Raw genomic sequence first — 56,406 nt, 5'->3', positions numbered from 1 at the left:
AGGTCTCCACCGACAAGGTTGACACCGAGATCCCGTCCCCGGTCGCCGGCACCCTGGTTGAGATCCTGGCACAGGAGGACGACACCGTTGAGGTGGGCGAGGTCATCGCACGTATTGGTGACGCGAACGCGGCTGCTGAAGAGCCGGCGGACGAGCCGAAGGAAGAGCCGAAGGCTGAGGAGCCGAAGAAGGAAGAACCGAAGCAGGAAGAGCCGAAGCAGGAGGAGAAGCCTGCAGCCGCTCCGAAGAAGGCTTCTGGCAAGTCCACCACGGTTGATATGCCGGAGCTGGGCGAGTCTGTCACCGAGGGCACGATTACCACTTGGCTGAAGTCTGTTGGTGACACCGTTGAGGTGGACGAGCCGCTTTTGGAGGTCTCCACCGACAAGGTTGACACCGAGATCCCCTCCCCGGTCGCCGGCACCATCCTGGAGATCCTGGCTGAGGAGGACGACACCGTTGACGTTGGCCAGGCCATCGTGGTGATTGGTGACGCTGACGCAGCTGCCGAAGAGCCGGCGGACGAGCCGAAGGAAGAGCCAAAGGCTGAGGAGCCGAAGGAAGAGCCGAAGCAGGAGGCACCGAAGCAGGAAGAGAAGTCTGCCGAGGAGCCGAAGAAGGAAGAGCCGAAGGCCGAGGAGTCCAAGGAGTCCGTGAACACCTCCGCCAAGCTGGAGGACCGCGGTGACAAGGTTCCGTACGTCACCCCGTTGGTACGCAAGCTGGCTGAGAAGCACGGCGTTGACCTGAGCACGGTTGAGGGCACCGGTGTTGGCGGCCGTATCCGTAAGCAGGACGTCCTGGCTGCCGCTGAGGGCGGTTCCGCTGCTGATGCTTCGGCTGCTGCAAAGGATGAGCCGAAGGGTGCTCGCGCTAACTGGTCCACCAAGTCCGTGGATCCGGCGAAGCAGGAGCTCATCGGCACCACGCAGAAGGTCAACCGCATCCGCGAAATCACCGCTGCGAAGATGGTCGAATCCCTGCAGACCACCGCACAGCTCACCCACGTCCAGGAAGTGGACGTCACCCGCGTTGCGGAGCTGCGTAAGAAGGTCAAGCCGGCATTCGTTGAAAAGCATGGTGCCAACATCACCTACCTGGCGTTCTTTGTGAAGGCCACGGCAGAGGCACTGGTCTCCCACCCGAACGTGAACGCGTCCTTCAACGCGGACACCAAGGAGATCACCTACCACGAGGACGTCAACATCGGCATCGCTGTGGACACCCCGCAGGGCCTGCTGGTTCCGGTGATTAAGAAGGCACAGGACCTCAACCTGGCTGAGATTGCCAAGGCAATTGCAGACCTGGCTGAGCGCGCACGCAACAAGAAGCTGCGTCCGGACGACCTGTCTGGCGCTACCTTCACGGTGACCAACATTGGCTCCGAGGGTGCGCTGCTGGATACCCCGATCCTGACCCCGCCGCAGGCCGGCATCCTGGGCACCGCCGCGATTGAGAAGCGCCCGGTCATTGTGACCGAGGACGGCATTGACTCCATTGCGATCCGCCAGATGTGCTACCTGCCGTTCACCTACGACCACCAGCTGGTTGACGGTGCAGATGCTGGTCGCTTTGTAACCACCATCAAGGACCGCATCGAGGAAGGCAACTTCGAGGCTGACCTGGACATCTAAGTCTTAGTCCAGCCCCTAGATACCTCCTAGGAAACGCAAGCCCGGTACCGACATTCGGTGCCGGGTTTTCGCATTACTGCATACTATGCAAAACCGGCCGCACGCTGCACCTACGGGCTTACTGTGAGCTGCCTACAGAGAATGAAAAACCCCGTACGTACCTTGCGTAAATAGCTATGCTGGTGCGTAATTTGTACGCCTTGGATAAGGAGTTCTCGTTGGACTACATTTCCCGACATATTGGCCCGGACCAGGATGAGCAGCGCGAGCTGTTGGATGCGCTGGGGTATGACTCGCTTGACGCGTTGATCGCGGCGGCAGTGCCGTCCGGCATCTTGGCTGACAAGCCGCTGGATCTTCCTGCGGCGCTTTCGGAGTATGAGGCACAGGACCGGCTGCGTGAGCTAGCCGGTAAGAATACCGTGCTTCGTGCTTTCTATGGTCAGGGCTTTTCCTCCACGTTGACCCCGCCGGTGATTCGCCGTGGTGTTGTGGAGGATGCGGGCTGGTATACCGCCTATACCCCGTATCAGGCGGAGATCTCCCAGGGCCGCCTGGAGGCTCTTTTGAACTTCCAGACCATGGTCCAGGACCTGACTGGGTTGGATATTGCGAATGCTTCGCTTTTGGACGAAGCGTCTGCCGCCGCCGAAGCCGTCGGCCTGATGTCTCGCGCTGTGAAGAAGGGCCGCCGGGTGCTGCTGGATTCCCGTCTGCACCCGCAGGTAATCAAGGTGACTACCGAGCGCGCTCGCGCCATTGACCTGGAGGTCGAGGTCACTGATCTAACCCAGGGTGTGGTTGGTGAAGACCTGGTTGGCGCAGTGCTTGCGTACCCGGGCACGGAGGGCGACATTGTTGACCCGCGTCCGGTGATTGAGGCGATCCATGAGCGTGGCGGCTTGGTTGCCGTAGATGCGGACATCTTGGCACTCACGCTGCTGGAGTCTCCAGGTGAGCTGGGTGCTGACATTGCCATTGGTTCGACGCAGCGCTTCGGTGTGCCGTTGTTCTACGGTGGCCCGCACGCCGCATACATGGCAGTGCAGGCAAAGTTGCAGCGTCAGCTTCCGGGCCGCCTGGTGGGTGTGTCTAAGGACGCGGAGGGCTACCCGGCGTACCGCTTGGCCTTGCAGACGCGTGAGCAGCACATTCGCCGTGAGCGCGCGACGTCCAACATTTGTACCGCGCAGGCGCTTTTGGCGGTCACTGCTTCGATGTACGCGGTCTACCACGGCCCTGAGGGGCTCAAGGAGATTGCACGCGAGGTGCACCAGCGTGCAGCTGACTTCGCTACCGCACTTGAAAACGGCGGCGTGAAGGTGAAGCACGCGCAGTTCTTTGACACCGTCGCCGTTGAAGTAGTCAACGCGCAGAGCGTTGTGGATGCGCTTGCAGAGGCTGGCTACCTGGTTCGCCCGATTGATGCGACCACCGTCGGAGTGTCCTTCGGTGAGGACACCACGGATGCAGACGTTGCAGCCCTTCTAGGTGGCTTTGGGGTGGACTCCCCCGTCACTGATTCCCCGGCGCGCCTGCCGGAGGCGCTTGAGCGCGCAACCGAGTTCCTCACGCACGTGACGTTTAACAGCATCCACTCTGAGACCCAGATGATGCGCTACATCCGCACGCTGGGTGACAAGGACTTGGCGCTGGATCGCACGATGATCCCGCTTGGTTCCTGCACGATGAAGCTCAACCCCACCGCGGGTCTTGAGGCAATCACGTGGCCTGGTTTTGCCAACGTCCACCCGTACACGCCGGATGCGTACACCACGGGTTGGCGTGAGCTGATCGATGAGATTCGTTCCTGGCTGGTGGAGATCACCGGCTACGCCGAGGTCAGCGTGCAGCCGAACTCTGGTGCAACCGGTGAGCTGGCGGGCCTTTTGGCTATCCGCGCCTACCACGTGGCAAACGGTGACACGGAGCGTGACATCTGCCTGATTCCGGCGTCTGCGCACGGTACGAATGCGGCGTCGGCGACGTTGGCGAACCTGCGCGTGGTTGTGGTCAAGACTGCCGAAGACGGCTCTATCGACCTGACTGATCTGGAAGAGAAGCTGGATAAGTACGGCTCCCACGTTGCCGCCATCATGCTGACTTACCCGTCCACGCATGGCGTGTACGAGGAGGACGTGCGCGTGGTGTGCGACAAGGTGCACGCGGCCGGCGGTCAGGTCTACATCGACGGCGCGAACATGAACGCGCTGACCGGCATAGCCCGCCCGGGCGATTTTGGTGGCGACGTATCCCACCTGAACCTGCACAAGACCTTCACCATCCCGCACGGTGGTGGCGGCCCGGGTGTTGGCCCGATCGGCGTGGCGGAGCACCTCATTCCGTTCCTGCCGGGCGACCCGACGGATCCAGAAGACACCCGTGGCGTGCCGGTGGCATCCACGCTCTACGGCTCTGCGGGTGTGCTGCCGATTTCCTGGTCCTACATCGCCATGTCTGGTGCGGAGGGACTGCGCAGCGCCACGGCACACGCGGTGCTCAACGCCAACTACATTGCGCGTGAGCTCAATGACAGCTTCCCGGTGCTCTACACCGGCGCCAATGGCTTGGTTGGCCACGAGTGCATCCTGGACCTGCGCGAGCTGACGGACCAGTCTGGCGTGACAGCAGCCGATGTGGCCAAGCGCTTGATTGATTACGGCTTCCACGCCCCCACCTTGGCGTTCCCGGTTGCGGGCACGCTGATGGTGGAGCCGACCGAGTCTGAGGACAAGGCTGAGCTGGATCGTTTCATTGCGGCGATGCGCTCCATCCGTGCGGAGATCCAGGAGATTATCGACGGTGCCGTGGAGTACGAGCGCTCTGTCATCCACAACGCGCCGTACACGGCAATCAGCGTGATCCGTGACGTGTGGCCGTACGAGTTCTCACGAGAGCAGGCCGCCTACCCGGTGGATACGCTGGCGCGTTCGAAGTACTTCCCGCCGGTGCGCCGCATCGACGAGGCGTTCGGCGACCGTAACCTGCAGTGTGCGTGCCCGCCGCCGGAGGCGTTCGACATCGATTTGGATAAGGAGGATTAACCATGGCACAGACCCCACTTCACGCCACGCACGAGAAGCTTGGCGCTACGTTTACTGATTTCGGTGGCTGGGAGATGCCGCTGAAGTACGGCAATGAGCTAGATGAGCACAGGGCCGTACGCAATGGCGTTGGCATCTTTGACCTTTCCCACATGGGTGAGATCAACGTCCAGGGCCCGGATGCTGGTGCGTTTTTGGACTACGCCCTGATTTCCACCATGAGCACGCTCAAAGACGGCAAGGCGAAGTACTCGATGATTGTCAACGCTGACGGCGGGATCATCGATGACCTGATTACCTACAAGTTCAGCGACAACCACTTCATGGTTGTGCCAAACGCCGCAAACACCCCGGCGGTGTGGGAAGCGTTCCAGGCGCGCACGGAGGGCTTTGACGTGCAGCTGAGCAACAACACCGATCAGTTCGGCCTGGTCGCTGTGCAGGGCCCGGGTTCGCTCGAGGTGATCAAAGGTCAGCTTGAACATGACCCAACGGACCTGCCTTACTACTCCGGCGCGTGGAACACCCTGCGTGCAAACGGCGAAGAGGTTGAGGTCTTCGTTGCCCGTACCGGCTACACCGGTGAGGACGGCTTTGAGCTGTTCTGCTCCAGCGAAGACGCTCAGAAGGTGTGGGACGCAGTGATTGACCACGGCACGCCGTGTGGGCTGGCGTCGCGTGACTCGTTGCGTTTGGAAGCATCCATGCCCCTGTACGGCCATGAGCTGTCCACCGAGATCACCCCCGTTGAGGCGGGTATGGGCCGCGCGTTTGCGAAGAAGGAGGCAGACTTTGTGGGCAAGGACGCGCTCACCGGCCGCGAGCCGAGCGTGGTCATCGCTGGGCTTACTTCTGAGCAGCGCCGCGCAGCCCGCGAAGGCTCCGAGATCTTCCTGCCAGGTACGGAAGACAAGATCGGCGTGGTTACTTCTGGCCAGCCGTCGCCAACGTTGGGCCACCCAGTTGCTCTTGCGCACGTGCAACCTGAGCATGCGGAAATTGGCACCGATGTTGAAATTGATATCCGCGGGAAGCGTTACCCGTTTACCATTAGTGCAACCCCCTTCTACAAGCGAAAGGACGCTTAAGTCATGGCTCTGAACCCTGATTTCTACTACTCCGAGGACCACGAGTGGATCAACGCCACCCCGGACACCGCTGTGGGCGCGACCGTGCGCGTTGGCATCACTGACGTTGCTGCTGACCGCCTGGGCGAGGTTGTCTTCGCTGAACTGCCGGCTGTGGGCGACACTGTGACCGCTGGTGAGACCTGTGGTGAGATCGAGTCCACCAAGAGCGTGTCTGACCTCTACTCCCCCGTCACCGGCACCGTGACCGCGGTCAACGAGGACATCGATGGTGCATACGAGACCATTAACAATGACCCCTACGGCGAAGGCTGGCTGTTTGAGGTCAAGGTGGACGAGGTTGGAGAGCTGATGACTGCAGACGAGTACGCTGCAGCCAACGGCGTCTAGTTTGTTATTCGGCGGCGGAGTTTATTGCCGCCGCCGCTACCACAACATCTTCCCAAGGCATTCCGGTGGTTTTGAACACCACTCGACCGGGTGCCTGTGTGTAATCGGTGCTGGTTGTTACGGCCTCTTGAAGGCTGACCAGCGCCGATTTTTCAATGTGCCCTTCTGCAATTGCCTGCACGACATCCCCAGCTTCACGCATTGCCACATCCACGTCTTCAACAATGACCGTGGCACCTGCGAATACGTCGCCTGCTAGCTCACGGGTGTCTGGAGTATGCGCGCCCATAGCAACCACAATGGCGTCCTCACGCAAATCTGAGGCTTGAACAATTGGTTCTGTTGCACTCGTTGCCGTAATCACAAGATCCGCAGATTTTACGGCAGCCGCCGCCTCTCCGCTGCCGCTTTCAAACCAGTGCAGCGAGGCATCATCGGGACGCGAACGGCCGATGTATGTCACATCTACCTGACGTATTCCGTCTAAGACGTCCCGCAGCGTCGCCTCGTGGTGGCGTGCTTGCAGCCCGGTGCCGAAAATCACCGCTGACAAGGGCTCTGCAGACTTCACCAGAAGGTGACGTACACCTGCAATGGACACAGCTGGTGTGCGCAATGCGGTCATTGCTGCGCCATCGATGGTTGCTACGGGAGCCATCGACGCGGCGTCGAAAAGCAGGTAGGCACCTTGAATCAAGGGAATGCCCCTCGCCGCTGAGTCATCAGCAAGGGACAGCACCTTGATGCCGAAGTACTCTGGGACGGTCGATGGCATCAGCAACAGTTGCCCGCCGGAAACGTCGTAACGCGTGCGTGGAAGGTCCGTAGCCGGGTCGAATCCAGCGTTGAGCGCATCAATCAAGGCGTTTACCGCTTGGGCTGGCCGCACGCGACGGAAGAGCTCCTCCCCACTGATGTATGCAATTGAACTCATGACGTTGCTCCCTTCCTCCGAAGAATCTCAGCGACGATTTCTGCCGTGTGCATGGCTTGGACTCCGGTTCCCTGCTGGACATGGGTCCTGCAGGAAAAACCGTCTGCAATAACAATGCCACCTTCCTTGGCGGCCTCTCGGGCTTTAGGGAAGAGCTCTCGCTCCCCCAGTGCCATGGACATCGCACCATGTCCCTTCTCAAAGCCCCAGTTGCCAGCCAAACCGCAGCACCCGGTTTGGATCCGTTCTTCTTGAACTCCTAGGGCTTCCAGTAACGCTGCACTCGCGGAAGCATCTCCCAGGGCACGCTCATGGCAATGCACCTGCGTCAGTGCTGAAATCGACTGCTCTGTGACGACCTCGCTCAACTCTGGAATTGCCTGAAGCTTCGGGGCGACAAACTCTCCGAAAGAGACAGTTGCGCGTGCCAAACGAGCGATGTCAGGATCATCGAGCAAATGCGGCGCGTCCGTCCGAAGCATGGTGGTACACGACGGCTCGATGCCAATGACCGGCAGCCCCTGATCAAGGTATGGCTTCATCACTTTCGCCGTATGTTGCAGCACGCGTTTCGACATGGACAGCTGTCCTGTTGAGTGCCACGTCAAACCACAGCAGACAAACCCGCCCGGGATGAGGACGTCAAAGCCCAACAGTTCAAGAACTTCAATGGCAGCTTGAGCAGGGCGCGAATCCAGGTTTTCGTTGAAGGAATCTGGCCACAACACCACGCGTTCCCTGACGTTCATTGGCGCAACCCGCTTTTTGTTCCACTTACGCAAGGAGGTGTGGCTAAAGCGAATAAGCGGCCGCGAAGTTTCCAAACCGCCGGCCTTGGCTAGCAAAGACGCGGTAAGGGAGTTGCGCATTGTGGCGTCGATAAGCTTGGGAAGCCCTGGAATCTTGTGAGCAATCGCGCCGAACAATGGCAGCCAACCCATGGTGTAGTGGGCCATCGGACGGAGCCTGCCTCGATACCGTTCATTGAGAAACTCCGACTTATACGTTGCCATGTCAACGTTGACCGGGCACTCACTCACGCAGGCTTTACAGCTAAGGCAGAGATCAAGCGCTTCTTCGACCTCCGCAGCATTGCGTGCGCCGCCCTCAATGGACTCTCCACGAAACATCTCAGAAAGCAATCGCGCACGCCCGCGGGTTGAATGAACCTCATCACCGGTGATCTGGAACGACGGGCACATAGCGCCTGCATCAGAGCGACAGGCTGATACTCCAACGCATCTGTTTACTGCGTTGACCAACGAGCCCTTGTCCTGCGGCAACTGCGTGATCGGCAGAAACTCGTGCGTCCGCTGCTCTTTCCCCATACGCAGTCCATCCATGTAGGAATCTGGTGCGACAAGTACGCCTGGGTTGAAGTTGCCATCGGGATCAAAAATTGCTTTGAACTGCGCGAACAGCTCAAGCATTTCAGGGCTGTACATGTGTCCGAGCAGACGGGAACGAGCCCTGCCGTCTCCGTGCTCGCCGGAAAGCGATCCACCGTACCGGCTCACCAGGGCAGCCGCTTCCTCCATGAATGTGTGGAACACAGCCAAGCCCGATTCGCTACCAAAATCGAAGGAAATGCGTACGTGGATACAGCCTTCGCCGAAGTGGCCAAACGGGATGCCTCGAAGCTCATGCTTTGCCATCAGTTCGTAGAGGTCCCGCAGGTAATCTGCAAGGTTCTCTGGTGGCACTGCGGAGTCTTCCCAATTCGGCCAAGCCTCGCCGCCATCGGGCAAACGAGTAACCAAGCCGGCTGATGCCTCCCGGATCCACCACAAGTCCCGCATCTCTCCGGGATCGGATACAACGATGAAGTCACGTGTGGGCACTGCCCTACTTACTGCCTCTGCGCGATCCAGTGCCTCTTGCTCAGTATCCCCAACAACCTCGCAGTACAACCACCCACCGGCTGGTTCACCGTTACGGCGCCCAGGCAGGTTGCTGCCCGCGTCTCCTTGGCCAACCTTGGATTGGAGGGCTGCAAGCAGGTCGCCGCCCATTCCTTCGATGGTTGTCACTCCAGGAAGTCGGAGGTTAGCGGCAGCGTGTGCAGCATCAAAGACCGTGTCAAAGGCCAGCACTGCCAAAACCTTTGTTTTCGGTACTTCCACCAAATTCACGGTGAGCTGCGTGATAATACCCAAGGTTCCTTCGGAACCTGCAACAGCGCGGGCGCAGTCAAACCCATGTTCAGGAAGAAGGTAGTGCAAACCGTATCCGGAAACCTGGCGCGGGAAGCGCCCCAGCTCTGCGCGAATCAGCGCCTCATTCTTAGCGACAAACCGACGCAACTTCGCTTCAACCTGCGGGTCTGAGCAACCGCCTTGAAAGAAATCGACCTCGCGACCTCCCCAAAGCATGAGTCGGATTGACTCCAAGTTTTCTGCTGAGGTTCCCCATGCCACGGAATGCGAGCCGCAGGCGTTGTTCGCCACCATGCCACCAACGGTGCAACGCGAATGAGTGGAAGGGTCCGGTCCATACGTGAGCCCGTATTTCGCAGCTTCCTCTTTCAGGTGGTCGCACACCACGCCGGGTTGAACCACGGCAGTCTTCGCGTCTGGATCAACGCTAATGACGTTGTTGAAGTACCTCGACGTGTCAATGACTAGGCCGTCACCGATTGCGTTGCCGGCGACCGAGGTCCCTCCGCCGCGACCGATGACAGGCCAACCATACTCTTCAGCAATCTGCAGACCGTCCCTGACATCGTCGGCCGACTTCGGCTCTAGAACGGCGGCTGGGACACGACGGAAGATCGATGCGTCCGAACTGTAGGCAGCTCGGGTCATCATGTCGCGCCTGAGCCCTGTACGCGCAATCCGCGAATAGACCGAAGGCTCCAGCCGATTGAACGCGCTACCACTCATTGCTCTAGCTCCTTCGTCTCGCACTAACTAAAAACGAGAAACGTTTCGCCGTTTTCGATGCCGTGGGCGGAGCGGACAAAATAGGACGCGGCACGCGCTGCGGGAATCGGCTCGAATCCAACGAAATACTCCCCATAGCTGTCCAGTGCTTCGGCGATTACAGAGGCGCTGACTACCGTTCACCCGGAGTCCGCGTTCCAGTTCCAGCGCGGCTGCATGCGCAAAGGCTTCAAGCCCTCCGTTGACGGTCGAAGAGATTACGGATCCTCCCACAGGGTGGTGGTTGAGAATTCCCGCCGACAGCGTGATAGATCCGCCGTCATTCAGGTACTTCTTGCCATACAAGACGAGGTTAATTTGCCCGAGGAGCTTGTTGCTCAACCCCTTCTGGAATTCTTCCGCGGTTGCCTCATTAACTGAGACGAACGGCGTTGACCCAGTGGCGGAAACGATGGCGTCTACTGCGCCAACGTGATCGAAGAATGCGTCAATTGACGCTGGATCTGTGATGTCCAACGGAGGTTCGGAGCGCCGCGAGGCTTCTATGACCTCGTCGCCCTGCTGACGAAACGCATGTGCAACAGCTTGGCCTACGGTGCCTGAGGCGCCTACAACGACAACTCTCATTTTGAACCTCCGTTTTCGATCAATCTTCCTGTGTTTATTTCCAGTGCTTAGAGGAACTTCACGCCTTGCGCCAGCGGGAGCTCACCGGAGTAATTCACGGTATTTGTTGCGCGGCGCATGTATACCTTCCAGGAATCCGAGCCGGATTCACGTCCGCCGCCGGTCTCCTTTTCACCACCGAACGCGCCGCCGATTTCCGCACCGGACGTACCGATGTTGACGTTGGCAATGCCGCAGTCTGAACCAGAAGCCGAGAGGAATTTCTCTGCTTCGGTCTGGTCCTGCGTGAAGATAGCGGAGGACAGGCCCTGCGGTACGCCATTGTGAAGCTCAATTGCCTCTTCGAAGGTGGAGTACGTCATGACGTAAAGAATGGGCGCGAAGGTCTCGTCCATCACTACTTCCGTCTGTCCTGGCATGCGCACAACAGCCGGTTCGACGTAGTAGGCATCTTCGTGCCCAACATCAACCCGGTTGCCGCCGACAAGGATCTCGCCGCCTTGTTCCTTGGCTCGCTTCAATGCGTCCTGCATCCCATCAAACGATGCCTTGTTGATCAGTGGGCCGACCAGGACGCTCTCATCACGGGGATCACCGATGGTGAGCGTCTTGTACGCTTCAACAATCTTCCCCACCAAGTCATCTGAAATGTCCTCATGAACGATGAGACGACGCATGGTGGTGCAACGCTGACCTGCGGTGCCTGCTGCAGCGAAGACGATGCCGCGCAAGGCGAGGTCAATATCCGCACTCGGAGTTGCAATGCCGGCGTTGTTGCCTCCCAGCTCCAACAAGCTGCGACCGAATCGTTGCGCAACTTGAGGGCCAACCTCACGGCCCATTCGGGTGGAGCCAGTCGCGGAGACGAGCGGAACGCGGGGATCCTCAACCAGCACCGAGCCGACAGTTCGATCGCCCACAATGAGCTGCACGATGTTGCTGTCGTATCCCAGCTCATCGATGGCACGGCGCAGAAGTGCATCAGTAGCAATAGCAGAGAGCAGGCACAGCTCAGACGGCTTCCATACAACGGTGTCACCGCAGACCAACGCCAGTGCGGTATTCCACGAGTACACGGCAACCGGGAAGTTGAAGGCGGAGATTACGCCCACAACACCAATCGGGTGCCACGTCTCCATAAGGCGGTGGCCGGGACGCTCAGAGGGCATGGTCTTGCCGTAGAGCATCCGCGACTGGCCCACGGCAAACTGACAAATGTCAATCATCTCCTGGACTTCGCCCTCTGCCTCAGACATTGACTTGCCGGCCTCAAGCTGCACCAGCACCGCTAGGTCGCGCTTGTGCTCCACCAGCAGTTCACCCCAGCGACGCACCACGTCTCCACGCTTCGGTGCGGGAATCTCGCGCCATGCGGTAAACGCTGCGTGAGCCTTCCCTACCTTTTCTTCTGCAGACTCTCGGGTATCGCTGCCAATGGTCAGCACTGATTCACCAGTCAATGGCGTACGGGTGGTCAGCTCCTTGCCACCAGCCTTATGCGCATTGATATCAGCGCCACAGGCTGCCAGGGCGTCAAGGGCAATCTGCTTCAAGTCGGTGTTGGTTGCGGTGGACATAGTTCTTTCCTCTCTTTTAGGTGACGTGTGGGTTTACTGCTGTACGGCCGCTGTTGTTGCCACTGGCCGGCCAATCGCTTCCGCTAGCGCCTGAAGCGACTCTCGCTCTTGAACGCTGTAGTAGAAGTAGGGTTCTTGAATGTCCTCTCCGACGATTTCGGAAAGAGCACGGATGTCGTAGTCAGTGCCTTCCTGCTCGTTGTCTCGCGTACCGTCATCTTTCAGATTGGACTGGAAGATCCCAGCGGCAGAACGTGGGAGGAAGTCCTCGTACACAATTGGAGTTGCCTCCACGATGCCTGCCTCAATGAGTTCATCAACGGAGTACTCGCGGTCTTCCAGGTTTTGAATGCTGCCAGATTCCGAAGCACTGGTGGTCAGTTCGTAGGTGAAGTAGGCAAGGCCACGCTTGCGCAGTTCCTCTTCAGAATCTGGAAGACGCTCCTGCCAGACGCCACGTGCAACTTCGGTCCGTACTCCGCCATTTGCTTGGAGACGGGCATCGGTTTCAGCCACCATCTCGTCGTAGAGCTCTCGACCTTGCGGGGTCAGCGCGATTCCGCGCTGCTCAACTTCACCAAATCGCACTCGCAGGGAGCCAGGTCCTACTGTGCCGTCGGCAAACCTGAACACTCGTTCTTCGTCCAATGCACGGAAGGAGGTTTGGCGCAGGAGTACATCCGGACCGTCCCAAGCCGGAGGCCCTTGGATCTCATCAATCATGGTGATTCCACGCGCCTCCATGCGTTCGTAGAGGGCATCAATATCAAGGACGCGGGGAGTGAGGTGGTTGATGTGGGTGTAGCGCACGCCGCCAATGTCGGCAGCAACTGCAGAGATTTTCTCCAGCATGCGGTACCACTCATCATCGATTGGTTCATCATTCAGCTTGAACGCCGCGGTAGCTAGCTCAACAAAGCGGTCAGCATCTTCAGCCTCTAGTCCGCGCTGTTCAGCGGCCTTATCAGCTAACTCGAGCAGCTCTTCGTTGAAAATATTTCGGGAACCAATGAACTCTTCAAGTCGCTGCTGGAGCTTAGCGTTAAAGAAGCGCGGATCATTCGTGGTGAGCATCGAGGTGAATACTCGGAATGGATTCTTAGCCAACTCCTCCCTATCTACCGGGCGGAAGGCTGTTGAGACGACAGGAACCGATGATTTCGCTGCATCCCGCAGGTCATAAAAGCCCACCGGATGCATTCCAAAACCCCTGAAGAGGCGCGCCACCTGGCGCATTTCCGTAGCGGAGCCCACGCGAATAGCTCCATGTCGCTCTGCCGTTACGCGGCCCAAGGTGCCAAGGCGCTCTGCCTCGGAGCCCATCTTCTCCATAAAGTCGCGGTTTACTTCCTCCGAGACTTCCACGAGCGTGTTGTACGCGGGCACCTCTTCTCCGTACATTCCGGACAGAGCTTTGGCAAAGCGAGCCCGCAGTTCAAAAGTTTCAACGAAAGACATGTTTTCTACTCTCTGCGTAGTGCGGTCTAGATGATGTTTGTTTCGACAAGCTCACGGTCTTCATCACCGAAGCGATCAACCGAGAAAGCATCTGCCGGCAGGAATGATTCTTTTCCTTGAATGATGTCTGCCATGAATTCGCCGGCAGCTGGTCCTTGCAGGAATCCATGGCCAGAAAAGCCTGTGATGTAGAAGAAGCCGGGGACCCTAGAAGAAGCACCGATGATGGCGTTGCGGTCCGGCGTGTTTTCGTACAGGCCCGCCCATCCCTCATCAAGCCGGGGGTTCATCAAGGACGGTGCGACAACAGATGCAGCAGCGTTGAACTCATCGAGCCACTCAAAGGTGAAGTCCCGGTCAAACCCTGGGGCGGTGTCATGAGAGATGCCTACAAGCAGGCCGTTGTAGTAGTTGTGCCAGTACATTTTGGTGCCCAGATCCAAAGTAAAGGGCACCGAAGGGTGCTTCAGGGGCTGTTGAGGCGTAATGCCGATCATCCTGCGCACCGGCTCTATAGGCAGTACATGGCCAGCCATTTCACCAATCGCTGCACTCCAGGCACCAGCTGCACACACAACCTTGTCAGTGGAAATAACACCAAGGTTTGTTTCTACTGAGCGCACGCCATCTGGCCCGGTCTCAATATTCAAAACCTCTGTCATATCCAGAATGGTTACTCCCAGCTGGATGCATGCGCGTGCATATCCGTTCACGGCAGCTGCAGGGCAAGCAAAACCGTCATCCGGAGAAAACGAACCGGCCAGGACAGCTTGTTCATCAACGAAGGGGTTGATCTGCACAAGCTCCTTCGGATCCACCATCCTTGAGCGAACCCCAAGTTCATTCTGAACTTTTGTAGCTAGTTCCAAATCGGCTACTTCTTGTTCTGTTCTTGCAAGGAATAGATAACCAACTTGAGTGAGCTCAATGTTCGTACCGAAATCCTCGTAAAAAGTACGGAACGATTCCAGCGAGCGCTGGCCGAGCATCACGTTGTTGGGATCCGAAAAGTTCGCGCGCACTCCGCCCATCGGCTTTGCGGACGAACCTCTGCCTAGTCGGTGGCGCTCAAGAAGAACGATGTTTTTCACTCCCCTAGACGCCAGGTGAAAAGCAGTGCTGACACCCATGATGCCGCCACCGATGATGACCACGTCAGCACTCGTTGGCTGGAGGTGCTGATACGTGGAACGCAGGTCAGTTTTCACACCCATGCTTCATCCTCCGCGTTCGAAAGACTTAAGACGTTTAGCATCACCACCAAACATCTATCGGTTATCGATAACCGACAAACAGACTGTAACCCGCGTCACTATCAGCCCGCAACCGTTTCGGAAAAAATTTTACGAACGCTCGTCTACCACGGGTTTCGTCCCCGAATACCAGCTCGGAGGCACCTCCGTACGGCCCGCAACGTTGCGAGCATATTCAAGGTGATCAATCATGAGCTCCACTGCACGCTGCACGTCGCGGGAGACAATCGCATCCGCAATACGTAGGTGTTCATCCGCCGTTCCACGGAGAGCGCATCGAGATAAATGCAGGTAGTAACCATTGACCCTTGATTGATCCCGAAACTTATCTACAGCCGCTTCCAAACGCGAGTTGCCGGAGAGAGAAGCGATGTACATGTGAAACCGCTGATCCGCTTCCAAATATTGGAACAGCTGCTCATCTGAGCTGACGTTTCCAAGCTCATCAGTACGCCGCGCGAGCCCCCAGAGCGCATCTTTCTGGCTGTCATCCAGATGCATCTGCGCCGCCTTGCGCACCGCCTCAACCTCTACCAGGCGGCGCATTTCATACACCTCTTGAATGTCATGCTCAGACAGTTCAACCAGGCGAAATCCTCTACCCCGCTCCACTTCCAGCAAGCCGCGCTCAACCAAAGCCAGCATCGCTTCACGTACAGGGGAATTCGAAAGACGAAGCTGTTTAGCAAGGGCATTTGCCGAGAGAATATCCCCTGGCGAGAAGGTTCCCTTGAGCAACAGCTCCCGAAGCATCGCCTGCACCGAATCCTTCAGGGTGCTGCGATCAATGTGGAACAATTCGTCCCCGCGCACTTCTTCCAACATCCTGTTCCGTCCTCTATCAAAAAGGGGCCCGTGCCACCATTCCTAGCAGCACATTTCTAGGATCGTACCGCCAAAAACCCACGTTGAGAATTCGTCCTCACCAAATTTTTTACCAAATCCGCCCACTTATCGATAACCCACACCCTATACTGTGCTGCACGCCACAATTCCAGGCTGATGTAACGGCTCCCTACAGGAAGGACACTCCGATGCAGCCAACAGTGCACATTCAAGCTCAAGGTATTGATGAAGCGATTTCAGGCGTCTTTGGCCCGTTTGTCGACGTACTAGAAAAAATCGTGTTTTTCGCGATTCCGATGTTCGGGACGAACGTGCCAATCGTCATCATTTGGCTGGTTGTGGGAGCGATCTTCTGCAACTTCTACTTCCGGATTCGCCCCCTCCGCGACTTGCCCCACACCATCGACATCCTCAAAGGCAAGTTCGCTCGCAAGTCCGACCCGGGCCAGATTTCCAGTTTTCAGGCCACTTCAACAGAACTTGCCGGTACCACGGGTCTAGGCAACATCGCCGGTGTCGCCGTAGCCATCACGGTGGGCGGTCCGGGTGCTGCACTCTGGATCATGATCGCCGGTGCTCTCGGCATGGCCCTCAAGTTCGCCGAAGCCACACTCGGAGCCATGTACCGCCGAGTTAATGATGACGGTACGGTCTCTGGCGGCCCGATGTACGTCCTCAGGGACGGCTTGGAAAAGGAAGGCAAACCAGGTTTAGGCAAATTCCTCGGTGCGTTTTACGCAGCAGGAATGGCTGTTGCGGTGATGGGCGCGGGAAACATCTTCCAGGCTAACCAGGTGGCACAGCACCTCACTGAAATCACTGGTGGCGATGAATCCTTCTTCGCAGGCCGCGCCTGGCTAATCGGCATCTTCCTTCTCATTCCAGCCGCATTGGTCATCATCGGCGGCATCCAGTCGATCGCTCGTTGGACTTCCCGACTCGTCCCAGTGATGGCGCTCATTTACGCAGTCGCGGTGAGCGCTGTCATTTTGGTCAACATCAGCGAAATCCCTCACGCGATCCAGCTCATTGTTACTGGCGCGTTTAACCCTCAAGGAATCGCCGGCGGCATGCTCGGCGTCGCCATCGTCGGTGTCCAGCGTGCACTGTTTTCCAACGTAGCTGGCGTCGGTACCGCAGCATTGGCCCACTCTGCAACCAAGAACAACAAGCCGACCCAGGAAGGCATCCTCGCTGCTTGGGAGCCGTTCCTCGATTCCGTCGTGATTTGTACGATGACGGCTCTTGCCATTGTTGTCACCGGTGAGCACCTCAACGAGGGCCAGGATGGAGTAACGCTCACCACCAACGCGTTCGCAACCGTTGGCAACTGGTTCCCCATCATTCTCTCCATCTGTGTGGTGCTCTTCGCATTCTCCACCGTGCTGTCCTACGCCTACTACGGTGAGAAGACCTTTGGCTACCTGTTCAAGAACAACAAGGTTGCTGAGATCGGCTACAAGATCGTCTACCTGATCATGATCGTTGTTGGCGCCGCGGTGAGCCTTGAGACCGTGACCCGCTTCTCAGATTCCACGTTCTTCTTGGTCGCTATTCCGAACATTCTTGGTATCTACCTTCTGGCGAAGCCGCTCAAGCGGGAGATCACAGGGTACCGACGTGCTCTCGCTGCCGGTGAGATCACTCCACTCCCTGAAGCTGAGCAGGTCGGCATGATGCCCAAAGACCCGAAGAGTCGCCTGTACTAACCCCCGTTTAAGGAAGAAAGGGTTCAAAATGTCCAAGTTCTCACGTATTGCTTGTTCCATCGCCGCCGCGAGTCTTGCCCTGGGCCTGAGCGCCTGTGGGAGTAGCGATGGCACATCAGCTACAGATAGCGGTAGCCCGTTGCTTCAGCATATTGAGGAAGGAAATGTCACCCTTGGCGTGAAATTTGATCAGCCAGGGCTTGGGTTGCGTCAACCGGACGGCTCAATGTCTGGTTTGGAAGTGGATATCTCGACCTACGTTGTCAACCACATTGCTCAGGCAAACGGCTGGGATGAGCCAACAATCTCCTGGAGAGAAGGCCCAGCAGCCCAGCGCGAAACATTGATCCAGAACGCAGAAGTCGACATGATGACCGCGACGTATTCCATCAACAAGTCGCGCACAGAGTCGGTCAACTTTGGCGGGCCGTACCTGCTCACCCACCAGGCACTGCTTGTGCAGGAGTCCAATTCGGATATCAAGGGACTTGAGGATCTCGACGGTAAGATCCTCTGTTCCACTGCAGGTTCTGCACCTGCGCAACGTGTCAAGGACCAAATGCCGGGTGTTCAGCTTCAGGAGTATGACACGAACTCCTCGTGCATCGAAGCACTCCGTCAGGGCAATATCGACGCGATTACCACTGACGCCACGATTATCGGTGGCTACGCAGCTCAGTCGCCTGGCACATTCAAGGTCATTCCGTTAGAAAAAGACGGTGCTCCTTTCGCTGAGGAGTACTACGGTATCGGGCTGAAAAAGGGTGATGAGGACAGCACGTCTGCAATCAACGCCGCTTTGCAAGCCATGTATGACGACGGATCCTTTGACAAGTTCGTCCAAGAAAACTTGGACGCTGTAGAGGGCGTTTATCAAGCTACCCCTGGCGACTTGAGCTTCCTGGAGAAATAATGATGCGCAACCTTGATTCAGACCTCACGTTCCGCATCGAGCAACGCCGGAACCTTGTCACCGAGCTGCCGGGGCCAAAGAGCCGAGAGCTATCTGAACGTCGAGCTGAAGCATGCATGGCGGCTTTGCAGCCGAATCTCCAGGGATGGATCGCTGATGCAGACGGCGGCATCCTAAAAGACGTAGATGGAAATTCCATCATCGACTTCGCTGCAGGCATGGGCGTCGCCGGCGTCGGCGCCTCCAATGAAGCAGTAGCTGAACGTGCTTCGAAACAACTGCGCCGTTACACGCATACTTGTTTTCTGGGTTCTCCGTACGAACCCTATGTTGCAGTATGCGAACGGCTAAACCAGCTGACGCCAGGAGACTTTGAAAAGCGCACAGCATTGTTCTCTACTGGTGCTGAGGCGATTGAGAACGCTGTGAAAGTCGCTCGCTATTACACCGGGCGAAACCGCGTCATTGTCTTTGACAACGCGTTTCATGGTCGCACCCATCTCACGGTCACCATGACCTCGAAGTACGTCCCGTATAAGAAGGGCTTCGGCATTCTCGCGCCTGACGTGTATCGCTTTGCGGGTTCATACCCGCTGCGTGATGGCCAAAGCGGACCTGACGCTGCGAAGCGTGTCATCGATGCAATATATAGGTCTCTTGGTGCGGATGACATTGCAGCGGTGGTGATCGAACCTATCCAAGGCGAAGGTGGATTCATCGAGCCTGCAGAGGGATTCTTGCAAGCGCTGCGTGATTGGTGCGACAAGGAAGGCATCGTTTTAGTCTTCGACGAGATCCAGTCAGGAATGTGTCGTACTGGCCGCTGGTACGCCTGCGAGCACCAGGGAGTCGTGCCTGATCTCATTACAACGGCGAAGGCGATGGGCGGTGGTCTGCCAATTTCTGCTCTCACCGGTCGTGCCACGATTATGGACGCTCCCCCAGCCGGCTCCATCGGCGGTACGTACGCGGGCAACCCAGTCGCTTGTGAAGCAGCGCTGGCATCCATGGATGAGCTTGAGCGGCTCCAGCTAGCTGACCGTGCGGTTGAAATGGGTGAGGTGATAGAGGAGATTCTCGGCCCATTGTGCGACTTGCCCCATGTGGCTGAGTTGCGTGGCCGTGGTGCGATGCGGGCGCTGGAGTTCGTCGATAAGGAAGGCAATCCAGACGGCGCTGTGACTAAGGCGATCGCGACGGCCTGCAAGGCGGATGGGGTCTTCGTGTTGACGTGTGGCCAAGACGGAAGCGTCATTCGCTTGCTCCCTCCATTAGTCATTGGTGAAGAGCTTTTCCGCGACGGCCTTGGGGTGCTTGCCCACCACATCCGGGAACATGCACCTTCGGCATCCTAGGTCCATCCGTGCGATGCCCGGATTACACTTTCATCCATGACTGCTCCCCGCGATCCATTCTTCCCGGCTGATAAGTCCATCCGCGCCTCCAGCGCGCCGATTGAGGTGCGCAGGTTAGGTGTGGCGGATTATCGCGAAACGTGGGCGCTGCAAGCTGATTTGGCTGCGAAGCGTGCTGCGGATGAGGTGCCGGATACGTTTTTGGTGCTTGAGCATCCGTCAACGTTTACGGCCGGGAAGCGTACGCAGCCGGAGGATATGCCGGATCCGTCGTATCCGGTGCCGGTTGTCACTGTGGATCGTGGTGGGCGTATCACGTGGCATGGAGAGGGCCAGCTGGTTGTCTACCCCATTGTCAAGCTTGCGGAGCCGGTGGATGTGGTTGATTACGTGCGCAGGCTCGAAGAGGCGATCATTGAGGCCGTGCGCAAGGCTGGTGTGACCACCGCTGGGCGTATTGATGGCCGTTCCGGCGTGTGGGTGCCTGCAACGACAGAGGCGGCGGACCCGGCGGCGCCCAAGCGGGACCGCAAGGTCGCCGCACTTGGCATCCGCATCACACGCGGGGTGACCATGCACGGGCTGAGCCTGAATTGTGACAACACGCTTGAGCACTACAACCACATCGTGGCCTGCGGCATCGATGACGCGGATGTGACCACGATGAGCCTTGAGCTTGGCCGTGACATCACCCCAGATTCAATGGAGCCTTTGCTTATCGACGCTTTAACGCGCGCCCTCGCCGGCGACCTCATCGTGGCGGACCACTCGTTTGGCTCTGCTCCTGACCCGTCGAAAGGTCTGCGAAAGCGCCCCTCTTGACATATCTACTACGGTTGGGGGCGTGACTGTAGCACCTGAAGGCCGAAAGATGTTGCGCATTGAGAAAAGAAATGCGCAGACCCCTATTGAAACGAAGCCACGTTGGATCCGTAACGCGGTAAAAACCGGTCCTGAGTATGAGGACATGAAGCAGAAGGTCAAAGGCGCCTCGCTGCACACGGTGTGTCAGGAGGCTGGCTGCCCCAACATTCATGAGTGTTGGGAATCCCGCGAGGCTACGTTCTTGATCGGTGGCGCGAATTGTTCGCGTCGTTGTGATTTCTGCCAGATTAACTCCGCAAAGCCGGAGCCGCTAGACCGCGGTGAGCCGTTGCGTGTAGCCGAGTCCGTGCGTGAGATGAACCTGAATTACTCCACGATTACGGGCGTGACTCGTGATGACTTAGAGGATGAGGGCGCTTGGCTCTACGCCGAGGTTGTGCGCAAGATTCATGAGCTCAACCCGCACACCGGCGTGGAAAACCTGACTCCGGATTTCTCCGGCAAGCCGGAACTTCTGCAGGAAGTGTTTGAGGCTCGTCCTGAGGTGTTCGCGCACAACCTGGAGACGGTGCCGCGTATTTTCAAGCGCATCCGCCCGGCGTTCCGTTATGAGCGTTCCTTAGACGTTATCCGCCAGGCGCGTGACTTTGGTCTGATCACCAAGTCCAACCTGATCCTGGGTATGGGCGAAACGCAAGAGGAGGTCATGGAGGCACTGCACGACCTGGTTGATGCTGGCTGTGACATCATCACGATTACCCAGTACCTGCGCCCGGGCCCGATGTACCACCCGATTGAGCGTTGGGTGAAGCCTGAGGAGTTCATTGAGTACCGCGATGCGGCGTACGAGATGGGCTTTGGCGCAGTTATGTCCGGTCCGCTGGTGCGTTCCTCCTACCGCGCGGGCAAGCTCTACGTGGAGGCCATGGAGCACCGTGGGCTTGAGCTGCCGGAGAATTTGAAGCACTTGGCGGAGACGTCGCAAGGCGAAACTGCCCAAGAGGCCTCTACCCTGCTGGCGAAGTACGGGGAGAGCAAAGATCACCCGGTGACCACCCGCTAACATGAGTCGCATGGCTAAAGAGGATTCGAAGGCTGCTGCTAAGGCAGCCAAGAAAGAGGCACGCGCCGCGAAGCGCGCGAAAGGCAAGCAGACGCGTGGGCAGCTGATCCAGGCGTTCAACATCCAGCGCAAGCGGGATAAGATGCTGATCCCGATCATGTTGGCGTGCGTGTTTGGCGTTGCACTTGCGTTCTTCCTCCTTGGCCTGCTTTGGAGCGGCCAGTGGTATATGCTGGTGCTGGGCCTGCTGCTTGGCGTGGTGTTGGCCATGTTCGTGTTCTCGCGTCGCCTTGAGGCCTCGATGTATGACGAGGTTGGTGACACCCCTGGTGCCGCCGGCTGGACGCTGGAGAACATGCGCAACACCATGGGCATTGTCTGGCTGACCAAGACGGGCGTGCAGGCAAACACCCACATGGACACGGTGCACCGCGTGGTGGGTAACCCTGGCGTGGTCCTGGTGGGTGAAGGTAACCCGAATCGCCTGAAGTCTCTGATGGCGAAGGAGCACAAGCGCGTGGACCGTCTGCTGGCTGGTGCGCCTATCTATGAGGTGTACGCCGGTGAGGGCGAGGACCAGGTGCGTGTGCGTGACCTGCAGAAGCACCTGCTGAAGCTGCCGAAGAACTACCAGAAGAATGACGTGTACGGTCTGGCTGCAAAGCTGGATGCCATGGATGCGCGTACCCGCGGCGGCAATATGCCGGGCCTGCCTGGTGGACCGCTGCCTCGTCAGGCACAGAACATGTCGGGCATGAACCGCAAGATGCGTCGTATGCAGGAGCGCAAGGGCCGCTAAAACGCCCGCTCAATTGTGAGACGTCATGGCTACTGACTCCCGCATGACTTTCGCCGCCGAGGCCAACACTGCGTTGCGCCTCGGCGTTTTAATGCTCTCTGCAGGCGCGGCAAGCTACCGCGTGATCCGTTCGGTCAAGCGTGCGGCGCGCTCGATGGGCTTTGACCGCGCGGATGTCCTGGTGGGGTTCAACACGATTAGTTGCACGTTCCACCATGGGGATCAGTTTCAGACGGTGGTGGCGGATGTGCCGCTGCCCGGAGTTAACTCCAGCCGCATTGAGGCACTAGAGACCACCACCCACAACATGCTGCAGGATTATCACACTGCAGATGAGATCAACGCCGCGTTGGATGAGATTGAGCAGATCCCTACCCCGCGGTGGACCCTGTCGGTGGCGGCGATGTCGGCGGGCCTTGCGTGTGCGGGCTTTGCGGTGCTGAACCAGTTTGGGTGGGTTGCGGCGCTGTTGGTGTTCGTGGCTGCGGCGTGTGGGCAGTGCGTGCGTGTGTGGCTGCATCGCAAGAACTTCAACGTGCTTGGTGTGACTACGGTTGCGGCGTTTGTTTCCAGCTCTATTTACTTGATTGTGGCGACGCTTTTGGGAAACGTTTCGGGTGTGCCCGCCGCGTACGCTCCTGGTTTTATTGCCGCGGTGCTGTTTCTCATTCCGGGCTTTCCGCTGTTTACGGCGTTTGTGGATCTTGCGCGTTTTGACTTCACTGCGGGTATTCCACGATTCTTGTTCGCCCTTGAGGTCATCGTGGTGATCATGCTGACGGTGACGGTGGTGGCCATGCTGGCTGACATCCCTCCGGCCGATGACGTGATCCACGCGCACAGCTGGCAGTACCTGGCTTCCGGTGCGCTTGCTTCCTTTGTCGCGGTTGGCTGTTTCGCGCTGTTGTTCAATTCTTCACGACGCATGGCGCTCCTCGCCGCAACCACCGGCCTGATCGCCAACGTGGGCCGTTTGTGGCTGATTGCCTTTGAAGTGCCGGGGTTCCTCGCAGCGTTTATGGCGGCACTGTTTATTGGCGTTGCTGGTTCGCAGCTTGGTCAGGTAGGGCGTGTGCCGCGTGTGACGGTGACCATCCCGGCATCTGTGGTTATGATCCCGGGCCCCACCATGTATCGGGCGGTGTTGAACTTTGCCAACGGTGATACGCCCGAGGCGCTCTATGCGCTTACTGACGTCACCCTGGCGGTGCTGTTTATCGCCGGCGGGTTGATCATCGCCCGCCTAATCACTGACCCGGATTGGGCGTTTTCGCGCCAGATCAACTTCTCCAAGCATCTCGACGGGACGGCGCTCCCAATTAACACCTAGAGCCTGCTTACTAGAGCCTGATTACGGTGGTGTTGGTTGCGCGGTCGTGCATGCCGCGCCCGTCAGCGTCGACAAGAGCTGCGGGCAAAATGAACCCTGTCAGGATGGTGCGCACCGCAGCCCGCCAGAAGCCCACTCGCTCTTCCGCATCAACACGGGCTACCCCCATGCCCAGCAGCATCATGCCTGGAGTGCGGGCGAACAGCCAGCCACACAGGATTCCCATGGCTATCCACAGCAGGTAGGTCAGCGTGGCCCTATCGCCAAGCGCATCGGTCTGGGTGACCGCAAAGCTGGCAATGGCAAGGCAGATCAGCCAGTCAATCAGCACTGCCACCATGCGCCGCATCACGGACGCTTGTGAGCCAGAGCCGCTTTCCGGCATACCCAAAAATTCACCCGGATATGAGGGCACCGCGTCATCTTCATACATGTCTCACACACTAGCGGGCCATGTTTTGTCTAAAATTGATACCACTGTTTTACATCCGAAGGAGACACCCGTGGGCTTCGAAAACATCGAAGACGTACAAAAATTCATTCGCGACGAAGAGGTCGAGTTCATCGATGTTAGATTCACCGATGTTCCGGGAATCGAGCACCACTTCTCCATCCCCGCCTCCATGTTTGATGAAGATGTGATGGAGGAAGGCCTCGCATTCGACGGCTCTTCCATCCGTGGTTTCACCACCATCGAAGAATCCGACATGACGCTGATGCCGGATCTGGCAACAGCACGCCTAGACCTGTTCCGTGCGTCGAAGACGCTGAACATGAAGTTCTTTGTCAATGACCCATTCACGCACGAGGCGTTCTCGCGCGACCCGCGCAACGTGGCAAAGAAGGCAGAGGAGTACCTGGCGTCCACTGGCATTGCAGATACCTGCAGCTTCGGCGCTGAGGCGGAGTTCTACCTCTTCGACAACATCCGGTACGAGGTTGAAGGCAACCGCGCCTTCTACGAAATCGATGCTGAAGAGGGCTGGTGGAACCGTGGCAACGAGGTTGAGCCAGACGGTGGTCCGAACCTGGGTTACAAGAACCGCTGGAAGGGCGGCTACTTCCCTGTCCCGCCGCACGACAAGACGGTGGAAGTGCGCGACGCGATGGTGCACAACCTGGCCAAGAGCGGCTTCAACATCGAGCGTTTCCACCGTGAGGTGGGCAACGGTGGCCAGCAGGAGATCAACTACCGCTTCAACACGCTGCTGCACGCGGCCGATGACCTGCAGGACTTCAAATACATTGTGAAGAACACCGCTACGCAGTTTGGCAAGACGGCAACGTTTATGCCCAAGCCGCTGGCTGGTGACAACGGCTCGGGCATGCACGCCCACCAGTCTTTGTGGAAGGACGGGGAGCCGCTGTTTTACGACGAATCGGGCTACGGCGGCCTCTCCGACATCGCGCGCTGGTACATCGGCGGCATCCTGGAGCACGCCGGTGCAGTGTTGGCGTTTACCAACCCAACGCTGAACTCGTATCACCGTCTGGTTCCGGGCTTTGAGGCGCCGATCAACCTGGTGTACTCCCAGCGCAACCGCTCCGCGGCGATCCGTATCCCGATCACGGGCACGAACCCGAAGGCCAAGCGCATTGAGTTCCGCGCCCCGGACCCGAGCGGCAACCCGTACTTCGGTTTCGCAGCGATGATGCTCGCTGGCCTGGACGGCATTAAGAACCGTATTGAGCCGCACGCACCGGTGGACAAGGACCTCTACGAGCTGCCGCCGGAGGAGGCCAAGGACATCCCGCAGGCACCGACCTCGCTGGAGGCATCCCTGGCAGCCCTTGAGGCTGACCACGACTTCCTCACCGAGGGCGACGTGTTTACCGAAGACCTCATTGAGACCTACATCCGTTTGAAGGTTGACAATGAGATCGCCCCGGCGCGCCTGCGCCCGACTCCGCTGGAGTTCGAGCTCTACTTCGACTGCTAGAGCACTCGATGCGCACCTAGTACGCGCTAGGTGCGTAACTTTGTGCGTGCGGCGGCCGCTAGTTCATCATCGATAGTGGTGGCCGCCGTCGCGCGTATGCCTACAAGGCCCATGAGTACGGCGCTGGCAACGAGTGCGATGAGGATGCCGCGCCACTGCCCCGTCGCGTCGTAGGCGGCGCCAACCAGGATCGGTCCTGCGCCTGCCAAGAGGTAGCCGTACGGCTGCACAAACCCGGACAGTTTCGCCGTGACCACGTGTGATCGGCTCCGAGCCGGGATCAGCGCGATAGCGGTTGGGAAGCAAAATCCGCCGATGCCCAGGAGGAACGCCCAGAGGTAGGGCAGTTGGGCGTCCGTAAGCAAAAGCCCCAAATAACCTATTGCCGTGGCTGCGGCGAAGGTGACCACAAACGGGGTGAGTGTGCGGGCGCGGGCAATGAGCATTGGCATGACCAGCCCGCCGATCACATTCAGGCTGCCGAGAAGCGCCAACGCGATCGTGCCGGTTGTGGCTGACGCGCCGGCGTCGCGGTAGATCTGCGGCAGCCAGCCCATTTGGATATAGGCGTTCATGGACTGCAGGCCGAAAAACAGCAGGAGGAATCGTGCTGTTGGGGAGCGCCACAAAGCAACGTCGAGGGCCTGGTCGGGCTCGGCTGCGTTTGTGTTGTGCTGGGGTGCGTCGCTGCCAACCTTGGCCACAACCACGATCCACACGAGCACCTGTAGCGCTGCTGGCACAGCCCAGACGGCGAGTGCCCACTGCCACGCGCCGTCGCCGGAAAACACGAGCGCGCTCAATGGACCCACGGCGCCAGACAGGCCAAGCAGTGCGCCGTACACCGTCATCAATGCCACGAGGTGGCGCCCACCGTGCTGCTTAATCCACGCTGGCAGCAACACGTTAGCCACCGCGATGCCGGCAACCACGAAGCCGGTGAGCACGATGAACACCGCCATCTGGCCCACCCAGGGACGAACTGCCAACCCGATAAACGTGAACGCGGCGCCGATCGCGATAGTGCGGGTGAGGCCAAGACGCATTGCAACTGGCACCGCACTTAGGCCCATCAGCGCGAACAGGAATCCGGGCATTGCCGTGATCAGACCCGCCTGCGAAGCACCTGCACCGAAAGCGGCAAGTGTTTCCTCCAACACCGGACCTACCGAGGAAATACCGGCGCGCAGATTGATGGCCACCACAACAACTGCAGCGAACAACAGCGGTGCCGACAGCAGCGCCGCTGTGCTGCGGCACCGAGAAGCAGGACGCTGAGAAGTAGATCGCTTGGACGAGTTCTCCATTCGACCATTAGGCACCCAGATCACAAAAACGTCAACCTTTAACCAAACAAAGCGAGTACGGTACCGGTTATGTCCGAGAGGTACGGCAAGCTTCCCCCGCCTGGTCCGGCGTGGGGTGGCAGCTTGATGGGCACGTCTATCGTTGCCCGTTTGTTGGTTGAGGTGGGCATGCTGCCTTTGGCGGGCATGTTCGCCGTGATCGCCTGTGCCATCTTGGTTGTCCTGACGGCGGGGTTTGTACGGTACCGCAACCCTGCCTTCCAACGGACGACGTTGGCGGCGTGGGCCATGTACGCCATGGGCATCCTCGCGTTGGGCGATGCCCTTTCGGGACTCAGCGGCGAGCCTGTTTTCCGGATGATCGGCTTCTGGATCGGCGCGCCACTTGCCGTGGTGGTTTATCTAACGCAGCTGCGAGGCTTCCACGGCCCTCCGCAGTTCGCGTGGGGCTTGCCCCTTGTCGGGCCAATGGTTTCTGCTTCCACTGCGGGTGCACTATCCCGTAGCTTCGGGCACTTTTACCAGGTCACCGGCACGGTGCTGTTTTGCATGACTATTTTCACTGCTGTGCCGCTCTTCGCCTACGCATATTGGTCATGCTGGCGCGGCCGAGTGCCGCTCGAAGGTGCGACATCCGCCACCGCGTGGGTGCCACTTGGCGTAGCAGGCCAGTCAACGACGGCGATCCAGCTCCTGCACCCGGGAAGCTTTTCCATTTGGTATGGCTACGTGGCACTGAGCATCGCTATCCCGTTGGCACTCTTCGCCATGATCGTCTTTTACCCGAATGTGGCCCGCTGGGTTGACTACTCCCCTGCGTGGTGGGCATGCACGTTTCCCACAGGCACGGTCAGCATGGGTGGACACCAGGTTGCTCTCCTCAACGGCTCGCAGTGGCTAGACGTTGTGGCACTGAGCATCCCGGCACTCCTCATCGCACACTGGGTGATCTGCGCGGCGCGCTTCGTCTCTTGGACGATTAGCTCGCGTCAACCCACCTAACCCCCAAAGTTTTCCCACACACCCCAAAGGGATTACCATACTGGCGTGACTGACAAGTTCCGCGAACTTCCCCCACCCGGCCCCGCATGGGGCGGCAGCCTCATGGGCACATCTATCGTTGCCCGCCTGCTGGTTGAAGAAGAGATGATGGTAGCCGCCGGCTGCTTCGCCGCGATCGCGTGCGTCATCCTGATCGTGCTTACCGCAGGGTTTCTTCGCTACCACTTTCCCCGGTTCGGGCAAACCACCATGGCTGCGTGGTCGATGTATTTCATCGGCATCCTCGCCTTGGGTGCGGCACTTTCGGGGCTAACCGGCAACGGCGTCTACCGCCTTATCGGCTTTTGGATCGGCGCGCCGCTGACCATCCTCACCTACACCATCCAGCTGAGGAGGTTCGAGGGCAAACCGCAGTTCACCTGGGGCCTGCCCCTTGTTGGCCCGATGATTTCCGCGTCTGTGGCTGGTTGGTTGGCTCGTGATTACGGCCAGTTCTACCACCTAGTCGGCACTGTGCTGTTCCTCATGTCAATCCTTACCGCGGTGCCCACGTTTGCCTACGTCTACTGGGCTGCATGGCACAAGCGTGTGGACCTTACGGGTGCCAACTCCGCCACCGCTTGGGTGCCGCTCGGCGTGGTTGGCCAGTCCACTACCGCGGTCCAGATCATGTACCCGGGAACGTTCTCAATATGGTACGGCTATGTAGCGCTGAGCCTGTCCATCCCTTTGGCTATCTGGGCGATGGTGCAGTTCTACCCCAACGTGGCGCGCTGGGTGGACTACTCGCCTGCCTGGTGGTCGTGCACCTTCCCCACCGGCACGGTCAGCATGGGCGGCCACCAAGTAGCCCAGGTCAACGGCTCGCACTGGCTCGACGTGGTTGCGCTGAGCATCCCGGCACTCCTCATCCTGCACTGGACGTTGTGCTCCAGCAGGTTTCTCACATGGGCTCTTGCTTCACGACGCCCAAGCGCACCCTCCGAGTAATAAATTGCCCAAAAAGTTGCTGTAATTACCCACACCAAGCTATTCTGGCTTTACAGATCCCCCCTCCAAGCTTCTCGTAAGATCAGCGAAATATGAGAGGGGGGCTTGTTATTCTAAGACGATGAATCGCCGGAAGCCTTTTCTTCCCATTCCCCGCCAACTAGATTTGCTCACCAGCCGGGGTCTGACGCTCCCCGATAGAGAAGCTGTAGCCAGTTTTTTAATGCAACACAATTATTACCGCTTTTCTGGCTACATGAGGTACTTCCAGGTTGCTCCTTCACACGGCAATGAAGACTTCGAACCCAATACTCACTGGGGCGACATAGTGGAGATTTACAACCTCGATGTTCAACTCCGTGCCCTGTTGTTTGAAGGCATTCACCTCGCAGAAATATCAGCGAGAACGGCTTTCGCATACAGCGAAGCGAATATCCATTCCCCTTACGAAGAGTATTTAGCTACTGATGCTTACAAGCGCCCTCCTAACCCAACCATAAAGGCAACCAACGAGCTGATACTCAGCGAGCTGCACCGCTCACGTGAGCCATATATCGCAAAGTTTCGGAAAGGCTGCACAGACGTAAACCAGTTGTGGACCGACGACGTCCCCGTATGGGCTGCAGTAGAAACCTTGTCTTTAGGGACACTGTCTAAAGCGATCAGCTTCCGCAATGATGGGAATGCTGTTTATCAAGGAACCTGCAAGGCCCTCGGGGTCGGGCAGCCATACTTGTCGCCGCAGTTGCGTTCTTTCACGTTCATAAGAAACAAATGTGCCCACTCCTCCCGTCTTTGGAACTGTTTCGTTGTCGATCCTCCTCGGGTGCCGGAGGGGGTAAAACGGCGCGCAGAAAGGTTGAACGGTTCGTACGCAGGAAACTCAGTGTTTGCTGTGATCGTTGCACTCGATTATTTCCTGTTCACCACCAAGCTGCGTGAAGGCTTCTTGAACGAGTATCTACAGTTAGCCAGTACTTCAGAGTTATTTAGCCAGGGTATTTCTCATCCGCGAGCTTCATAACCCAAAACCAGTAAGCCCCTGCCTACCGCGCGGTGACACGCTCAAGCACCACGGATTCACGGCGCGCGGGCGCTTCGGCGCTGATGGTGAAGCCGTCGCGCAAGACTTCCAGGGAACGCTCGAAGCGGTACTCGTCGTCGGTATGCAGACTAAACAGCGGCTGGCCTGCGCGAACTTTGTCGCCCTTGACGGCGTGCAACTCAATGCCGGCACCGAACTGCACGGGATCTTGCCTGCGGGCACGCCCCGCCCCGAGGCGCCAGGACGCCACGCCAACGGACAACGCATCAAGCTCAGCGAGGTAACCGTCCGCATCCGCGGTCACGGTGTGCGTGTGCGCGGCAGTGGGCAGCGCGGCATCCGGGTCGCCACTCTGGGCGCGGATCATCTTCCTCCACGTGTCCATAGCGCGGCCGTCTTTCAACGCCGCTGCGGTATCGGCGTCGGGGACGCCGGCGGCCTTCAACATTTCGTCGGCAAGCGAAAGTGTTAGCTCCACAACATCATCGGGACCGCCGCCTGCTAAGACCTCGACTGCTTCTTCCACCTCAAGCGCGTTGCCCACCTTGCGGCCGAGTGGGGTGGACATATCAGTAATCAAGGCAACCGTGTTCGTGCCAGCATCAGTTCCTAGGTCAACCATGGTTTGGGCGAGCTCGCGGGCAGTATCAAGGTCTTTCATAAACGCACCAGATCCAACCTTGACGTCTAACACCAGGTTCGCAGTACCCTCGGCAATCTTCTTGCTCATGATGGAGCTTGCGATCAAAGGGATGCAGTCCACGGTAGAAGTGATGTCACGAAGCGCGTAAAGCTTCTTATCAGCCGGGGCAAGCCCGCTACCTGCGGCGCAGATCACGCAGCCGGGGTCTTCGAGGATCTCCATCATGCGCTCGTTGGATATTGCGGCCTGCCAACCGGGGATGGATTCCAGCTTGTCCAGCGTGCCGCCGGTATGCCCCAACCCGCGTCCGGAAAGCTGCGGCACCGCCACGCCGAAAGTGGCCACCAAGGGCGCCAGGGGCAGGGTGATCTTGTCGCCCACGCCGCCGGTGGAGTGCTTGTCCGCGGTAACGCGCGTAAGTGAGGCAAAGCTCATCGTCTCGCCCGAGTTGATCATGGCCTGGGTCCACTGCGCGATCTCTTCTCGGCTCATCCCGTTGAGAAAGATAGCCATGGCCAGGGAAGACATCTGTTCCTCGGCAACCACGCCGCGAGTGTACGCATCCACCACCCAGTCGACCTGCTCTTTACTCAAGGGCTGGTTGTCGCGTTTGGTGCGGATGACATCGACGGCGTCAAAGCGCTCGGCCATGGTGAATTCCTTCTGGTTATGATTTCGGTGTCAATCCATCACGGTAGTAGAAAACCAGGTGTTCCCATGGCCACCTCCGCAGTCACTGATGCCCAGCTCATCCAGCAGGCCCGCAACGCGCAGGCCCGTGCGTATGCGCCGTACTCCAAGTTTCCGGTTGGCAGTGCGCTGCTGCTTGATAACGGCGACGTGGTCCCCGGCTGCAACCTTGAAAACGCCTCCTACGGTTTGAGCATGTGCGCCGAGCGCAACGCCGTCGCCGGCGCGATCGTGGGCTCTGGACCGCGTGGGGTTGCAGACGCCGGGTTCACCATCGAAGCCGTGGCCATTGTGGGCAAACCTGGCGAGCCGTGTTTCCCCTGCGGCGCGTGCCGGCAGGTACTTCGAGAGTTCGGCTGCAAGCGCGTAATTGTGGAAGACGAGGAGGGTTTACGCTCATTTAAATTCAGCGAGGAACTGTTGCCCTACTCGTTTGGCCCGGAATCGCTCTAGACTCCATTTCGCACTCTAGCAGCGCAAACATGTGCGAAGCGCTGCTTAGCCTGCCCTATGGAAAGCTACCCTGACCTGCACAAAGCCAGCCTTTGCTTGCTTGTGCAGGGGTTGTAGACCATGCATCATCGGCCCCATGACCGTTGTAGTTGAACCCATCATCGGCTCTCACGTCGCGCAGGAGCCGGCCACTCCACCGCAGCACGAGGCTGGTCTTGGTGAGCGCATGAACCGACTGCGCGCAGGTGTCTTAGGCGCCAACGACGGCATCGTGTCCACCGCCGCCGTGGTGGTGGGTGTTGCGGGTGCCACCGACAGCCTCTCCGCTATCGCCACCGCGGGTCTTGCCGCGGTTGTCGGTGGCGCGATCTCGATGGCGCTGGGCGAATACGTCTCCGTGTCCTCCCAACGCGACTCAGAGCGAGTCCAAGGTTTAGCCGATCATCACTTAGTCAACCCGTGGTCCGCAGCAATCGCCTCCTTCCTTGCGTTCCTGTTGGGCGCAGCGCTGCCGTTCGCTGCAGCTGTGCTCACCCCGGTGTCAGCTCGCGTGGTTGCGATCTTTGCTTTGACGCTGGTGTCCTTGTCGCTCACCGGCGCACTGTCCGCCAAGCTCGGTGGCGCGGCTGTTGGGCGCTCCGTTGTGCGTGTGGTACTCGGAGGCACGTTGGCGCTTGGCGCTACCTTCCTTGTCGGCTCCCTGTTCGGCAGCCAGCTGTAGAGGCCTGTGTACTCCCGTTGTAAGCTTTTGGCATTTACCAAGCTTATTTTAACGTGAGGGGTGCGTATGTCTTCGCCGTTTAATCCGAACCAGCAGTCACAGTTTGGGGGTCAGCCGCAGTTCGGACAGGGTCCTGGACCTGCTCAAGGTCCTGGCCAGCCGCAGTTCGGCGGTCAGCCGCAGTTTGGTGGTCAGCCGCAATTTGGCCAGCCACAGTTCGGCGGTCAGCCGCAGTTTGGCCAACCGCAGTTCGGGCCTGGTCCTGGCCAAGGCCCAAGCCAGCCTTTTCCTGGCCAGCCTGGACAGCCGTTCGGGCAACCTGCGCCGAAGCGGCGCGGCCCGGGCTGGCCAACCTGGTCCTACTTGGCGTTGACCGTTGCGTCGCTTCTGGGCAGCTTCCTGCCGGTGGCGGCTGTCGGTCTTGCGTGGGAAGGCCTCGGTAGCGCGGCGCTTACCTTCAACTGGTGGGGCTCGATGTCCTATGAGGGCACCGGTTTCGGCACGATTGGCCAGGAGTACTTCGAGGAGGGGCTCGGCGGTCCAGATGCTGGCATGCTGATCGGGTCCATCGCAGTGATCTTGTTGTACGTCGGCGCCACGGTTGTTGGCTTTCTTGGCCGTGACAAGATTGCGGCGATTGTCGCAGCTGTCGCGGGTGGCGCACAGTTGCTGACCACCATCGTGACCGCGTTCCAGATTGACGGCATTTACGGTTCCCTGGCCGCCGGCTGGTACCTGTGGTTGCTGTGCTCCCTGATTGGCCTGGGCATTGCCATTTGGATGTTGGTGAAGGGCACGCGTCCGGCGCCTGCACCACAGTCACCGTTTGGGCAGCCGCAGCCAATGCCACAGCAGGGTCGGGGCTGGTAAAGATGAAGCGCTTTGGGGCTTTACTCTTGACGACGCTCACGTTAACCCTCACCACCGCCTGCACCAACAACGGCGGGGTGGACCTTGAGGCGCCGGTCTACGTCACTGTGGACAGTCTCGACGGCGCGAAGGTGACCATTACCAAGCATCAGCCGCTCGTCGTCCCCGTTGGCGAGAACCTAGATCCGGATGCGTGGACTGAGGGCAGCGTTGAAGACGAGACGATCGCAACCTTTGAATCCGGCCCGAGCTTCCGCGCGGTAGGCGTTGGCACCACCAGCGCCCAGCTGACCAACCCGGATACGGGTGAGGTCTACACCTTCTCCCTTGTTGCGAAGTAGTCCGGTGAAGGAGCTAGCGCTTCTTCAGCCCAAAGCGGGGGGTAAATGAGGTGGGGTGCTTGCGCTGCGCGGCGGCGTCTCCAATCACCAAACGCCACTTCGGGTCGGTCACCGGCATGTTTGAGATCGGGAACCAGCCGACCTCAGTGGACTCATCATCACCCACCACGGGTACTTGGTTCGGATCGTCGGCCTCGCAACGAATCTGCACCGACATGTAGCTGGCCTTGTCCCCGTTGTCATGGGTCACGGGACCAACCGCCCCCACGCCCAACAGTGCAGCGGCGCTCACGCGCACTCCGGTCTCTTCCAGGACTTCGCGAACAGCCGCGTCATGCGGCTCCTCCCCCGGGTCCGCAATGCCGGTGACCGGCGTCCACTTACCGTTGTCGGTGCGCTTGACCAACAGCACCTCGGGGACGGCCCAGACGGAATTATCCGTTGAGTCTCGCAGCACCACCGCGGCCACTGCGGGCAGCCACATAAGGTCGGTGCCGATCTTGGCGCGTGTCTGAACAATGAACTCCGGGATTGGCATGGTTGCCAAGTGTAGACTTCCTGTCATCATGAGCACGAACAAACGCATCCCCACCCCGATTTTTGTCATCGGCTACGGAGCAATCGTGCTCACCCTCATCGTTGCCATGGCCATGCTGGTGAGCTACCGCGCGGACGCAGAGGCAGATGCCAGCGCCGCAACCGGTACAGCAAGCACCACAACCACAACTGAGCAGGATCCGCGCCAGGCGTGGAACCCGCCGCTTCGAGACGAAGCGAATGTCCTGGCCAGCATCCGCCCTTACCTGATCACGGACGTGGAATCAGCCGTCGGCGAAACCGGGGTCATCGTTCGCGGAAAAGCCACGGAAACCGCGATGGCGTCCACGGCAGAGTTCACCGGGCACCTCTCACGCATGCTGGAGCAAAACTGCCTGGACACACTTGTGCTGACCACCCCAAACAACATGCGCATCAGCTTTTTGGGATTCTGCTTCTCCACGCTGCCGCCGGCAAGCATTGAGAAATACACAACGTTTGCTGCAGACGAAGACGCGGACTCGCTAGCGTTTGTGAACTACAACAGCGCCGCTGGGGTTGAGGTGGCGTTGGGGTGGTTGGACGTGGCGTCGGCAAGCAAGCTGAGCGAACTGGAGCAGACCTGGAAGCGCCTACCTCTGGAGCCTGGCTTGGACCGACTGCGAACCAGTGCTTACACCGACGAGGAGGTTGCTGCCGGGCAGCGCGTGCGCGGCACATACATGGAGATTCGCCGCGGCGAGCTGTTTACCACGACTGAGTAACCCACGCCGGCTCCGGCACCACCGCGTGAATCACGGCCATGAGCTGCTCAATGTTGGAGTAACTCATGCGCTTCGGGTTGTCCATCCCCTCGAAGCACTCCTCATCGGAGCGGCCCGCCTCGGTGCCGGACACCACGCCGATGATCACGGCGCGGCCGTTGACCTCACTAAACACCGGCCCGCCGGAGTCCCCAGGGGAGACGCACACGCCCGCAATGTCGCCGAAGGTGGGCAGCTGTTCTTCCACCATCGTGTCTACAATCTGCACGCGCTGGGTCTCTAAGAACTCACCGCACGTATAACCCGTGGTCCCGCCCGTCTTACACACGCGGCCAGGGGCGGGAATGTCCTGCGCAATACCGGTTGGGATGGGATCGCCCACAACCTCCATGGCGCGCTGCGGGTCAGTGATCTCAATGATGCCAATGTCAACGCGCTCCCCACCCGGGTTAAACAGACCGGAGTAAATGAACCGGCCGGCCTCGCGCTCATAATCGGAGGCAAACGTAGCGTTCGTCGGCCACACCAAATCCCCCTCGTGCCCGCAATGCCCAGCAGTCACGGCGTAGTTACGGCCGTGAATATCGCTGAAGGAAAACGCCACCGTGCACGACTGCGCGGTGAAACTCTCCCCCGGCGCCGGGTAATGGTCCGTGGTCTGAATCTTTGTGCCCGGCGCCCACACCGCGTACTCCGGCACCAACACCTGGTTCGCTGGCTGCTGCGGCTCACCTTCCGGGTGCTCCTCACCGGGTGGCGTGCGTACCTCTTCGAGTGCCTGGCGCTCCTGATCCGTAGGACTTGGCACTTTGGACGTGGTCACCCCCAACCACACCACGCCCGCAACCAGCGCTAGTACGGCGACGACGGCAAACAGCCACGCCACGCCCGGCCGGCGGTGTGTTTGTTGAGCAGGCTGAGGCGGGCCCTGCTCAGGAAACGCCCACGCAGGGCCCGCGCCAGTCTGATACTTCCGGGCAGCACCAAACTCGTCGCGCTGACCCGGTTCCTGCGGGTTCGTGCTTACTGCCCCGCCTTGTCCTCGTTCTGCGCCTCTTGTTGCGCCCCTTGTTGTGCTTCAGCCTTCTCCTTCGCGGCCTCTTCCGCCTGAATCTTCAGGTCACGGATGAACTTCTCTGGATCAAACTCCGTGTACTGCTCCGGGCCTGCGAACTGCTCCTGTGCCATGGTTAGACCTCCGTGTTGTCCGTGTTGTCCGTGTTGTCAATAGCGTTGGCAATGAACTGCTTGACCGCCTCGGCGTCATTGGGCAGGTCGGTGACGTGGCGCTCAGCGTCCATAATCCCCTTGAAGCGCTCCGGCACCCTCGGGTATTCCTCAATCGCTTCATAAATGGTGCGGCTGAACTTCACCGGCAGTGCGGTCTCCAGCACGATCACCGGGGTATCCAGCTTGTATTGCTGCGCAGCCGACACGCCATCAGCCGTGTGCGGGTCCACCACAATCCAGAAGTCTTCCTTCAGCTGGCGGATGATCTCCAAACGGTCCTCATGGGTAGAGGTGCCTGACAGGAACCCAAACTCATCACGAATCCGTGCCATGACCTCCTCGCCTGCCGCACCGAAGTCAGCGGTGTTGAAGCCGCCGTCTTTCACCTTGGTGCCAAACAGCTCGGCGGTAAGCGTGGGGTTGCGCAGGGTGGCGTCGAAAATCATGCGCTCAAAGTTCGAGGCCTTGGAGATGTCCATCGACGGCGAGGACGTTGCAAACGTCTCCTCCGCAGAGCGCGGGCGGTACTCGCCGGTGACAAAGAACTCATCCAACACGTCATTTTCGTTGGTGGCCACGATCAGCTTGTCAATCGGCAGCCCCATCTGCTTAGCAATGTGGCCCGCGCACACATCACCAAAGTTGCCGGTAGGCACGCTGAACGAGACCTTCTGGTCGTTGCTTTCCGTCACCCTCAGGTAGCTGGAAATGTAGTACACAATCTGCGCAAGCAAACGAGCCCAGTTAATGGAGTTGACCGCACCAATCGAGTACTTGGACTTAAACGCCGCGTCCCCGTTGACTTCCTTGACCACATCCTGGCAGTCATCAAACACGCCATCGAGCGCGATGTTGAAAATGTTCGGGTCATCCAGACCAAACATCTGCGCCTGCTGGAACGGCGTCATGCGTCCCGCCGGGGTGAGCATGAACACGCGGATGCCGTCACGGCCACGCATCGCGTACTCCGCGGACGAACCCGTATCACCGGAGGTGGCGCCCAGGATGTTGATCTCCTCGCCGCGGCGGCCCAGCTCAAACTCGAACAGCTCGCCGAGCAGCTGCATCGCCATGTCCTTAAACGCCGCGGTCGGACCCTCAGACAGGTGGGCGATGTAGAGCTTGTCATCCTCCAGGCACGTCACCGGCACGATCTCTTCGTGGGCGAACTTGCCCCCCTCGGTGGTGTACGCCTTCGCGGTGAGCTGCTCAATCACCTGCGGCGGAATATCGTCCACGTACAGCTTGAGCACCTCGGCAGCTAGCGCTGCATACCCCTTCTGTGCCAGCAGCGTGCGCCACTGATCAAGCGTGTCGCCGCTGATCTGCGGGTAAACAGCAGGCATGTACAACCCGCCGTCTGGGCTTAGGCCCTGCAGCAGGATGTCAGTAAACGAATGGGCAGTCGAGTGCGGGTCGCGCGTTGAGATGTAATCCACAACGCAACAGTCTACGTGGTGCTAGTGGCGCGGTGGCTCTTGACGGCCAGTGAGGATGTCCACCACGGAGCGAATCGCGGCGTCTCCAAGCGGCGGCAACGGACGGTGCGCCGCAACTTCCGCCTCCGGCTCCTCCTTCGGCGCCGCGATCGTGGGCTCTACCTGCAGGGTGAGCGTCTCGCCCTCAAGCGCAAGCTTTGCATCGGGGGCCACGCCAGCAACGCGGGCGGCCTCTACCAACGCCACCAGGTCCGTGTAGGTGGCGTCAGCCAGATCAATCGTCATATTCACAGCCATGGCACAAGGCTACTCGTGCTCCAGTGAGGGCGCCTCGCCCCAGAACACCTCCTCCACCACACGGTGCGCGCGGCGGGTAATGCGCAGGTAATCCTCCAGAAACTGTTGCTGATCATCCGGGTCATAACCAGCCGATCCGGCGACCTGCGCCAGGTGCGGGCCCGGCGCGGGCAGCTGGTCCGTGCGCTTTCCGGACACCAAGACCAGCGCGTTTCGGGCGCGCGTGGCGGTCAGCCATGCGGTGCGCAGCGTCCGGGCTTGAGCGGCGGGGAGCACGTCCGGGTCGTCCAGCTCCGCCAGGTAGTCCAGCGCCTCAAGCGTGGAGGTGGTGTGCAGCTGCGGGTGCTTGTGTGCGTGCATCATGGTCAGAAGTTGCACGGTCCACTCCACGTCCGCCAGCGCCCCGCGTCCAAGTTTGGTGTGTACGGAACGATCGGCGTTGCGCGGCAGCCGTTCATCATCCACACGCGCCTTAATACGCCGGATTTCGCGCACGGCAGATGGCGGGGTGCCGCCATCCGGGTACCTAAACGCATCCGCCATGTGCAGGAAACGCTCGCCGACCTCCTCATCACCGGCGATCACGGTGGCGCGCAGCAGCGCCTGGTACTCCCAGACCTCACCCCACTCGGTGTAATAGCGCTCATAGGAAGCAATCGTGCGCACGACAGGTCCCGAGCGCCCCTCAGGCCGCAGGCCCAGGTCCACCTCAAGCGGCGGATCGCCCGAGGGCTTGGACAGGCGCGCACGCATCTGCTCAATCATGCGGCTCGCCCACGCCAACGCCTCTTCCTCATTCGCGCCTTCAACGGGCTCGGCCACCGCCATCACGTCCGCATCCGAGCCGTAGCCCAGCTCCCCACCGCCAAGCCTGCCCATACCGATAATGGCAATGCGCGCAGGCTCCGCACTCACGCCACGCTCCGCAAGATCAGTACGGATCTCCGCCAGCAGGGCGGCTTGCAGCACGGCGTCCCAAATAATGGTCAGCTCCAGGCACACCTGGCGCACCTCCATCAGCCCCAACAGGTCGGCCGAGGCGATACGCGCAAGCTCCGCGCGCCGCAGCGAACGCGCCACACTCACCGCCTTATCCGCATCGTCCTGGTAGCGCTTAGAGGCCGCAATGATCGCCTTCTTCACCTGATCCGGTGCGGGTTCGATGAGGCGGGGGCCCGCGGAGCCGTCTCCAAGCAACTTGACCACTTCCGGCGCCGCAATGATCAGATCAGAGGTGTACGGCGAATTGCCCAGGATCTTTATCAGGCGCATGGACACCACGCCCTCATCACGCAGCATCCGCAAGAACCACGGCTTATCCTCCGCCGCCTCAGACAGCTTGCGATAGTTCAACAGGCCCGCGCCGGGATCCGCGGTGCTGGCCAGCCACGTCATCAACGTTGGCAGCAAAATCGCCTGCAGCTTCGCCTTGCGCGACGTGCCCTTCACCAGCGCCGCCAGGTGGTCGTAAGCGCGCGCCGGGTGGCGGTACCCAAGGGCCGCAAGACGCGCCTTCACATCGTCCGCCGACAGCGCCGCCTCGCCCACCGTCAGATCCACCACAGCACCCAGCAGCGGCCGGTAGAACAGCCGCTCATGCAGGGTGGACACGGTGTCGCGGACGCGCTTCAGCTCAGCTTCCATCTCACCTATGGCACTTTTGCTTGTCGACGCCACAAACCCCGCCGACCTTGCCAACCACCGCATCCGGCGCTCATCATCAGCCTCCGGCAACTGGTGTGTGCGCTTAAACCGCTGCAACTGCAGCCGGTGCTCCAGCAGGCGCAAAAACTCATACGCACCAATCAGCGCCTTGGCGTCCTCGCGGCCCACGTAGCCGCCTTGCGAGAGTGCTTCGAGTGCGTCGATGGTGTTGCGGGTGTTGGGGGTGCGCAACGTGGCGTCGATACGCCCGTGCACCAACTGCAACAACTGGACCGCAAACTCCACATCGCGCAGCCCCCCGTAGCCCAGCTTCAGCTCGCGCGAACGCACGCCCTCCGGCACGTTGTCTAGCACGCGGCGGCGCATGGCCTGGACGTCCTCAACAAAACTGTCGCGCTGGGACGCCTCCCACACCATCGGCCCCACCGCGTCCACATACTGCTGGCCAAGCTCCATATCCCCCGCCATCGGACGCGCTTTGAGCAGCGCCTGGAACTCCCACGTCTGCGCCCACCGCTTGTAATAGGTCACGTGCGAATCCAGCGTGCGCACCAACGCGCCCGCCTTTCCTTCAGGACGCAACCCCGCATCCACCTCAAAAAACGCCGCCGAACCAATCTTGATGAACTCGGCAGCCACCCGCGTGATCTTCGTTGTCACCTCATCGGCCACAAAGATCACGTCCACGTCAGAGATGTAATTGAGCTCCCGCGCGCCACACTTACCCATGGCGATCACCGCCAGCGTCGCATCCGGCTCCTCCTCGCCATACACCCGCTGCGTGGCAAGCTTGAGCGCAGCCTTCAGCGCAGCGTCCGCGATGTTGGTCAACGCCTCCGTCACCGCGCGATACCCCAACGGCTCGCCCTCACCAAAGCCCTTAACCGCAGCAAACGTCCCCGCCAAATCCCTAGCGGCCACCCGCATCACCAACGTCCGATGCGCATTCTTCAACGCTTTTTCATCCGTGGCGGCCTTCGCCATGAACTCGTCCGCTTCCTGTGCGCTTGGCAGCGGCAGCGTCAGCGTCTCCAGAAGCTCAGGATGTGCAATCAAGTGATCCGCCAAGGCGGTAGATCCGCCCATGAGCGCGAAGAAAGGGGTGCGTTGGGCGTCGTCAAGCAAAAGGCTCCTGCCGTTGGCGAAGCGATGCGCATTGTTTAAGGCAAGGTCAGGATCGGCGGCGCCTGCAAGCGTCCACAAGGAGGCCTCATCTTTTAGGCCAAGGGCTTCGAGGTCCTCGGCGGCGCGGCGGCTAGTCAGACCAAGTTTCGCGGGGCTGATCATAGATCCAACCCAGTCTCAATCTCCCACGGCGTGACCTGCGACTGATACTCATGCCACTCATCCCACTTCGTGCGCAAGAAGAACTCAAACACCTGCTCACCCAACACCTCAGCCATAAATTCCGAACGCTCAAGGTGACGAAGCGCCTGGTCAAGCGACCCCGGCAAATCCCGATACCCCATCGCGCGACGTTCACGACGCGTCAACGCAAACACATCATCACGCGCCGGCTCATCAAGCTCATACTCGCCCTCAATACCCTTCAAGCCCGCGGCCAACACCGCCGCAAACGCTAGGTAAGGGTTGCAGGCCGAGTCCAGCGAACGGACCTCAATACGCCGCGAATCCGCCTTATGCAGCCGATACGTAGGCACACGCACCATCGCCGAACGATTCGAAATACCCCACGTAGCAGCCGTCGGCGCCTCAGACCCAAACTGCAAACGCTTATACGAATTCACCCACTGATTCGTCACCGCCGAAATCTCCGGCGCATGCTCAATAATCCCCGCGATGAACTGACGACCCACCCGCGACAAACTGATCTCATCATCCGGATCATGAAACGCATTCGTCTCACCCTCAAACAACGAAAAATGCGTATGCATCGCCGACCCATCCAAGTGTGGAAACGGCTTCGGCATAAACGTCGCATGCACACCCGTGGCCTCCGCGACCGTCTTCACGATGTACCGAAACGTGACCACATTATCCGCCATAGTCAACGCATCCGTATGCCGCAGATCAATCTCCTGCTGCCCCGGGCTCGCCTCATGGTGAGAAAACTCCGTGGTGATGCCCATGTACTCCAACGCCGCAATGGCTTGGCGACGCAACTTCGGCGCCTCATTTCGCTTCGCCTGATCGAAATACCCACCCTTATCCGCCGGCGTAATCTTGTCCTCACCCGGCTTGACCACATAAAACTCAATCTCAGGGCTGGCGAAAAACTCAAACCCCATCTCACGCGCCGCATTCATCTGACGCCTTAAAACTTGACGAGGATCCGCAAACAACGGATCCCCATCCGGCATCGTAATGTCACAAAACATACGCGCCGTCTGCAGGCCCGCGTCCTCATCAAACGGCAAAATCTGGAACGTAGACGGATCCGGCCTCAACAACGTATCCGACTCAGACACACGACTAAACCCCTCAATCGAACTCCCATCAAAACCCACCCCCTCCTCAAACGCCGACTCCAACTCCGCCGGCGACATCATCACCGTCTTCAAACTCCCCGAAATATCCGTAAACCACAGACGAATGAAAGCGATGTCCTGCTGCTCCACCAAGCGCAGCACGTTATCCGTTTGAGAGCTCATGGTGGGAAGTTTAGCTTTTGTTGGGGGTGGGGTTGAGTGGGTTTGTGTGGGTTTGGAGTGTGCGGTTGGTGGGTTGGGGCGCGTTTGGTTGGGGTTGTTGTCGTTTGGCGCTGGCGGTGTTTGGCGCTGGCGGTGTTTGGCCGGGCCCGACACCGTCCCCGGCCGCCTCGGACGCCGTTCCCAGCGCCGTTTTTGACGCCGTTTTTGGCGCCGCCACACCTAAACCCCGTTTAGTGGACCCCGTTTCCGCTGCGATTCTACGGTCTAAACGGGGTCCTCCGAACGGGTTCTGGCCACTCGACCTCTACGGCAATGCCAGAGCTAACACATCGAAGTCTGGAAATGAACCACCCTGCCCAAATCCCTCGCTGAAACCACCCCTGTTGTGGCTCCCGACGCCGCCACACCTAAACCCCGTTTAGCGGACCCCGTTTCCGCTGCGATTCTACGGTCTAAACGGGGTCCTCCGAACGGGTTCTGGCGCATAGAAAGACGCATCCGGATGCTCGGATCGACAAAGCAAGACGGAAAAACAGTATTTCCATGCGAATGCGGTGGTGCGACCGCGCCTGCATGCGTTAAACTCCCCTCAACGCAGCAACATTTTCGGGGGGAAATTGTGGATATTTACGCACTCATTGACCGTTTGATCCGTCCTGGCCGAGCGGACCAGCAGGAATGCAAGAAGCTCTCTGCCACCAAGTTCATCGCAACGTCGGATTGGCAGGCACTAAAACGCCACGAGCAGGAGTTTCTTCGCTGCTATGCCGTGGGGGCGGCCACGCGAAGCGCAGTCTTGATCGGTCGTTCAGCTGCGGCTATTCACAGCATTTGGACGCTTCCCGACATCGATGCTCCTGTCCATCTTGCACACCCGAAGCCCAGGGGTTCAAAATTCTGGCCCCAAGGTGTGACTTACTCCAGTATGCACATCCCGAACATGGACACCATCGCATTCACCCCCACAGGAACCACGGACAAACTCCGCGTCACCAACCCCGTTCGAACCGCAGTAGATATTGCACGCATCCACGGGGTACGCCACGGGGTCATAGCTATAGACTCGTTGTTCCACAAAGCACAGAAGCCGTGGGAGCGACAGAAGATACGTGAAGATCTCGAAGCCGCGATTCGGCGGATGACCGGGAAGAAGGGCATTGACAAGGCAAGGCAGGCGTTGGAGTGGAGTTCGACCTGCTCGGAGTCGCCGTACGAATCGCTCTTCCGCGTCGTGCTGCGAGAACACGGCATTGTTGTCCAGGAGCAGATGTGGATTGGCAGGCACGTCCGGCCAGACTTTGTATGGGGCCAAGCTGTGGCCGAAATCGATGGTGCGGTCAAACTTGACGAAGATCCCAAACGTGCCGCCCTGGAACAACTCCAGCGCGAAAACTGGATCCGCTCCCAGCTCTATGAGGTGCTTCGCATCACAGTGCCCGAACTTCTTCGCGACGAAGCCGAGTGCATCCGCCGCTTCCTTGACATAAAAGCCCGATCCGAGCTACTCGGCGAACCGCTAACCAAAGCAACACGCGAACGCCCACACATCGGCGAGCACTGGCGCTACCCGTCCACCGGATAACCGGAACGCCACCCGGACGCCCCTCCGCCACACCTCCCGGGCGACTCACACCGCCCGCGACTATCGTTGTAGCTAATACCCAATCAAAGGAGGCCACCCCATGGGCGAGAAGAAAAACAAGCAGGCAGAGCGCCACCTGGAGGTGGAGATCAAGCTTGCCGTGGATGATTCGACGGCGGTGCCGGATTTAACGCAGCTGCCGGGGGTGAGCGCGATGAAGGACACCACGGAGCACAACTTGTCCGCGGTGTATTACGACACGCCTGATCTGAGGCTTACGCGGCAGAAGGTTACGTTGAGGCGTCGTAAAGGAGGCGCCGATGACGGCTGGCACTTGAAGTTGCCGGCGGACGGTGATGGTCGTCAAGAATTGCGCGCGCCGTTGGATGATCCGGCCACGATTCCGGCTGAGCTGCTGGATCAGGTGCGTGCGATTGTGCGCAATGTGCCGTTGGAGCCGGTGGCGCAGGTGGACAACCGTCGTGTGGAGTCCAAACTTGCCAACGAAGAAGGCGAGGTCATCGCGGAGTTTTGCGACGATCACGTCACCGCCTGGTCACTACTTCCCGGCGGCGAGCGCACCTCGTGGCGCGAGTGGGAGCTTGAGCTGGCGGAGTCGATTGCGGGTACTGAGGAGGGTCACGCGATGATCCGGCAGGCCACGTCTTTCCTTATTAATAGTGGTGCGAGGAAGTCGTCGTCGCCGTCGAAACTGGCCACGGCGCTGGGCGATTCTGTGCACACCGCTCCCCTGCCGCCGCATTTGCGGGAGCCGGAGTTGGAGGAGGGCTCGCCGGCCGCGGCTGTGATCGCTGCAGTGCGCGCGCAGCGTGATGAGATCGTGGCGTGGGACCCGAAGGTGCGCGCGGATGAGTTCGATTCGGTGCACCAGCTGCGGGTGGCTACGCGCGAGATGCGCTCGCTGTTGGAGACGTTTGAAGGCATCCTCGAAGGCGAGCAGCTTGCAACGCTTGAGGCGGAGCTGAAGGAAACCGCCGCGGTGTTGGGCGTTGCGCGTGATGCCGAGGTGGTTGAGGAGCGTTTCATCGAGCTGTTGGAGACCGATGAGAGCGGGATGATCGATGAGGCCACCCGCACCCACATCGCGGGCGACATGCGCGCGGACTACACCGCAGCCCACGCGGAGATTGTCGCGATGCTAGACGGTGAGCGTTTCCTGAACATGCTGGATGCCATCGATGACCTGCTGGCCGCCCCGCCGGTGCACACCCGCACCGAAGAAGAGGAGGACGCCAATGAGGGCGAGACGGACACAAAGATCCTCATGGAGCACCTTGAGAAGGCGTTTAAGAAGGTGCGCAAGCGCGACGCGAAGGTGGCGGAGCATTACCACGACACGGATTTGCCGCTGCACAAGCGCGAGGATTACGTGCATGACGTGCGCAAGGCCGTGAAGAAGCTGCGTTACGCCACGGCGGCCGCGGAGGCTGCGGGCATTAAAACGGGACGCTTGGCCAAGGCGGCGAAGGCGCTGCAGACCGTGTTGGGTGATTTCCAGGACGCGGTGACCTCGCGCGATCGCATCCTGCGCCTAGCCGATGAGGCCCGCGAGCGCGACGAGGACACCTTCGCTTACGGTTTGCTCTACCAGCGGGAGCTCATGCTTGGCGACGCCGCGTTGTCCTCCTACGACGCCTCCATGCGAGAACTGAAGAAGGCCTTCAAGAAGATCTCGAAGTAGCCGCACCCAAACCCTGCGGGATTACTTCTCCCAGGAGGCGGGTTCGCCCCAGTTGTCGTCGGCTTGGTCGGCGGCGTCGGCAAGCCGGGTGCGCTCTTTCGCAATGGCGATGGCGTGCTCGGCGGCCTCGCGGGTGTCGTACGGGCCCATGCGGTTGTCCCAGGACGCAACCTTGCCTTGGGTGACTTCGCCGGTTTCGGGGTTGTAGTAGAACTTGTCGTCGCTCATGGCCGAAAGTGTACCTGCGTGAGTTGGTACTGTAGGCCGCATGGCAAAGCTGACAGAGGCGGCAAAGGCGACAAAGGCGGCAGAGAAAGTTCGCGCACTACACACGCAGCGCACGGGAGCCCAGCCTGCGCATGTGGCTACGGCACCGGCAACCTGGGTGTTGATCGGTGAGAACGTGGATCACTTCGGGGGCGTGACCGTTGTTGGTTTGGGGGATCTGCGGGCGGCGGCTGCGGTCAGCCCGCGTGAGGACGACCTGATTACGCTGCACGCCGAAAGCCTGCATTCCCCCGTGGCGACGGGTGAGGCGACGCTTGCGCAGCTTGCAGAAGGCGTGATTGAAGATCCGCTGATGCGGCGTGTGGTTGGTTTGGTGCAGACCATGATTACGCGCCAGGTGCTGTCGCGAGACACGGCCGGGTTGGACATCACGGTGGTCTCCGAGATCCCGGTTGGTGCTGGTCTTGGCGCGTTGTATGCGGGGGACGCGGCGATTGCGCTGGCGCTTGCCGGCGGCAACGCGGAGGTCAACGATCCGCCGATGCGCACGCGCCTGGCGGAGGTCTGTTCCCACGCGGTTGGTACGTATTCCTCGCTTGCGGTGTTGCGCGCGCGTCACACGGTGGCGCTTCGCGGCACGCCGGAGCAGGTCACGGTGGTGGATTACGCCGACGGTTCGGTCGCACCCGCCCCGCACCCGGGCAAGTTGGGGGTACGCATCTTTTCTATCGCGAAAGCGTGGGGCCAGCCGTACGGCGAGCAGAAGGAACGCATTGCCACGTGGCGTGGGTTTATTGATGATGCGGTGGGTAACTTTGGCGTGGCGTCGTTACGCGAACTGCCCGACAACGTAGACCGGGTGGTTGAGTGGGTGGAGGCGCGGCGCGACGCGGGCGATGAGACGGCGCCGGAGCCGCAAACCGCGCGGCGCTGGGTGCAGTTTTGTGAGACGGAGACGCTGCGCAGCCTGGCGGCGGCCAAGGCGCTGCGTTCGCGTCGTGGCAATGAGCTGTTTACCCTGCTGAACTCGCCTACTGAGGCGCACGACTTGGAGACGCCGGACGCGCTGGTGGAGCTTACGCTGCAGCGCGGGGCGACTGCGGCACGTCCAGCGGCGGCGGGTACCTCGCAGGCCGTCATCGCGTTCGTGCCGGTGCAGGAGGCAGACGAGTTTGCCAAGGTCTTTGCCAAGGACTTCCACGTGCTGGAGATCCGCCCCGGCGAGGCGGCGCGGCTGGAAGACCAGGCGGATAACGCCTAGTCAGCAGGCCAGGCGAACTCCACCTCGCGTGCTTGAGGGTCCGCGCGGATCAGGGAAAACACGCTTTGGGTGCCTTCGGCCGGCCCGCCTATGGAAGGCGCAAGCAACGGCGGCTGCGTCACAAAAATACGTGCACGCTGCGGCCGGTGTTGCAGCACCACGCCCTCAAAATTGTGCCCCACCCAGGGTTTGAGCACGGTCGCCTCCGTCAGGTTCAGCGCCGCCTTATCCACGGTGTTGGCCAGTTGGGAGGTCCGCGACATGGTTTGCAGGACCACCTCGGCGTCATCGGTAACCCAACTCGGGATCTCGTAGCCACCGCTGATGGCCAAGCACACTTCGGTTGCGTATCGGTCAATCAGCCGTCGCAAAGGGGCGGTGACGTGCGAGTAATACCCGCCAATGCCCGCATGTACCTCGGGCTCACCTTGGGACAAGTCCACGTAGCCTGAGGAACGCAGCAGCTTCTGCGCCTCGCGCATCACGGCCGCACCGCGCGGGGTGTCTGCATCAACGCTGGCCAAAAACGCGCCGATCTCCCCCTCCACCTGAAAGCCAAGGTTGTGCGCCTCCGAACGAAACTCCGCTTCTGCTTCCTTGGACGCAGGCTTGAGCGTACGCAGGAAGCCCACCCCTGCGTCTACCATCATGCGCCCAGCCACCATGCCGGTAAGCAGGGAGATTTCAGAGTTGTAGTCCATCGCGGCGTACCTGGGTTCAATGACCAGCTCAAAAGTGCCGTCCGGGTTTTCCACCACGCGCACCGCCGGCAGTCGAAGGTTGACCGCTTGGCGACGAAACGAAGACTGCTGCCTCAACCTGCCCACCTCGGGCAGGAGGCGTATCTGCGCCATCACGTCTCCCCCATCAAACGCGCGCTGCACCTGCGCGTAATCCAACCGTGCCACGGAGTGAATCAGGGCGCGCTCGACGTGGGCATGCTTGACTTCGCCGGCGGCGTCGAGATCAAACGTCCATAAGACAGCCGGGCGATCAACATTGGGAAGCAGGGATGCGCTGCCTTCTGAAAGCGGCGCCGGGTGCAGGCGTGCCGGCTCATCCGGCAGGTAAATCGTCTGCCCGCGCTTCAGAGACTCCTGCTTGACCAGCGAAGACGGCTCCACAAACGCCGCCACATCCGCGATGGCGTAGTACACGCGGTAGCCATCTCCGAGCGTTTCAATGCACAGCGCCTGGTCCAAATCTTTGGAGCCGGGTGGGTCGATGGTGACTAGGGGGATGCCGCGGGCGTCGATACGCTTGTGCTCAGGCGAAAACTTCAGGCGCTGCGCCTCTGCCGTAACCTCCTGCGGGAAATCCGTGGGCACATCGAACTCTTGCGCAAGTGCACGGAAATTCAGCGGCGCGGCATAGAGCTTCATGCTTTGCCAGCATGCCAGACAAAAGGCGAATGAGTCAGCCTATGAGCCGGATTCTGTACCCTTTCGGGCGGCGATCATCCATCTGGACCACCCATTGCTGGGCGGCCTCAAGCAGCTACCTTCGGACTGGGCGGGCAGCCTCATCACGTCCGACAACCTCCGCCTTAAAGGCGGGGGCTCTTGCCTTGCTCCCGGTGGGGTTTACCTGGCCGCCTGTGTCACCACAAACGCCGGTGCGCTCTTACCGCACCCTTTCACCCTTACCCCTGCCTTACGGCAGTGGCGGTTTGCTCTCTGTTGCACTTTCCCGCGGATCGCTCCGGGTTGCCGTTAGCAACCACCGTGCCCTGTGGAGTCCGGACTTTCCTCGACCTGCGCCTACCCCAAGTTTAGGGCGGTTCACAACGCCGCGATCACCCAGCCAACTCATTCGCGGTAGCTCATTCTAGTGCGTGGGCTGCGCGTGCGCCCAATCGGTGTTTGCAGCTACCTACATGCAGCTACTAATCGATTTCGATTGGTAGCCGGGTGTAGGTAGCTACGAACTTGCCGTGGGAGACGGTTAGCGGTGGTGCGCGACGTCGTTGAAGGTGCGCACCACGCCGAAGTCGCCGTAGAACTCCACCACGGAAATGCTGGCCAGGTCCAGGAACATGTGGCGAAACGTCTCCGCACTCGCCCCGAGCGCCTGGCGGATCACGGACTTAATCGGCGTCATGTGCGTGACCACCAGCACCGTCTTACCCTCGTGCGCCTCCTGCACTTTCAGCCGTGCGCGGGTGACGCGTCGGTGCAGCGCGGTCGTGGATTCACCCTCCGGGGGGCTCGTGCTAAACGACGCCTCCCACTGCCCAAACTCTTCCCCATACCGCTCCATAGCTTCCGCGCGGGTCAGGCCTTCGAAGGCGCCGAAGTTGAGTTCGCGGAAGCCGTCGATAATCTCCACGTCCAGGCCGAGCGCGTCCGCGCAGTACTCGGCAGTCTGGCGGGCGCGGGTCTGCGGGGAGGAAACGATCACGTCGATCTTGCCCATCGCCGCGATCGTGTCGGCGGCGCGTTTCGCCTGTTCACGGCCGATGTCGGTCAGCTCCGGGTCGGAAGAGCCCGAGTATCGACGCTGCGCCGAATGCTCCGTCTGCCCATGCCGCAACAGGACGAAGCGGGTGCGCGGGGCGTCCGTGCCCGACCAGTGCGCGGGGCTTGCGACAACATGGTTCCGCGACTTCTTCGCAGAACCGGAATCCTTGGCGGCGGGTTTCGCGGCGGGCACGCCGCTGTCGAGGATGCGCGGCGTGCCGTCTTTCGCGGCGGCGTCCATGGCAACGTTGGAAAGATCGTCGGCCTTCTTGTTCTTGGCGCGCGGCACCCAGGTGTAGGTGACCTTGTCAAAGAATGTGGCTACGTCGCGGGCGTCGCGGGCCAGCTTTTGCATGTCGGGGTGCTTGATTTTCCAGCGGCCCGTCATCTGCTCGACGACAAGCTTGGAGTCCATCGACACGTCCACGCGCGTGGCACCCAGGTCGCGGGCGGCTTCAAGGCCGCGCAGCAGGCCGTAGTATTCGGCGACGTTGTTGGTGGACTTGGCACCCACAACGTAAGCGATCTCGGCCAAGGTGTCGCCAGCCTCGTTGTAGAGGACGGATCCGGAACCGGCGATGCCGGGGTTGCCGCGGGAGCCGCCGTCGCAAAACAGCGCAACACGCATGGCTAGCGCTCCGTCACGCGCACCAGGAGGGTGCCGCAGTTGGGGCAGGTCGGCAGCTCATCATCAGCAACGGCCATGACCTCGGCGCGCTCGGTGGGTGGCAGCTGCAGGAAGCAGCCGCCGCAGGTGCGGCTGTTAAAGGACGCCGCGCCCACGTTGTCGTACACCTCCAGAATGTCTGCCGGCAACTGAGCACGCAGCGCTCCGGTGTCCACGGGCGTTTCCTCCGGCAGGGCGTCTACGGCGCGTTGGGCGGCTTCGAGTTTGCGCGTGGCCTCATCAAGCTGCGCACCGTGGACCTCACGGTTGTTGCGAAGCGCCGCGATCTCGTTGTGCGCCTCTTTAAGCTCATAACGCAGATCCGTCAGGCGCGCCTCCGTGGTGGACAGGTCATGCTGCAGGTCACGGCGCACCTCAACGTCCGTTGCTGCGCCAAGCTGGGCGATGTTGTCTTTCTTGCGGCGCTCAAGCTTGCGCTGATCCTCCTGAATACGGCGGATCTCCAGCTCCATGTCATCTACCGCCATCTGCGCGGCAGAAGACGCCGCGGCAATGCGCTCGCGGTCCTTCCCGGCGCGCTCTAGCTCCGCAACCTCCGGTCGGGTGACCGGGCGTGTGGCGGCCGCTTCAGCAATGGCCAGCTTGAGCAGCACGGGTTGTAGTTCCTGCGACAGGTGCATGGGTGTTAGTCCTCCACGTTTGGGTTGTCGGCGGGGTGTGCGGAAACGGTCCACGGGTCGGTGCGTACCGGCAGGATGACGGTTTCCACGTCTAGCTCTGCCACGATACCCGCGGCCTGCTCGGTCCACGGAAACTCGCTGGCCCAGTGGGCGGTGTCAATGACTGCTGGCCCGCCGGCGCGCAAGTGTTCGTCAACTGGGTGGTGGCGCAGGTCTGAGGTGACGTAGACGTCGACGCCGAGGCGTGTGACGTCGTCAAGAAAACTGTCCCCTGAGCCCGAGGAGACCGCAACGCGCTTGACCATCTGGTCTGGGTCGCCGGCGGCGCGCACGCCCCAGACGGTGGTGGGGAGCGCGTCGGCGACTTGCTGGGTGAACTCTCGTAGCGTCATGGCCTTCGGCAGCTCGCCGATGCGCCCGAGCCCCGTGGCCTGGGAGAGGTCGGTGGTGTCGGCCATTTGGACCACGTCGAAGGCGGGTTCCTCGTACGGGTGGACCTCACGCAACGTGTCTACAAGCGTGCGGCGCAGGCGGGTCGGGGCGACGAATTCCACGCGGGTCTCGGTGCTGCGGTGCAGCTCGCCGGGGGTGCCGGTAGTGGGTGACGCGGCGTCGATAGGCAAAAACTGCCCCTGGCCCTCGAAGGAAAACGCACACTTACGGTAGTTCCCAATCTCGCCGGCGCCGGCGTCAAACAGCGGGCCCATCACCGCGTCTACATCAGCCGGCGGAATGTGGATGCCCCAGTGGTCAATGCCGTCTAGCAGCACGGGGCGAATCGGGCGGCCGGGTTCAATACCAACCAGCTCAGCCAGCTTGTCGGAGACCCCCGGGCGCGCGGAATCCGCGTTCGTGTGCGCCGCAAACAGCGCCACCCCGCCTTGAAGCAGCGTGTGGATCACCTTGCCCTTCGGCGTGTTCGCCGCCACCGAATGCACGCCGCGCAGCAGCAGCGGATGGTGCACAACCAGCAGTTGCACTTGCTTCTCGACGGCCCGTTGCGCCACCTCCAACGTACAATCCAGCGCAAACGCCACCTTGGTCACAGGGGCTTCGGGGTCGCCGCAAATCAGGCCAACCTTGTCCCAGCTTTCTGCAAGCTGCGGCGGGTAGGCGGTTTCAAGGGCGCGGACGCAATCAGCAACGGTGACAGTCATGGCACCCAGCCTACAAATCCGGCATGGTGGTTTGGTGTGGCGAGCATTCTTGTAGACGTAGACGGCACCCTCATCGACTCCTACCCCGGCATCCGCGCGGGATTTATCAGGGGCATGGAGGCCCTCGGGTTGGAGGTGCCGGGTGAGGATTTCTTGCGCAAGATTCCGGGTCCGCCGATGCGTGATTCCTTTGCGGCCGCGGGTCTGAGCGCGGCAGAGGTTGAGCGTGCCATGGAAGCGTATTCGGACTACATGTCTTCTGTTGGCTGGCGTGAGTTCACGGTGTTTCCCGGCGTGGGCGAGCTGCTCAAGGGGTGGAAGGCGCTGGGGCTGCACATCTGCACGGCGACCAGCAAGAGCGAGCGCTTTGCCCGCCTTGCGCTGGAGGACGCCGAGCTGATGCCGTATGTGGATTTCCTCGGCGCCGCTAATCATGAGGTGGGCCGCGCCACGAAGATCGAGGTGATTGAGTACGTCCTTGCGCACGCCTCCCCGCCCCACCCGCTGATGGTGGGCGACCGCATGCATGATTTCGATGGCGCGGCGCACTTCGGTTTGCCGTCGGTTGCAGTGACGTGGGGCTACGGTGATGAAGGTGAGTGGGCGCGTGCCACGCATGTGGCGCGCACGCCCGAAGATTTGGACGCGATTGTGAGGACACATGCTGCACATTGATTTTGTCTGCACGGGCAATATTTGCCGCTCCCCCATGGCGGAGGTGATTGTGCGCGACAAGCTGGCCGAAGCGGGTTTTGGCGAGGACGCTGTCCAAGTGACGTCCAGCGGCATTGGCAACTGGCACGTTGGCCACCAGGCGGATCACCGCGCGCTTGCAGAGCTTGCCGCCCACGGATACAACGGTGAAGCCCACCGCGCCCAACAGTTCGGCGCCGAGCAGTTCGACGCTGACCTGATCGTTGCACTGGACCACAACCATGTCTCTGAGCTGGTGGCGCGCGGCGTCCCGGAGGACAAGGTGCGCCTGCTGCGCTCCTTTGACCCGCAGGCTGACGCCGATGATCTGGGCGTGGCGGATCCCTACTACGGCGGCCCGGAGGGATTTGCGGTAACTCGCGAGCAGATTGAGGCCGCGGCGGACGGCATTATTGCTTGGGTGCGCGCCGCACTAAGGTAGTCACTGTGAAACAAACCGGTAAACCGTGGTGGAAGACGTTTTTAACGCCTGGCTGGGTACTGTCCGCCGTGCTGATCATCCTGTTTTCATACTTCGCGTTTACCACGCTCGCGCCCTGGCAGCTGGGCAAAAACGAGCGCTTAGAGCAGCGCAATGAGCACATTGTGGAGGCCTTTGACCAGGACCCGGTGCCGCTTGATACCCGCGTCAACCCGGACGGTTCGCTTCCCGATGGCGCCGATTGGTCCCGCGTTGTTGCCACGGGCCATTACGCCCAGGGTGCTGAGGTGTTGCTGCGTCTGCGCTCTGTTGATCGCGTCGCCGCATTCCAGGTGCTCACGCCATTTGAACTCAACGACGGCCGCACGGTTCTAGTCAACCGCGGTTGGGTGCCCGCCAAAGAAGCCTCACACGTGCCACCTATTGAGCCCGCCCCCACCGGCGAGGTGACGATCACGGGCATGCTGCTTGCAGACGAAGGCGTGCACCCCACCGAACCCAACATCATCGAAGGCCACCAGATGGTCTATTCAGTAAGCCCCGGCCAGATTGGCGAGCTCACCGGCACGGACCCGATCAGCCCGTACATCCAGCTGCTCGGCGGCTCCCCCGGCGTGATCAACCCGATCCCGCTGCCCCAGCTTGAAACCGGCAACCACCTGTCCTACGGCTTGCAGTGGATTGCGTTCGGCCTGCTCGCCCCGGCCGGCCTGATCTACTTCATTGTCAGCGAGACGCGTGAGCGCCGCCGCTTCCGCGAGGAGCAGGAGGAGCTTTTACTTAGCGACGCCACAACGCCCTCCCCCACCCCCGCCCCCACTTCTGCCGCTGCTGCGCCGGATGCTTCTGCTGCGCCAGCTCCTGCGCCGGCGCGGAGTCGCTATGGCGGTGGGCGCAGAAACCCCTGGGCCACTGACCGAGACGAGGAGCGCTAGCGGGCCTAGGATGAGGGGCGTGACTGATCTTCTTCGTAATGCTTTGGCCCTGTATGCCCAGGCAGGCGTAACGCTTGCACCTGGTGTTGAACCGGATGACGTGGAAGATGCCGTGTTGGATGAGCCCGCTAGCTTCCGCAGCTTCCCGCTGACCACGCTTGCTGGCCTGACGTGCCCGGATGGCGAGCCCCTGCTGGCTGGCACGGTGATCAGTGCTGGTCTTTCCGGTGCTGCGGACTTCACCCCCGCTATCCACCAGCTTGCGCGCGCCGCAGGCACCACTGCTTCCGACATCGCCGTCATGCCGGATCCCGGCACGCGTGGCGCAACCGGTTCCTTGCGCGTACGTTTCGGCGATTGGGACGTGGCCGACATCAACTACAACTTCGACGACGCCACCCGCGCTTTCGAACTCGACCTAATTTCCGCGGTGTTGCCTATGGACGCCACCGCCGCCACCTTCCCTACCCCCGACGGGCGCGACGTCACCGTGTTCCTTCCATCCAACGCCGACACGGCAGGTGTGAACGCCTTGATGGACGCGATTGAAACCGAGTTCGCCAAGGCTTAACTTCCGCTAAGCTTCTCCCTAACTTGAACACCTTTAGGGGGAAGGAAATACGTATGGGGTGGGCCCAACAGGCAAAACTGGGGTTCTTCTGGCTGCTAGCCATTGTCTTAAGCTGCGTGTTCGTTTGGATTGCCTACCAAGAACGCAGTGCGTATGGCTGGTTCGGTATCGGCTCTATGGTTGTGATTGCACTGTGCCTGTGGATTGCATTCCCACTCATCGCCGCCCTTAACTCCAGCGGCAAGTGGTACACGCTGAAGGCGTTACAGCCGGAGTTGGAGATTTCAGAACACGGCATGCGATGGCAGGTGAAACCACGAAACGACATCCTCCGCGCCGTGGTCCTGGCACCAATTTTTGTCGGCCTTGGCGTTTACAGTATTTTCATTGCTCCCACAACCGGGGGCCACGGAGCCGTGATGCCGGTTTTCGGTGTCTTGATGTTGGTGTTCATCGCTTGGTTTACGGTCAAGGCCATTACCAACCAGGTCTCTGCGGAGCTCCGCGGTGACGAGTTGATGTACCGCGTACGAAAATATCCCTTCCGAGTCCTCGAACACCACGTATCCCGCATAAACAACGCACGCTTGTATGCGGTGACAGACCCCGTCCCAATTGGGTGCCAGCTTTGGGTACAAGGCCCCACAACTACAACGCGGTTTTGGCGCGGCAGGCCATCGCGTGTTGAGAAAGCCAGCGAGGTCAAAGTGCCTGTGCCTTACCTCCGCAACGCCACCCCGCATCAGGTACAAGACCTCATCACCCGCGCTTGCAATGCGCCCCAGATCTAATGCGTACATCACACTGGATAAAGTTGGTATTGATCTGGCTGTCTCTGCTCGTCCCAACAGTCATCGGGGTATATCTAGCGATCAGTGAGCGCAGGGACATCGGCGTTCTCGGCGTAGCGGGCGCTATTTTCCTAGGGGTCCACGTCATCATCGCGCCGTTCTTCGGCCCCGCGATCAACTCCAGCGGCAAGAGATACACACTGAAGGCGGTACAGCCAGTCCTCCACGTATCCGACAGTGGTTATCAATGGTCCGTGACAGCCCGCAACGAATGGATCCGAGCATGGTTCGCTGGCCCCCTACTTCTGGGCTTAGGGATAGTGTCTTTAACCGCGTTTCACTCCGACACCGGACGCGGTCCCATCATGCCGTACATCGGGGGGCTGTTGATCTTCCTAGCACTGTATCTCGTAGTGAAGCTCCTAGCCACGGATGTGGCCGCTGAAATGCATGACAACGCCTTCACCTACAGCTCTCGGGGGTTCCCATTCCACCGCCAGGAGCACCGCATTTTGCGTATCGACGCCACACATTTCTGGCAGCACGACGACCCAATGCCCGTCGCCTGCTTCCTACGCCTCTACGGCAACACCGAGACAACCTCCTACTGGCGCGGCAAACCGTACCGGACAACACGAAGCAGCAGCGTGAAAATCCCCGTTCCCTATTTCAAAAACGCGACCGTTCATCAGGTCGAGTCCATGTTCAACAGCTTCCACACGTCACCCCGGCGCTAGCCCAGAGACTGCAGGAAGCCCCCTCTATTTGGTTCTCTCGCATACCGTCTGTTAGTCTTTCCTAGCGCGCGCCGTTAGCTCAGCTGGAAGAGCAACTGGTTTACACCCAGTAGGTCGGCGGTTCGAGCCCGTCATGGCGCACCACTTCCCCCGGTTTCAACGCCGGGGGTTTTCTTTTGCGCGCCCTGACGTGGGGGCCGGGCGGGTTAAGCGACAAAATGTGTGCTTTTCTCGGGTTAAGGGACATTTCGTGTGGATTTGCGGCGT

General features: G+C 60.2%; 51 protein-coding genes, 1 tRNA gene and 1 other RNA gene. 30 read left to right on the top strand and 23 right to left on the bottom strand.

Annotated features, from left to right (window positions below; genetic code table 11):
- The 4 genes from sucB to gcvH form a co-directional block, all read left to right on the top strand.
- Window positions 1-1,634, top strand: a 1,634-nt coding sequence (sucB, locus tag HMPREF3104_RS11250; RefSeq protein WP_246816426.1) for a 2-oxoglutarate dehydrogenase, E2 component, dihydrolipoamide succinyltransferase, incomplete at its 5' end; no start/stop codon positions are given.
- Between the two features lie 176 nt (window positions 1,635-1,810).
- Window positions 1,811-4,678, top strand: a complete 2,868-nt coding sequence (gcvP, locus tag HMPREF3104_RS11245; protein ID WP_246816425.1) for an aminomethyl-transferring glycine dehydrogenase — start codon at window positions 1,811-1,813, stop codon at window positions 4,676-4,678.
- Window positions 4,679-4,680: 2 nt separating this feature from the next.
- The gene (gene gcvT / locus HMPREF3104_RS11240; RefSeq protein WP_070495977.1) at window positions 4,681-5,766 is read left to right on the top strand and encodes a glycine cleavage system aminomethyltransferase GcvT; all 1,086 of its coding nucleotides are present in this window, start codon (window positions 4,681-4,683) and stop codon (window positions 5,764-5,766) included.
- A gap of 3 nt (window positions 5,767-5,769) precedes the next feature.
- Entirely contained in the window at window positions 5,770-6,156 is a 387-nt protein-coding gene (gene gcvH / locus HMPREF3104_RS11235; RefSeq protein WP_052203570.1) for a glycine cleavage system protein GcvH, read from the top strand.
- 4 nt (window positions 6,157-6,160) lie between these two features.
- On the opposite strand, the gene HMPREF3104_RS11230 is transcribed toward gcvH, so the two are convergent.
- From HMPREF3104_RS11230 to HMPREF3104_RS11205, 7 genes are all read right to left on the bottom strand, one after another.
- Window positions 6,161-7,090: an ornithine cyclodeaminase family protein gene (locus HMPREF3104_RS11230; protein WP_070495975.1), complete on the bottom strand. Its 930-nt coding sequence runs from the start codon at window positions 7,088-7,090 to the stop codon at window positions 6,161-6,163.
- On the bottom strand, window positions 7,087-9,972 hold the full coding sequence (locus tag HMPREF3104_RS11225; RefSeq protein WP_070495974.1) for an FAD-binding and (Fe-S)-binding domain-containing protein: 2,886 nt from the start codon (window positions 9,970-9,972) through the stop codon (window positions 7,087-7,089). Before HMPREF3104_RS11225 ends, HMPREF3104_RS11230 begins: the two co-directional genes overlap by 4 nt.
- A 27-nt stretch (window positions 9,973-9,999) precedes the next feature.
- Window positions 10,000-10,599 carry a short chain dehydrogenase gene (locus tag HMPREF3104_RS12985; protein WP_210386506.1) on the bottom strand — a complete coding sequence of 200 codons (600 nt, stop codon included), beginning with the start codon at window positions 10,597-10,599 and terminating at the stop codon, window positions 10,000-10,002.
- Window positions 10,600-10,646: 47 nt separating this feature from the next.
- Window positions 10,647-12,176, bottom strand: a complete 1,530-nt coding sequence (locus tag HMPREF3104_RS11220; RefSeq protein ID WP_070495972.1) for an L-piperidine-6-carboxylate dehydrogenase — start codon at window positions 12,174-12,176, stop codon at window positions 10,647-10,649.
- A gap of 33 nt (window positions 12,177-12,209) precedes the next feature.
- Entirely contained in the window at window positions 12,210-13,634 is a 1,425-nt protein-coding gene (locus HMPREF3104_RS11215) for a 2-oxoadipate dioxygenase/decarboxylase (protein ID WP_083279103.1), read from the bottom strand.
- Window positions 13,635-13,660: 26 nt separating this feature from the next.
- Window positions 13,661-14,848, bottom strand: coding sequence for an NAD(P)/FAD-dependent oxidoreductase (locus HMPREF3104_RS11210; RefSeq protein WP_070495971.1), 1,188 nt, complete (start codon window positions 14,846-14,848; stop codon window positions 13,661-13,663).
- A 129-nt stretch (window positions 14,849-14,977) separates the two neighbouring features.
- Complete coding sequence (locus HMPREF3104_RS11205; protein WP_070495969.1) at window positions 14,978-15,712, bottom strand: GntR family transcriptional regulator; 735 nt, start codon at window positions 15,710-15,712, stop codon at window positions 14,978-14,980.
- Between the two features lie 209 nt (window positions 15,713-15,921).
- On the opposite strand from HMPREF3104_RS11205, the gene HMPREF3104_RS11200 reads away from it, so the two are divergent.
- Genes HMPREF3104_RS11200 through HMPREF3104_RS11170 form a run of 7 tightly spaced genes read left to right on the top strand, consistent with a single transcriptional unit; the run spans window position 15,922 to window position 23,727 of the window.
- The gene (locus HMPREF3104_RS11200; RefSeq protein WP_070495967.1) at window positions 15,922-17,442 is read left to right on the top strand and encodes an alanine/glycine:cation symporter family protein; all 1,521 of its coding nucleotides are present in this window, start codon (window positions 15,922-15,924) and stop codon (window positions 17,440-17,442) included.
- Window positions 17,443-17,470: 28 nt separating this feature from the next.
- Window positions 17,471-18,355, top strand: a complete 885-nt coding sequence (locus tag HMPREF3104_RS11195; RefSeq protein ID WP_070495966.1) for a glutamate ABC transporter substrate-binding protein — start codon at window positions 17,471-17,473, stop codon at window positions 18,353-18,355.
- Window positions 18,356-18,357: 2 nt separating this feature from the next.
- A complete protein-coding gene (locus HMPREF3104_RS11190; protein WP_070496059.1) occupies window positions 18,358-19,710 on the top strand; it encodes an aminotransferase class III-fold pyridoxal phosphate-dependent enzyme in 1,353 nt (450 codons plus the stop codon).
- 36 nt (window positions 19,711-19,746) lie between these two features.
- Window positions 19,747-20,532: a lipoyl(octanoyl) transferase LipB gene (gene lipB / locus HMPREF3104_RS11185; RefSeq protein WP_070495964.1), complete on the top strand. Its 786-nt coding sequence runs from the start codon at window positions 19,747-19,749 to the stop codon at window positions 20,530-20,532.
- 22 nt (window positions 20,533-20,554) lie between these two features.
- Window positions 20,555-21,598 (top strand): lipoyl synthase, encoded by a 1,044-nt coding sequence (lipA, locus tag HMPREF3104_RS11180; protein WP_052203551.1) that lies wholly within the window; start codon window positions 20,555-20,557, stop codon window positions 21,596-21,598.
- A gap of 10 nt (window positions 21,599-21,608) precedes the next feature.
- Window positions 21,609-22,397 carry a DUF4191 domain-containing protein gene (locus tag HMPREF3104_RS11175; RefSeq protein WP_070496057.1) on the top strand — a complete coding sequence of 263 codons (789 nt, stop codon included), beginning with the start codon at window positions 21,609-21,611 and terminating at the stop codon, window positions 22,395-22,397.
- Window positions 22,398-22,422: 25 nt separating this feature from the next.
- A complete protein-coding gene (locus HMPREF3104_RS11170; RefSeq protein WP_070495962.1) occupies window positions 22,423-23,727 on the top strand; it encodes a threonine/serine exporter family protein in 1,305 nt (434 codons plus the stop codon).
- Between the two features lie 10 nt (window positions 23,728-23,737).
- Here the strand turns inward: HMPREF3104_RS11170 and HMPREF3104_RS11165 are convergent, their stop codons facing one another.
- Window positions 23,738-24,160, bottom strand: coding sequence for an RDD family protein (locus tag HMPREF3104_RS11165; protein WP_052203547.1), 423 nt, complete (start codon window positions 24,158-24,160; stop codon window positions 23,738-23,740).
- 70 nt (window positions 24,161-24,230) lie between these two features.
- Between HMPREF3104_RS11165 and glnA the strand changes: the two genes are divergently transcribed.
- Entirely contained in the window at window positions 24,231-25,667 is a 1,437-nt protein-coding gene (gene glnA / locus HMPREF3104_RS11160; protein ID WP_052203545.1) for a type I glutamate--ammonia ligase, read from the top strand.
- 26 nt (window positions 25,668-25,693) lie between these two features.
- Here glnA and HMPREF3104_RS11155 read toward each other — a convergent pair whose 3' ends face one another.
- Entirely contained in the window at window positions 25,694-26,974 is a 1,281-nt protein-coding gene (locus HMPREF3104_RS11155) for an MFS transporter (RefSeq protein WP_083279101.1), read from the bottom strand.
- A gap of 69 nt (window positions 26,975-27,043) precedes the next feature.
- Here HMPREF3104_RS11155 and HMPREF3104_RS11150 point away from each other — a divergent pair, with 69 nt between their 5' ends.
- From HMPREF3104_RS11150 to HMPREF3104_RS11140, 3 genes are all read left to right on the top strand, one after another.
- Window positions 27,044-27,976, top strand: coding sequence for an SLAC1 family transporter (locus HMPREF3104_RS11150; RefSeq protein ID WP_083279099.1), 933 nt, complete (start codon window positions 27,044-27,046; stop codon window positions 27,974-27,976).
- 45 nt (window positions 27,977-28,021) lie between these two features.
- A complete protein-coding gene (locus HMPREF3104_RS11145; RefSeq protein ID WP_083279097.1) occupies window positions 28,022-28,966 on the top strand; it encodes a TDT family transporter in 945 nt (314 codons plus the stop codon).
- Between the two features lie 121 nt (window positions 28,967-29,087).
- Window positions 29,088-29,990 carry an Abi family protein gene (locus tag HMPREF3104_RS11140; RefSeq protein WP_070495958.1) on the top strand — a complete coding sequence of 301 codons (903 nt, stop codon included), beginning with the start codon at window positions 29,088-29,090 and terminating at the stop codon, window positions 29,988-29,990.
- A 22-nt stretch (window positions 29,991-30,012) separates the two neighbouring features.
- Here the strand turns inward: HMPREF3104_RS11140 and HMPREF3104_RS11135 are convergent, their stop codons facing one another.
- Window positions 30,013-31,305: a thymidine phosphorylase gene (locus HMPREF3104_RS11135; protein WP_070495956.1), complete on the bottom strand. Its 1,293-nt coding sequence runs from the start codon at window positions 31,303-31,305 to the stop codon at window positions 30,013-30,015.
- Window positions 31,306-31,371: 66 nt separating this feature from the next.
- Between HMPREF3104_RS11135 and HMPREF3104_RS11130 the strand changes: the two genes are divergently transcribed.
- The 4 genes from HMPREF3104_RS11130 (at window position 31,372) to HMPREF3104_RS11110 (ending at window position 33,729) form a co-directional block, all read left to right on the top strand.
- Window positions 31,372-31,797, top strand: a complete 426-nt coding sequence (locus HMPREF3104_RS11130) for a cytidine deaminase (protein ID WP_070495954.1) — start codon at window positions 31,372-31,374, stop codon at window positions 31,795-31,797.
- 136 nt (window positions 31,798-31,933) lie between these two features.
- Window positions 31,934-32,518 (top strand): VIT1/CCC1 transporter family protein, encoded by a 585-nt coding sequence (locus tag HMPREF3104_RS11125; protein WP_070495952.1) that lies wholly within the window; start codon window positions 31,934-31,936, stop codon window positions 32,516-32,518.
- A 66-nt stretch (window positions 32,519-32,584) separates the two neighbouring features.
- Window positions 32,585-33,388: a hypothetical protein gene (locus HMPREF3104_RS12640; protein ID WP_210386505.1), complete on the top strand. Its 804-nt coding sequence runs from the start codon at window positions 32,585-32,587 to the stop codon at window positions 33,386-33,388.
- Between the two features lie 26 nt (window positions 33,389-33,414).
- A complete protein-coding gene (locus HMPREF3104_RS11110; RefSeq protein WP_141738239.1) occupies window positions 33,415-33,729 on the top strand; it encodes a hypothetical protein in 315 nt (104 codons plus the stop codon).
- A 13-nt stretch (window positions 33,730-33,742) separates the two neighbouring features.
- Here HMPREF3104_RS11110 and HMPREF3104_RS11105 read toward each other — a convergent pair whose 3' ends face one another.
- Window positions 33,743-34,267, bottom strand: coding sequence for an NUDIX hydrolase (locus tag HMPREF3104_RS11105; RefSeq protein WP_070495946.1), 525 nt, complete (start codon window positions 34,265-34,267; stop codon window positions 33,743-33,745).
- Between the two features lie 28 nt (window positions 34,268-34,295).
- Between HMPREF3104_RS11105 and HMPREF3104_RS11100 the strand changes: the two genes are divergently transcribed.
- Window positions 34,296-35,030, top strand: a complete 735-nt coding sequence (locus HMPREF3104_RS11100) for a hypothetical protein (protein ID WP_141738238.1) — start codon at window positions 34,296-34,298, stop codon at window positions 35,028-35,030.
- Here the strand turns inward: HMPREF3104_RS11100 and HMPREF3104_RS11095 are convergent.
- The 6 genes from HMPREF3104_RS11095 to HMPREF3104_RS11075 form a co-directional block, all read right to left on the bottom strand.
- On the bottom strand, window positions 35,014-35,916 hold the full coding sequence (locus HMPREF3104_RS11095) for a trypsin-like serine protease (protein WP_070495942.1): 903 nt from the start codon (window positions 35,914-35,916) through the stop codon (window positions 35,014-35,016). The two genes, HMPREF3104_RS11100 and HMPREF3104_RS11095, sit on opposite strands and share 17 nt — an antisense overlap.
- Window positions 35,917-36,053: 137 nt before the next feature.
- Complete coding sequence (locus tag HMPREF3104_RS12525; RefSeq protein ID WP_168156384.1) at window positions 36,054-36,218, bottom strand: hypothetical protein; 165 nt, start codon at window positions 36,216-36,218, stop codon at window positions 36,054-36,056.
- 2 nt (window positions 36,219-36,220) lie between these two features.
- Window positions 36,221-37,699 carry a threonine synthase gene (gene thrC / locus HMPREF3104_RS11090; RefSeq protein WP_070495940.1) on the bottom strand — a complete coding sequence of 493 codons (1,479 nt, stop codon included), beginning with the start codon at window positions 37,697-37,699 and terminating at the stop codon, window positions 36,221-36,223.
- A gap of 21 nt (window positions 37,700-37,720) precedes the next feature.
- Window positions 37,721-37,996, bottom strand: a complete 276-nt coding sequence (locus HMPREF3104_RS11085; protein WP_070495938.1) for a hypothetical protein — start codon at window positions 37,994-37,996, stop codon at window positions 37,721-37,723.
- Between the two features lie 9 nt (window positions 37,997-38,005).
- The gene (locus HMPREF3104_RS11080) at window positions 38,006-40,948 is read right to left on the bottom strand and encodes a bifunctional [glutamine synthetase] adenylyltransferase/[glutamine synthetase]-adenylyl-L-tyrosine phosphorylase (RefSeq protein WP_070495936.1); all 2,943 of its coding nucleotides are present in this window, start codon (window positions 40,946-40,948) and stop codon (window positions 38,006-38,008) included.
- Window positions 40,945-42,273: a glutamine synthetase family protein gene (locus HMPREF3104_RS11075; protein ID WP_052203522.1), complete on the bottom strand. Its 1,329-nt coding sequence runs from the start codon at window positions 42,271-42,273 to the stop codon at window positions 40,945-40,947. Before HMPREF3104_RS11075 ends, HMPREF3104_RS11080 begins: the two co-directional genes overlap by 4 nt.
- A 619-nt stretch (window positions 42,274-42,892) precedes the next feature.
- On the opposite strand from HMPREF3104_RS11075, the gene HMPREF3104_RS11070 reads away from it, so the two are divergent.
- Window positions 42,893-43,855 carry a hypothetical protein gene (locus HMPREF3104_RS11070; protein ID WP_070495934.1) on the top strand — a complete coding sequence of 321 codons (963 nt, stop codon included), beginning with the start codon at window positions 42,893-42,895 and terminating at the stop codon, window positions 43,853-43,855.
- A gap of 100 nt (window positions 43,856-43,955) precedes the next feature.
- The gene (locus HMPREF3104_RS11065) at window positions 43,956-45,557 is read left to right on the top strand and encodes a CYTH and CHAD domain-containing protein (RefSeq protein WP_070495932.1); all 1,602 of its coding nucleotides are present in this window, start codon (window positions 43,956-43,958) and stop codon (window positions 45,555-45,557) included.
- A gap of 21 nt (window positions 45,558-45,578) precedes the next feature.
- Here the strand turns inward: HMPREF3104_RS11065 and HMPREF3104_RS11060 are convergent, their stop codons facing one another.
- On the bottom strand, window positions 45,579-45,785 hold the full coding sequence (locus HMPREF3104_RS11060; protein WP_052203518.1) for a hypothetical protein: 207 nt from the start codon (window positions 45,783-45,785) through the stop codon (window positions 45,579-45,581).
- 40 nt (window positions 45,786-45,825) lie between these two features.
- Between HMPREF3104_RS11060 and HMPREF3104_RS11055 the strand changes: the two genes are divergently transcribed.
- Window positions 45,826-47,046 (top strand): galactokinase family protein, encoded by a 1,221-nt coding sequence (locus HMPREF3104_RS11055; protein ID WP_070495930.1) that lies wholly within the window; start codon window positions 45,826-45,828, stop codon window positions 47,044-47,046.
- On the opposite strand, the gene HMPREF3104_RS11050 is transcribed toward HMPREF3104_RS11055, so the two are convergent.
- The 5 genes from HMPREF3104_RS11050 to HMPREF3104_RS11030 all read right to left on the bottom strand — a co-directional run bounded on the left by HMPREF3104_RS11050 (window position 47,043) and on the right by HMPREF3104_RS11030 (window position 51,970).
- Window positions 47,043-48,428: an RNB domain-containing ribonuclease gene (locus HMPREF3104_RS11050; RefSeq protein ID WP_070495928.1), complete on the bottom strand. Its 1,386-nt coding sequence runs from the start codon at window positions 48,426-48,428 to the stop codon at window positions 47,043-47,045. The two genes, HMPREF3104_RS11055 and HMPREF3104_RS11050, sit on opposite strands and share 4 nt — an antisense overlap.
- Before the next feature lie 26 nt (window positions 48,429-48,454).
- Window positions 48,455-48,857: RNase P RNA component class A (gene rnpB / locus HMPREF3104_RS11045), an RNA gene on the bottom strand.
- Between the two features lie 133 nt (window positions 48,858-48,990).
- Window positions 48,991-50,133, bottom strand: a complete 1,143-nt coding sequence (locus HMPREF3104_RS11040; protein ID WP_070495926.1) for a bifunctional RNase H/acid phosphatase — start codon at window positions 50,131-50,133, stop codon at window positions 48,991-48,993.
- A gap of 2 nt (window positions 50,134-50,135) precedes the next feature.
- On the bottom strand, window positions 50,136-50,813 hold the full coding sequence (locus HMPREF3104_RS11035; RefSeq protein WP_070495925.1) for a zinc ribbon domain-containing protein: 678 nt from the start codon (window positions 50,811-50,813) through the stop codon (window positions 50,136-50,138).
- A 5-nt stretch (window positions 50,814-50,818) separates the two neighbouring features.
- On the bottom strand, window positions 50,819-51,970 hold the full coding sequence (locus tag HMPREF3104_RS11030) for a Nif3-like dinuclear metal center hexameric protein (protein WP_070495923.1): 1,152 nt from the start codon (window positions 51,968-51,970) through the stop codon (window positions 50,819-50,821).
- 36 nt (window positions 51,971-52,006) lie between these two features.
- Here HMPREF3104_RS11030 and HMPREF3104_RS11025 point away from each other — a divergent pair, with 36 nt between their 5' ends.
- From HMPREF3104_RS11025 to HMPREF3104_RS10995, 7 genes are all read left to right on the top strand, one after another.
- Window positions 52,007-52,645: an HAD hydrolase-like protein gene (locus tag HMPREF3104_RS11025; protein WP_070495921.1), complete on the top strand. Its 639-nt coding sequence runs from the start codon at window positions 52,007-52,009 to the stop codon at window positions 52,643-52,645.
- Window positions 52,632-53,105: a low molecular weight protein-tyrosine-phosphatase gene (locus tag HMPREF3104_RS11020; protein ID WP_070495919.1), complete on the top strand. Its 474-nt coding sequence runs from the start codon at window positions 52,632-52,634 to the stop codon at window positions 53,103-53,105. The genes HMPREF3104_RS11025 and HMPREF3104_RS11020 overlap by 14 nt, the downstream gene beginning before the upstream one ends.
- 5 nt (window positions 53,106-53,110) lie before the next feature.
- Window positions 53,111-54,040: an SURF1 family cytochrome oxidase biogenesis protein gene (locus HMPREF3104_RS11015; RefSeq protein ID WP_070495917.1), complete on the top strand. Its 930-nt coding sequence runs from the start codon at window positions 53,111-53,113 to the stop codon at window positions 54,038-54,040.
- Window positions 54,041-54,059: 19 nt separating this feature from the next.
- Window positions 54,060-54,611 carry a hypothetical protein gene (locus HMPREF3104_RS11010; RefSeq protein ID WP_141738237.1) on the top strand — a complete coding sequence of 184 codons (552 nt, stop codon included), beginning with the start codon at window positions 54,060-54,062 and terminating at the stop codon, window positions 54,609-54,611.
- 53 nt (window positions 54,612-54,664) lie between these two features.
- Window positions 54,665-55,402, top strand: coding sequence for a hypothetical protein (locus tag HMPREF3104_RS11005; RefSeq protein ID WP_052203497.1), 738 nt, complete (start codon window positions 54,665-54,667; stop codon window positions 55,400-55,402).
- A 23-nt stretch (window positions 55,403-55,425) separates the two neighbouring features.
- Entirely contained in the window at window positions 55,426-56,139 is a 714-nt protein-coding gene (locus HMPREF3104_RS11000) for a hypothetical protein (RefSeq protein WP_141738236.1), read from the top strand.
- 68 nt (window positions 56,140-56,207) lie between these two features.
- Window positions 56,208-56,283, top strand: a tRNA-Val gene (locus HMPREF3104_RS10995).
- Window positions 56,284-56,406 lie beyond the last annotated feature (123 nt).

The organism is Corynebacterium sp. HMSC30G07 (genome assembly GCF_001806945.1).
Classification (GTDB): Bacteria; Actinomycetota; Actinomycetes; order Mycobacteriales; family Mycobacteriaceae; genus Corynebacterium; species Corynebacterium riegelii.
This window is presented reverse-complemented; position numbering and strand designations above follow the sequence as displayed.

Bases quoted from the DNA above. Each gene is read 5' to 3' on its own strand.
- gcvP (WP_246816425.1), top strand. From the start codon at position 1,811: ATGCTGGTGCGTAATTTGTACGCCTTGGATAAGGAGTTCTCGTTGGAC.
- gcvT (WP_070495977.1), top strand. From the start codon at position 4,681: ATGGCACAGACCCCACTTCACGCCACGCACGAGAAGCTTGGCGCTACG.
- gcvH (WP_052203570.1), top strand. From the start codon at position 5,770: ATGGCTCTGAACCCTGATTTCTACTACTCCGAGGACCACGAGTGGATC.
- HMPREF3104_RS11230 (WP_070495975.1), bottom strand. From the start codon at position 7,090: ATGAGTTCAATTGCATACATCAGTGGGGAGGAGCTCTTCCGTCGCGTG.
- HMPREF3104_RS11225 (WP_070495974.1), bottom strand. From the start codon at position 9,972: ATGAGTGGTAGCGCGTTCAATCGGCTGGAGCCTTCGGTCTATTCGCGG.
- HMPREF3104_RS12985 (WP_210386506.1), bottom strand. From the start codon at position 10,599: ATGAGAGTTGTCGTTGTAGGCGCCTCAGGCACCGTAGGCCAAGCTGTT.
- HMPREF3104_RS11220 (WP_070495972.1), bottom strand. From the start codon at position 12,176: ATGTCCACCGCAACCAACACCGACTTGAAGCAGATTGCCCTTGACGCC.
- HMPREF3104_RS11215 (WP_083279103.1), bottom strand. From the start codon at position 13,634: ATGTCTTTCGTTGAAACTTTTGAACTGCGGGCTCGCTTTGCCAAAGCT.
- HMPREF3104_RS11210 (WP_070495971.1), bottom strand. From the start codon at position 14,848: ATGGGTGTGAAAACTGACCTGCGTTCCACGTATCAGCACCTCCAGCCA.
- HMPREF3104_RS11205 (WP_070495969.1), bottom strand. From the start codon at position 15,712: ATGTTGGAAGAAGTGCGCGGGGACGAATTGTTCCACATTGATCGCAGC.
- HMPREF3104_RS11200 (WP_070495967.1), top strand. From the start codon at position 15,922: ATGCAGCCAACAGTGCACATTCAAGCTCAAGGTATTGATGAAGCGATT.
- HMPREF3104_RS11195 (WP_070495966.1), top strand. From the start codon at position 17,471: ATGTCCAAGTTCTCACGTATTGCTTGTTCCATCGCCGCCGCGAGTCTT.
- HMPREF3104_RS11190 (WP_070496059.1), top strand. From the start codon at position 18,358: ATGCGCAACCTTGATTCAGACCTCACGTTCCGCATCGAGCAACGCCGG.
- lipB (WP_070495964.1), top strand. From the start codon at position 19,747: ATGACTGCTCCCCGCGATCCATTCTTCCCGGCTGATAAGTCCATCCGC.
- HMPREF3104_RS11175 (WP_070496057.1), top strand. From the start codon at position 21,609: ATGGCTAAAGAGGATTCGAAGGCTGCTGCTAAGGCAGCCAAGAAAGAG.
- HMPREF3104_RS11170 (WP_070495962.1), top strand. From the start codon at position 22,423: ATGGCTACTGACTCCCGCATGACTTTCGCCGCCGAGGCCAACACTGCG.
- HMPREF3104_RS11165 (WP_052203547.1), bottom strand. From the start codon at position 24,160: ATGTATGAAGATGACGCGGTGCCCTCATATCCGGGTGAATTTTTGGGT.
- HMPREF3104_RS11155 (WP_083279101.1), bottom strand. From the start codon at position 26,974: ATGGAGAACTCGTCCAAGCGATCTACTTCTCAGCGTCCTGCTTCTCGG.
- HMPREF3104_RS11150 (WP_083279099.1), top strand. From the start codon at position 27,044: ATGTCCGAGAGGTACGGCAAGCTTCCCCCGCCTGGTCCGGCGTGGGGT.
- HMPREF3104_RS11140 (WP_070495958.1), top strand. From the start codon at position 29,088: ATGAATCGCCGGAAGCCTTTTCTTCCCATTCCCCGCCAACTAGATTTG.
- HMPREF3104_RS11135 (WP_070495956.1), bottom strand. From the start codon at position 31,305: ATGGCCGAGCGCTTTGACGCCGTCGATGTCATCCGCACCAAACGCGAC.
- HMPREF3104_RS11130 (WP_070495954.1), top strand. From the start codon at position 31,372: ATGGCCACCTCCGCAGTCACTGATGCCCAGCTCATCCAGCAGGCCCGC.
- HMPREF3104_RS11125 (WP_070495952.1), top strand. From the start codon at position 31,934: ATGACCGTTGTAGTTGAACCCATCATCGGCTCTCACGTCGCGCAGGAG.
- HMPREF3104_RS12640 (WP_210386505.1), top strand. From the start codon at position 32,585: ATGTCTTCGCCGTTTAATCCGAACCAGCAGTCACAGTTTGGGGGTCAG.
- HMPREF3104_RS11105 (WP_070495946.1), bottom strand. From the start codon at position 34,267: ATGCCAATCCCGGAGTTCATTGTTCAGACACGCGCCAAGATCGGCACC.
- HMPREF3104_RS11100 (WP_141738238.1), top strand. From the start codon at position 34,296: ATGAGCACGAACAAACGCATCCCCACCCCGATTTTTGTCATCGGCTAC.
- HMPREF3104_RS12525 (WP_168156384.1), bottom strand. From the start codon at position 36,218: ATGGCACAGGAGCAGTTCGCAGGCCCGGAGCAGTACACGGAGTTTGAT.
- HMPREF3104_RS11085 (WP_070495938.1), bottom strand. From the start codon at position 37,996: ATGGCTGTGAATATGACGATTGATCTGGCTGACGCCACCTACACGGAC.
- HMPREF3104_RS11080 (WP_070495936.1), bottom strand. From the start codon at position 40,948: ATGATCAGCCCCGCGAAACTTGGTCTGACTAGCCGCCGCGCCGCCGAG.
- HMPREF3104_RS11075 (WP_052203522.1), bottom strand. From the start codon at position 42,273: ATGAGCTCTCAAACGGATAACGTGCTGCGCTTGGTGGAGCAGCAGGAC.
- HMPREF3104_RS11065 (WP_070495932.1), top strand. From the start codon at position 43,956: ATGGGCGAGAAGAAAAACAAGCAGGCAGAGCGCCACCTGGAGGTGGAG.
- HMPREF3104_RS11060 (WP_052203518.1), bottom strand. From the start codon at position 45,785: ATGAGCGACGACAAGTTCTACTACAACCCCGAAACCGGCGAAGTCACC.
- HMPREF3104_RS11055 (WP_070495930.1), top strand. From the start codon at position 45,826: ATGGCAAAGCTGACAGAGGCGGCAAAGGCGACAAAGGCGGCAGAGAAA.
- HMPREF3104_RS11050 (WP_070495928.1), bottom strand. From the start codon at position 48,428: ATGAAGCTCTATGCCGCGCCGCTGAATTTCCGTGCACTTGCGCAAGAG.
- HMPREF3104_RS11040 (WP_070495926.1), bottom strand. From the start codon at position 50,133: ATGCGTGTTGCGCTGTTTTGCGACGGCGGCTCCCGCGGCAACCCCGGC.
- HMPREF3104_RS11035 (WP_070495925.1), bottom strand. From the start codon at position 50,813: ATGCACCTGTCGCAGGAACTACAACCCGTGCTGCTCAAGCTGGCCATT.
- HMPREF3104_RS11030 (WP_070495923.1), bottom strand. From the start codon at position 51,970: ATGACTGTCACCGTTGCTGATTGCGTCCGCGCCCTTGAAACCGCCTAC.
- HMPREF3104_RS11020 (WP_070495919.1), top strand. From the start codon at position 52,632: ATGCTGCACATTGATTTTGTCTGCACGGGCAATATTTGCCGCTCCCCC.
- HMPREF3104_RS11005 (WP_052203497.1), top strand. From the start codon at position 54,665: ATGGGGTGGGCCCAACAGGCAAAACTGGGGTTCTTCTGGCTGCTAGCC.